58 protein-coding genes and 1 pseudogene (2 of these 59 cut by a window edge) are annotated in these 56,690 nt (G+C 70.5%); 3 read left to right on the plus strand and 56 right to left on the minus strand.

Annotated features, from left to right (window positions below; genetic code table 11):
- The 3 genes in view from glmM to rplM are tightly spaced (at most 53 nt apart) and all read right to left on the minus strand, a layout consistent with a single transcriptional unit that may run on beyond the window.
- Positions 1-202, minus strand: the beginning of a protein-coding gene (gene glmM / locus AB0H21_RS32625) for a phosphoglucosamine mutase (protein ID WP_358524454.1). 1,160 nt of this gene lie to the left of the window's left edge; the window shows 202 of its 1,362 coding nt (coding positions 1-202); its start codon is at positions 200-202; the stop codon falls past the left edge of the window.
- Positions 199-726, minus strand: a complete 528-nt coding sequence (gene rpsI / locus AB0H21_RS32630) for a 30S ribosomal protein S9 (RefSeq protein ID WP_358524456.1) — start codon at positions 724-726, stop codon at positions 199-201. The genes glmM and rpsI overlap by 4 nt, the downstream gene beginning before the upstream one ends.
- A 53-nt stretch (positions 727-779) precedes the next feature.
- Positions 780-1,223, minus strand: coding sequence for a 50S ribosomal protein L13 (gene rplM / locus AB0H21_RS32635; RefSeq protein ID WP_358524459.1), 444 nt, complete (start codon positions 1,221-1,223; stop codon positions 780-782).
- Between the two features lie 483 nt (positions 1,224-1,706).
- Between rplM and AB0H21_RS32640 the strand changes: the two genes are divergently transcribed.
- Positions 1,707-2,450 (plus strand): CAP domain-containing protein, encoded by a 744-nt coding sequence (locus AB0H21_RS32640; RefSeq protein WP_358524461.1) that lies wholly within the window; start codon positions 1,707-1,709, stop codon positions 2,448-2,450.
- A gap of 35 nt (positions 2,451-2,485) precedes the next feature.
- Entirely contained in the window at positions 2,486-4,690 is a 2,205-nt protein-coding gene (locus tag AB0H21_RS32645; protein WP_358524463.1) for a hypothetical protein, read from the plus strand.
- Positions 4,691-6,326: 1,636 nt separating this feature from the next.
- On the opposite strand, the gene AB0H21_RS32650 is transcribed toward AB0H21_RS32645, so the two are convergent.
- Entirely contained in the window at positions 6,327-6,614 is a 288-nt protein-coding gene (locus tag AB0H21_RS32650; RefSeq protein WP_358524465.1) for a hypothetical protein, read from the minus strand.
- 1,492 nt (positions 6,615-8,106) lie between these two features.
- Between AB0H21_RS32650 and AB0H21_RS32655 the strand changes: the two genes are divergently transcribed.
- Positions 8,107-9,135, plus strand: coding sequence for a hypothetical protein (locus AB0H21_RS32655; protein WP_358524467.1), 1,029 nt, complete (start codon positions 8,107-8,109; stop codon positions 9,133-9,135).
- 215 nt (positions 9,136-9,350) lie between these two features.
- Here AB0H21_RS32655 and truA read toward each other — a convergent pair whose 3' ends face one another.
- From truA to AB0H21_RS32915, 52 genes and pseudogenes are all read right to left on the minus strand, one after another.
- On the minus strand, positions 9,351-10,301 hold the full coding sequence (gene truA, locus AB0H21_RS32660) for a tRNA pseudouridine(38-40) synthase TruA (RefSeq protein ID WP_358524597.1): 951 nt from the start codon (positions 10,299-10,301) through the stop codon (positions 9,351-9,353).
- A 308-nt stretch (positions 10,302-10,609) separates the two neighbouring features.
- Entirely contained in the window at positions 10,610-11,152 is a 543-nt protein-coding gene (rplQ, locus tag AB0H21_RS32665; protein WP_358524470.1) for a 50S ribosomal protein L17, read from the minus strand.
- Between the two features lie 222 nt (positions 11,153-11,374).
- Positions 11,375-12,391, minus strand: coding sequence for a DNA-directed RNA polymerase subunit alpha (locus AB0H21_RS32670; protein WP_114032755.1), 1,017 nt, complete (start codon positions 12,389-12,391; stop codon positions 11,375-11,377).
- Between the two features lie 121 nt (positions 12,392-12,512).
- Positions 12,513-13,139, minus strand: coding sequence for a 30S ribosomal protein S4 (rpsD, locus tag AB0H21_RS32675; RefSeq protein ID WP_114032754.1), 627 nt, complete (start codon positions 13,137-13,139; stop codon positions 12,513-12,515).
- 20 nt (positions 13,140-13,159) lie between these two features.
- Complete coding sequence (gene rpsK, locus AB0H21_RS32680; protein ID WP_012887860.1) at positions 13,160-13,564, minus strand: 30S ribosomal protein S11; 405 nt, start codon at positions 13,562-13,564, stop codon at positions 13,160-13,162.
- 90 nt (positions 13,565-13,654) lie between these two features.
- On the minus strand, positions 13,655-14,035 hold the full coding sequence (gene rpsM, locus AB0H21_RS32685) for a 30S ribosomal protein S13 (protein ID WP_358524474.1): 381 nt from the start codon (positions 14,033-14,035) through the stop codon (positions 13,655-13,657).
- Positions 14,036-14,234: 199 nt separating this feature from the next.
- Complete coding sequence (rpmJ, locus tag AB0H21_RS32690) at positions 14,235-14,348, minus strand: 50S ribosomal protein L36 (RefSeq protein ID WP_003956441.1); 114 nt, start codon at positions 14,346-14,348, stop codon at positions 14,235-14,237.
- 106 nt (positions 14,349-14,454) lie between these two features.
- Complete coding sequence (gene infA, locus AB0H21_RS32695; protein ID WP_012887858.1) at positions 14,455-14,676, minus strand: translation initiation factor IF-1; 222 nt, start codon at positions 14,674-14,676, stop codon at positions 14,455-14,457.
- 199 nt (positions 14,677-14,875) lie between these two features.
- Positions 14,876-15,049, minus strand: a complete 174-nt coding sequence (locus tag AB0H21_RS32700) for a hypothetical protein (RefSeq protein WP_358524478.1) — start codon at positions 15,047-15,049, stop codon at positions 14,876-14,878.
- A 209-nt stretch (positions 15,050-15,258) separates the two neighbouring features.
- Positions 15,259-15,741, minus strand: a complete 483-nt coding sequence (locus AB0H21_RS32705) for a hypothetical protein (protein ID WP_358524481.1) — start codon at positions 15,739-15,741, stop codon at positions 15,259-15,261.
- Positions 15,742-15,914: 173 nt separating this feature from the next.
- Positions 15,915-16,352 (minus strand): DUF1707 domain-containing protein, encoded by a 438-nt coding sequence (locus tag AB0H21_RS32710; RefSeq protein ID WP_358524484.1) that lies wholly within the window; start codon positions 16,350-16,352, stop codon positions 15,915-15,917.
- 57 nt (positions 16,353-16,409) lie between these two features.
- On the minus strand, positions 16,410-17,252 hold the full coding sequence (map, locus tag AB0H21_RS32715) for a type I methionyl aminopeptidase (protein ID WP_358524487.1): 843 nt from the start codon (positions 17,250-17,252) through the stop codon (positions 16,410-16,412).
- A 143-nt stretch (positions 17,253-17,395) separates the two neighbouring features.
- Positions 17,396-18,049, minus strand: coding sequence for an adenylate kinase (locus AB0H21_RS32720; RefSeq protein WP_358524489.1), 654 nt, complete (start codon positions 18,047-18,049; stop codon positions 17,396-17,398).
- On the minus strand, positions 18,049-19,356 hold the full coding sequence (gene secY, locus AB0H21_RS32725) for a preprotein translocase subunit SecY (RefSeq protein WP_358524491.1): 1,308 nt from the start codon (positions 19,354-19,356) through the stop codon (positions 18,049-18,051). The genes AB0H21_RS32720 and secY overlap by 1 nt, the downstream gene beginning before the upstream one ends.
- A 168-nt stretch (positions 19,357-19,524) precedes the next feature.
- A complete protein-coding gene (gene rplO, locus AB0H21_RS32730) occupies positions 19,525-19,998 on the minus strand; it encodes a 50S ribosomal protein L15 (RefSeq protein ID WP_358524493.1) in 474 nt (157 codons plus the stop codon).
- A gap of 2 nt (positions 19,999-20,000) precedes the next feature.
- Positions 20,001-20,183, minus strand: coding sequence for a 50S ribosomal protein L30 (rpmD, locus tag AB0H21_RS32735; protein ID WP_020542293.1), 183 nt, complete (start codon positions 20,181-20,183; stop codon positions 20,001-20,003).
- 3 nt (positions 20,184-20,186) lie between these two features.
- Entirely contained in the window at positions 20,187-20,819 is a 633-nt protein-coding gene (gene rpsE / locus AB0H21_RS32740) for a 30S ribosomal protein S5 (RefSeq protein ID WP_114032746.1), read from the minus strand.
- 79 nt (positions 20,820-20,898) lie between these two features.
- Positions 20,899-21,279 (minus strand): 50S ribosomal protein L18, encoded by a 381-nt coding sequence (gene rplR / locus AB0H21_RS32745; RefSeq protein ID WP_358524497.1) that lies wholly within the window; start codon positions 21,277-21,279, stop codon positions 20,899-20,901.
- A 2-nt stretch (positions 21,280-21,281) separates the two neighbouring features.
- Positions 21,282-21,824 (minus strand): 50S ribosomal protein L6, encoded by a 543-nt coding sequence (rplF, locus tag AB0H21_RS32750; RefSeq protein WP_358524500.1) that lies wholly within the window; start codon positions 21,822-21,824, stop codon positions 21,282-21,284.
- 18 nt (positions 21,825-21,842) lie between these two features.
- On the minus strand, positions 21,843-22,241 hold the full coding sequence (gene rpsH / locus AB0H21_RS32755; RefSeq protein WP_189162753.1) for a 30S ribosomal protein S8: 399 nt from the start codon (positions 22,239-22,241) through the stop codon (positions 21,843-21,845).
- A gap of 138 nt (positions 22,242-22,379) precedes the next feature.
- Positions 22,380-22,565, minus strand: a complete 186-nt coding sequence (locus tag AB0H21_RS32760) for a type Z 30S ribosomal protein S14 (RefSeq protein WP_114032742.1) — start codon at positions 22,563-22,565, stop codon at positions 22,380-22,382.
- Positions 22,566-22,607: 42 nt separating this feature from the next.
- On the minus strand, positions 22,608-23,183 hold the full coding sequence (rplE, locus tag AB0H21_RS32765; RefSeq protein ID WP_358524503.1) for a 50S ribosomal protein L5: 576 nt from the start codon (positions 23,181-23,183) through the stop codon (positions 22,608-22,610).
- Positions 23,183-23,497 carry a 50S ribosomal protein L24 gene (gene rplX, locus AB0H21_RS32770; RefSeq protein WP_358524600.1) on the minus strand — a complete coding sequence of 105 codons (315 nt, stop codon included), beginning with the start codon at positions 23,495-23,497 and terminating at the stop codon, positions 23,183-23,185. The genes rplE and rplX overlap by 1 nt, the downstream gene beginning before the upstream one ends.
- A 9-nt stretch (positions 23,498-23,506) precedes the next feature.
- Entirely contained in the window at positions 23,507-23,875 is a 369-nt protein-coding gene (gene rplN, locus AB0H21_RS32775) for a 50S ribosomal protein L14 (RefSeq protein ID WP_114032739.1), read from the minus strand.
- Between the two features lie 147 nt (positions 23,876-24,022).
- On the minus strand, positions 24,023-24,310 hold the full coding sequence (gene rpsQ, locus AB0H21_RS32780; RefSeq protein ID WP_114032738.1) for a 30S ribosomal protein S17: 288 nt from the start codon (positions 24,308-24,310) through the stop codon (positions 24,023-24,025).
- Positions 24,303-24,539, minus strand: coding sequence for a 50S ribosomal protein L29 (rpmC, locus tag AB0H21_RS32785; protein WP_184608220.1), 237 nt, complete (start codon positions 24,537-24,539; stop codon positions 24,303-24,305). Before rpmC ends, rpsQ begins: the two co-directional genes overlap by 8 nt.
- On the minus strand, positions 24,539-24,958 hold the full coding sequence (gene rplP / locus AB0H21_RS32790) for a 50S ribosomal protein L16 (protein WP_114032737.1): 420 nt from the start codon (positions 24,956-24,958) through the stop codon (positions 24,539-24,541). The genes rpmC and rplP overlap by 1 nt, the downstream gene beginning before the upstream one ends.
- 2 nt (positions 24,959-24,960) lie before the next feature.
- A complete protein-coding gene (gene rpsC, locus AB0H21_RS32795; protein ID WP_358524509.1) occupies positions 24,961-25,827 on the minus strand; it encodes a 30S ribosomal protein S3 in 867 nt (288 codons plus the stop codon).
- Positions 25,827-26,195, minus strand: coding sequence for a 50S ribosomal protein L22 (rplV, locus tag AB0H21_RS32800; protein WP_358524511.1), 369 nt, complete (start codon positions 26,193-26,195; stop codon positions 25,827-25,829). The genes rpsC and rplV overlap by 1 nt, the downstream gene beginning before the upstream one ends.
- Before the next feature lie 27 nt (positions 26,196-26,222).
- The gene (gene rpsS, locus AB0H21_RS32805) at positions 26,223-26,501 is read right to left on the minus strand and encodes a 30S ribosomal protein S19 (protein WP_184608224.1); all 279 of its coding nucleotides are present in this window, start codon (positions 26,499-26,501) and stop codon (positions 26,223-26,225) included.
- An 11-nt stretch (positions 26,502-26,512) separates the two neighbouring features.
- Positions 26,513-27,349, minus strand: coding sequence for a 50S ribosomal protein L2 (gene rplB, locus AB0H21_RS32810; protein ID WP_358524514.1), 837 nt, complete (start codon positions 27,347-27,349; stop codon positions 26,513-26,515).
- A gap of 47 nt (positions 27,350-27,396) precedes the next feature.
- Positions 27,397-27,699 carry a 50S ribosomal protein L23 gene (gene rplW / locus AB0H21_RS32815; RefSeq protein ID WP_358524516.1) on the minus strand — a complete coding sequence of 101 codons (303 nt, stop codon included), beginning with the start codon at positions 27,697-27,699 and terminating at the stop codon, positions 27,397-27,399.
- A complete protein-coding gene (gene rplD, locus AB0H21_RS32820; RefSeq protein ID WP_358524518.1) occupies positions 27,699-28,349 on the minus strand; it encodes a 50S ribosomal protein L4 in 651 nt (216 codons plus the stop codon). Before rplD ends, rplW begins: the two co-directional genes overlap by 1 nt.
- The gene (gene rplC, locus AB0H21_RS32825; protein ID WP_358524520.1) at positions 28,346-28,999 is read right to left on the minus strand and encodes a 50S ribosomal protein L3; all 654 of its coding nucleotides are present in this window, start codon (positions 28,997-28,999) and stop codon (positions 28,346-28,348) included. Before rplC ends, rplD begins: the two co-directional genes overlap by 4 nt.
- Before the next feature lie 14 nt (positions 29,000-29,013).
- Positions 29,014-29,322 (minus strand): 30S ribosomal protein S10, encoded by a 309-nt coding sequence (rpsJ, locus tag AB0H21_RS32830; RefSeq protein ID WP_012887830.1) that lies wholly within the window; start codon positions 29,320-29,322, stop codon positions 29,014-29,016.
- Positions 29,323-29,591: 269 nt separating this feature from the next.
- On the minus strand, positions 29,592-30,785 hold the full coding sequence (tuf, locus tag AB0H21_RS32835; RefSeq protein ID WP_114032729.1) for an elongation factor Tu: 1,194 nt from the start codon (positions 30,783-30,785) through the stop codon (positions 29,592-29,594).
- 175 nt (positions 30,786-30,960) lie between these two features.
- Positions 30,961-33,060 (minus strand): elongation factor G, encoded by a 2,100-nt coding sequence (gene fusA, locus AB0H21_RS32840; protein ID WP_358524524.1) that lies wholly within the window; start codon positions 33,058-33,060, stop codon positions 30,961-30,963.
- A gap of 39 nt (positions 33,061-33,099) precedes the next feature.
- Positions 33,100-33,570: a 30S ribosomal protein S7 gene (gene rpsG / locus AB0H21_RS32845; RefSeq protein ID WP_358524527.1), complete on the minus strand. Its 471-nt coding sequence runs from the start codon at positions 33,568-33,570 to the stop codon at positions 33,100-33,102.
- Position 33,571: 1 nt separating this feature from the next.
- Positions 33,572-33,946 (minus strand): 30S ribosomal protein S12, encoded by a 375-nt coding sequence (gene rpsL, locus AB0H21_RS32850; RefSeq protein WP_358524530.1) that lies wholly within the window; start codon positions 33,944-33,946, stop codon positions 33,572-33,574.
- Positions 33,947-34,493: 547 nt separating this feature from the next.
- Positions 34,494-35,609 (minus strand): dihydrolipoamide acetyltransferase family protein, encoded by a 1,116-nt coding sequence (locus AB0H21_RS32855; protein WP_358524603.1) that lies wholly within the window; start codon positions 35,607-35,609, stop codon positions 34,494-34,496.
- Positions 35,592-36,569 (minus strand): annotated as a pseudogene (locus AB0H21_RS32860) (alpha-ketoacid dehydrogenase subunit beta); the annotation flags it as partial. The gene AB0H21_RS32855 and the pseudogene AB0H21_RS32860, both read right to left, overlap by 18 nt.
- On the minus strand, positions 36,554-37,705 hold the full coding sequence (gene pdhA / locus AB0H21_RS32865; RefSeq protein ID WP_358524533.1) for a pyruvate dehydrogenase (acetyl-transferring) E1 component subunit alpha: 1,152 nt from the start codon (positions 37,703-37,705) through the stop codon (positions 36,554-36,556). The pseudogene AB0H21_RS32860 and the gene pdhA, both read right to left, overlap by 16 nt.
- Positions 37,702-38,868, minus strand: coding sequence for an ornithine cyclodeaminase family protein (locus AB0H21_RS32870; protein WP_358524536.1), 1,167 nt, complete (start codon positions 38,866-38,868; stop codon positions 37,702-37,704). The genes pdhA and AB0H21_RS32870 overlap by 4 nt, the downstream gene beginning before the upstream one ends.
- Complete coding sequence (locus AB0H21_RS32875) at positions 38,853-40,301, minus strand: enoyl-CoA hydratase/isomerase family protein (RefSeq protein WP_358524539.1); 1,449 nt, start codon at positions 40,299-40,301, stop codon at positions 38,853-38,855. The genes AB0H21_RS32870 and AB0H21_RS32875 overlap by 16 nt, the downstream gene beginning before the upstream one ends.
- A gap of 27 nt (positions 40,302-40,328) precedes the next feature.
- Positions 40,329-41,531, minus strand: a complete 1,203-nt coding sequence (locus tag AB0H21_RS32880) for a cytochrome P450 (RefSeq protein ID WP_358524542.1) — start codon at positions 41,529-41,531, stop codon at positions 40,329-40,331.
- A gap of 49 nt (positions 41,532-41,580) precedes the next feature.
- A complete protein-coding gene (locus tag AB0H21_RS32885) occupies positions 41,581-42,831 on the minus strand; it encodes a cytochrome P450 (RefSeq protein WP_358524544.1) in 1,251 nt (416 codons plus the stop codon).
- Positions 42,832-42,875: 44 nt separating this feature from the next.
- A complete protein-coding gene (locus tag AB0H21_RS32890; protein ID WP_358524547.1) occupies positions 42,876-44,126 on the minus strand; it encodes a cytochrome P450 in 1,251 nt (416 codons plus the stop codon).
- A gap of 28 nt (positions 44,127-44,154) precedes the next feature.
- Entirely contained in the window at positions 44,155-45,993 is a 1,839-nt protein-coding gene (locus AB0H21_RS32895; RefSeq protein ID WP_358524550.1) for a non-ribosomal peptide synthetase, read from the minus strand.
- A 46-nt stretch (positions 45,994-46,039) separates the two neighbouring features.
- A complete protein-coding gene (locus AB0H21_RS32900; protein ID WP_358524553.1) occupies positions 46,040-46,825 on the minus strand; it encodes an alpha/beta fold hydrolase in 786 nt (261 codons plus the stop codon).
- The gene (locus tag AB0H21_RS32905) at positions 46,816-48,006 is read right to left on the minus strand and encodes a cytochrome P450 (RefSeq protein ID WP_358524556.1); all 1,191 of its coding nucleotides are present in this window, start codon (positions 48,004-48,006) and stop codon (positions 46,816-46,818) included. The genes AB0H21_RS32900 and AB0H21_RS32905 overlap by 10 nt, the downstream gene beginning before the upstream one ends.
- A gap of 66 nt (positions 48,007-48,072) precedes the next feature.
- Positions 48,073-48,294, minus strand: a complete 222-nt coding sequence (locus tag AB0H21_RS32910; RefSeq protein ID WP_358524558.1) for an MbtH family protein — start codon at positions 48,292-48,294, stop codon at positions 48,073-48,075.
- A 36-nt stretch (positions 48,295-48,330) separates the two neighbouring features.
- Positions 48,331-56,690: the 3' portion of an amino acid adenylation domain-containing protein gene (locus AB0H21_RS32915; RefSeq protein ID WP_358524559.1), read on the minus strand. The gene runs 1,219 nt beyond the window's last position; the window shows 8,360 of its 9,579 coding nt (coding positions 1,220-9,579); the start codon falls outside the window, past its right edge; the stop codon is at positions 48,331-48,333.

Consider the following 56,690-nt stretch of genomic DNA (forward strand, 5'->3'; position numbering starts at 1 on the left):
CTTCGAGGAACTCCCCCGAAGCGCGAGGATCCCGGCCCACGACGGCGACCGGGCGGCCGCGCCGCCCGACGCTCGACTCGAACGCTCCGGCGTCGCCGAGGACATGAGCCGCCGCGACCGACAGGTCCATGGCGAGCTCCGCCGTGAGGTCGCGGCCCGCGACCCCACGGACTCCGTCGGTGCCGAACAACCGGCCCGTCAACGCTTGCTGTACTGAGGAGCCTTACGGGCCTTCTTGAGGCCGTACTTCTTGCGCTCCTTCTCCCGCGCGTCACGGGTGAGGAAGCCGGCCTTCTTCAGCGGCGGGCGGTTGGTCTCGGTGTCCAGCGCGGTCAGGGCGCGGGCGAGGCCCATGCGCAGAGCGCCGGCCTGGCCGGTCACGCCGCCGCCGTCGATGCGGACGAAGACGTCGAACTGCTCTTCGGCGCCGAGCGTCACGAACGGCTCGTTGACGATCTGCTGGTGCACCTTGTTCGGGAAGTAGTTGTCCAGCGAGCGACCGTTGATGGTCCACTTGCCGGTGCCCGGCGCGATGCGCACCCGGGCGATCGCTTCCTTGCGACGGCCGGTGCCGTACGAGTTGCCCGTCGTGATGGGCTTACGCGCGGGGACGTCGCTGCTCGGAGCGGACTCGCTGGTGTACTCGGACGGGAACTCCTCGCCGGAGGGGTCCGCAAAGTCCGGCTCGCCTTCGTAGGGCGTTTCGACACCGGTGGGCTCGGCCACGGTTCTCCTCTAACTTTCGATCTTGGCGTCAGCCGTCGGCCAACGGTGTGCGACTACTGGGCGATCTGGGTGAGCTCGTAGGGGACCGGCTGCTGCGCCTGGTGCGGGTGCTCGCCGCCGGCGTACACCTTGAGCTTCTTGACCATCTTCCGGCCGAGGGAGTTCTTGGGAAGCATGCCCTTCACGGCCTTCTCGATGGCGCGGTCCGGCCGCTTCTCCAGCAGCTCGCTGTAGGACACCGAGCGCAGACCGCCCGGGTAGCCGGAGTGGCGGTACGCCTTCTTCTGCTCCAGCTTGTTGCCGGTCAGGGCCACCTTGTCGGCGTTGATGATGATGACGAAGTCACCGGTGTCGACGTGCGGCGCGAAGATCGGCTTGTGCTTACCGCGGAGCAGCGTCGCGACCTGGGCAGCCAGCCGACCCAGCACGACGTCGGTGGCGTCGATGACGTACCACTGACGCTGTACGTCGGTGGCCTTAGGGGTGAACGTGCGCACGGTGGTAAGCCTTCTGTCGGGTGGGCATCTCTGGAGTAGGTCATGGGCGGGCGCACGACAAGGCCCAGACCTTCCGTCTCCACGAACAGGGAGATGACGCCGGACGCGCCGCGCATCGGTCACGACAGACCGATCCACACACAACGAACTAGCAGACTACCGGCTGCGACGAGCATGGGTCAAAACGAGAGACCGACGCAGAGGTGTCACACCGGGTCCGCGCCATACAGTCTACCGGTCACGGCCGCGCACTCCGGGGGACACGAGTACGGACGACCGCGGAAAACCCCGGATTCGGCGCACCACCCGGCCCGGCCGTCCGAAACCTGTCCTGCGAACCGAGATTCGGACACCTTTCCGGAACAAAAACCCGTCCACCGCGTCTCTTCTGTAACATGAGCCGACCTCTCTATATTTGGCAGCGGCATGAGTCAGCGCCTCACCCCCAGAGTTCCCCGGAGGTTCCCCCCTAGGCGGACCCACGTGGGTCTGTTGGCATGCCTGACCGCCGCCCTGGTCGCCGGCATCGTCGTCTCCCGGCTCGACCCTCCCAAGGCCGCCCTGGACGAGGTCTACCTGCAGACCGGCGTGCCCACGGCCACCCCCGGGCGCGTCCTCGCCGCCCCCGAGGTCGCCACCACGCACATGCCGCCCCTCGGCCGCGTCGCCCGCCCGAGCGCCCGCCGTCCCACCGCCGAGCCGCGCGCCGTCCCGAGCCCCACCGCCACCACCACCAAGAACGACAACGCGATCGACGGGAGCGGGTCCCAGACCCCCGGCGGCAACGCCAATGTGGGCACCGCCAGCGGCAACGGCCTGACCGCGCCCCCCGACGACGCCACGCCCGTCTCCCAGCTCGAAGCGGACGCCGTCACGCTCACCAACGAGGAGCGCACGCGCAAGGGATGCGCGCCGCTGCGGCTCGATCCGCGCCTGGCCCGAGCCGCTCGCGCCCACAGCCGGGACATGGCCAGGGGCGACTACTTCGGCCACACCTCGCCCGACGGCACGAGCCCCTGGGACCGCATGGCCCGCGCCGGCTACAGCAACAGCGCGGCGGAGAACATCGCCCGCGGCTACGAGACCGCGGAGGAGACCGTCCGCAGCTGGATGGCCAACAGCGGACACCGCCGCAACATCCTGAACTGCCAGATCAAGACCGTTGGCGTCGGAGTCGCCTACGGCTCGGGCGACATCTGGTGGACCCAGGACTTCGGCTATTCCTGACCTGTTATGTCGCGTCGCCGGGCTACTCTCGGCGCATGGGTTACCCCGGGGACCAGCCACCACGCCGTCAGCCTTACCGTCCGTACGAGCCGCCCGCGCCGACCGGTTCGCCCAGGCCGGAGGAGCGAACGGACGAGCGGGCCAGGGAGTCCGCGGCGTGGCCCACACTGCCCCCGGAGGAGGAGCGCGAGCCCGCGCGACACCCGATGCCGCGCGTGGAGGAACGCCGCAGGCGCGCCGAGGGCCCGGTAGGCGACCCCTTGTTCGGCCCCCTCGACCTCGGCGACTCCGGCGACTCGCGCGAGCAGAGCCCTCCGGGTGGCTCGCTCTTCGGCACCTCCACGTATGGCACGGAGTCCGCGTACGGCACCGGGTCCACCTCGACGTTCGGCACGGGGCCCGCGTCCGCGTTCGGCACCGGCTCTCCGTACGGCACGGAGTCCACGTCCACATACGGCATGGATCCGGCGTCCGGGTACGGGACGAGATCCGAGCCCACGACCGACCCAGGGCTGAGCCTGGGTCCCGCCGGTCACGACCGGGGGTCCGTCGATAACCCGGCCCTCCGCACGGACCCGGGCCTGGGCGGACCAGGTGGCCTGCCCGGCGCCCCCTCTTTCGGCGCGGCCCCGTCGCCCTCCGCCGCCCCCGGCTTCGGCGCGACCCCGCCCTCCCGGCCCTCCCCGCCCTCTCTGCCCGGCGCGGGCTTCGGAGGCGATCAGACTCCCCCGTCCGGGACTGACTTCGGCGCGAATCCGAGTAGCCCGAGCGGCGCGAACTTCGGCGGCGCGTCGGCGAACCCGTCGGCGCCCGGCTTCGACTTCGGCGCGAACCCCCACACGTCGAACGGCTTCGGACAACCAGGCACCACCAACGGCGCCGGCTCGGGCTTCGGGGATCCAGGCGCGGCCAACGGCGCCGGCTCGGCGTTCGGGGATCCAGGCGCGAGAGGCGACTCCGCGCATGGATTCGGATCCGCGTTCGGAGGGGTCGGCGGGGGCAGCGCCTTCGAGTCGCCCCGGGGACGCGGAAGCGTCTTCCAGGACCCCGAGGGCCCGAATCCCTTCGGCCGGCCGTCCGATCCCTCTGCCGGTCGTCCCTTCGACCAGCCCTTCCAGCGTGCCTTCGAGAACCCCGAGTCGCGTCCCTTCGAGCAACCCGGGCCGCAGGAGGCCCGCAACCCGTTCGAGACGCGCCAGCCCGCCTCCCGTCCCTTCGCCGACCAGCCGGGCGGCAACCCGTTCGAGCCGCCCCGCGCTCCGAGCCACCCGTTCGAGCCGTCGCGCCCCGAGGCGGACCCGTTCGGGACCGGCCGCACGCCCGCGAGTCCTTTCGAGCCGTCGCAGCCGCCGGGCGGCACGTCCGAGGGGGCCCGCGCCGAGGAGCGTCCGTTCGAGGCGTTCTCCCGCCAGGCCGGCGGGGCTTTCGGACGTACGGACGACGTTGGCGCGGCCGACGGCGGGAAGTCGCCCCGTCCGCCGAAGGAGACGCGCAGGAGCGAGCCGGATCCTGGAGGCCGCTCCAAGGGCCCGCTGTTCGTCGTGGGCGGCGTCGTCGTGCTGATCGCCGCGGTGGTCGGGGGCATCCTGTTCCTGCGCAACCTCGACGACGCCCCGCCGCCGGCCGCCGCCCCGACCACGGGTCCCACCGCGCAGGTGCCCCTCGCGGCGGACAACGCCGACAAGTACGGCTTCGCGGCCTCCCGCAAGACGGACCCGCAGCCGCTCACGCTCAACGAGATCTTCGGCCACAAGACGGTGAGCGCGCACGGCCGGTCGTACACCATGACGGTCCGGCGAACCGACAAGAAGTGCAAGGACGCCGTGCACGGGACGAAGATCCAGAAGTTGCTGACGGCCGCGGGCTGCACCCAGTTCCTGCGCGCCAGCTTCCGCGACAAGCCGGGCAACCTCATCGGGACGGTCGGAATCGCGAACCTGAAGAACGCGGCGGCGTCGAAGAAGGCCGCGAAGCCGGGCTCGGGCGACCAGCTCGCGGACTACGTCACGCCGCTGCCGGGCAAGGACACCGCGACCAAGCTGCTCGGCGGCCCCGGGGAGTCCTTCGCGACGGCGTGGCCCCAGGGGCACTACCTGGTCATGCTGTGGTTCCAGTACAAGGACGGGCACAAGCCGTCGAAGGCGGAGATGAAGCGTCTCAACCGGGCGGCCATCGACATCACCGAGGCGACCGTTTTCGCGGCGCTGGACACCCGGGCGCTCACAGGAGCACGAAACTGACCCCGGAACTCGTCAGGAGCGGACGTGGAGCCTCACGGAAGCAGGTCGGATTCCCCTAGAAGGGGACATAAGCATACATATTGGACCGCGAGCTAGACCCGGAAACGCCCATAACGGTATGCCGATCTCCGACTGTGGATACGCTTCCGCGTATGCGTGGCCAGGATTCCGGACCCGAGCACGAGCGAGAGACCGAGAGTTCGGGGGCTCCGGCAATGCCACCCCCCAGCTTCGGCCAGGCTTTCCCCGCCGTGCCCATGCCCGAACACACCCCAAGCCCTCCGGCGCCCCCTCACCTTCTGCCTCCTGACCACCCCCAGTCCCGCTCGGCCACCCCCTCGCCTCCGAGCGGACCTGGCACTACACCACCCCCGCTCCCTCCCACCGGCCCCGGCGCTCCCGGCGGCACGGGCGTTCTGGGGAACCCAGGCGTCCCTGGCGGCCCGATGAGCCCAGGCGGTACAACGAGCCCGAGCAGCCCGGCGGGCCCAGGCGGAACGGCGGGCCCAGGGGGAACGACGGGCCCAGGGGGAACGACGACCTCCAGTGCCCCGGACTCCTGGGGCAGGCCCGAGTCGTGGGGCCGCAACGATGCCCAGCCCTGGCCCGCCGAGGAACGCTTCCCCACCGAGTACGACTGGTTCGGCCAGCCGCTCCAGCCCGCCCCCACGTCCCGCACTCCCAACACACCCCCGTGGCCATCCACCCAGCCCGGCCACCCCATGCCCTCGACCACCCCGGGTTCCCCCACGCCCCCCAACGACGCGGCGGGATCGGACACGCGACGCGCCGAGCCGGTCATGGAACGCTGGCCAGGAAGCCCCAACCCAACCCCCTCCAACTGGCAGCCCCCCACTTCGGCGCCAGCGGCCCCGTTCGGCACGTCGAGCAGTTCGCCGAGCGCCTCGGGTACGCCAACGACGCCGAGCACCTCAGGCATGCCGGGTACGACGGGCGCCTCGGGTACATCGGGCACTTCGGCCACGTGGGGCACCTCAGACACGCTCGGCACCTCGGCCGCGCCGGGCACGTCCGCTATTCCGGGTACGTTGGGCTCGGCCGGGATGGCCGGTACCACCGGCGCGACTGCGAACCCCCCGGGCCTACCCACCAGCGCGACGCACACTCCCGCCGGTTCGCCGGACCCGTCGGCCTGGCAAACGTCCAGCTCCAGCCTCCCGGGCAGCCCACCCGCTCCCCCGCACGCCACCACAAGCCCATCCGACCCGACGACTTGGCGGACCTCCACCTCCGCCCTCCCAGGCAGCCCACCCGCTCCCCCGCACGCCACCACAGGCCCGTCCGACCCGACGACTTGGCAGACCTCCGCCTCCGCCCTGCCCGCGCAGGGTCCCGCCGGTTCGGGGCACGCTCGGGCAGGTGAAGTACCAATGTGGCCGGCCCCCGTGCTGCTGCCCGCCGATGCGCCTCCGGCCGACCCGCCGGCGTCTCCGGGCGCGTGGGCGGGACCGGCAAGCTTCCCGCAGGCGCAGGACGCAGCCCGGGCGGGGACCGAGGCCACGGCCGTGCCGCAGGATTCGCCGTGGAGCGGGGGCCAGGCCACGGGCGTGCCGCAGGACGCGCCCTGGACGCCGCCGGGAACCGTGCCGCCGGTTCTGGGAGCACCCAGCGCGCCTCACGCGGGGCCGATTCCTCCCCCTGACCTTCTCGACGCCCCGACCACGTCGACCGCCCCCACCGCGTCGACCGGAGGGCAGGGCGCCGCGTGGGCCGGCCCCGGGACGGCCACGCCGACTCCCGCCGACGCCCCGTGGTCCCCGGCGACGGCCTCGGCGGCGCCGCAGGACGCCCCATGGGCTCCCTCGGCAGTCCCGGCGTCGGCGCCGCAGGACGCCGGGTCCATGCCCGGCTCGTCCGCTCCGCAGGCCGCCGCCGGCCAGATCGTCTCGGGGGTGTCCGGCACGCCCGGCGTCCCCGGCGCGTCGCCGGCCGAGCGGACGGGGTCCGTACGCCCGGGTGAGCCGGGAGACGTACCCGTATGGCCGCTGACCCCCTTGCCCGGTCAAGGGGAGCGTTCCGGAGCACTGGCGGCGGAAGGCGGCGCCCTGGTGGGCGAGACCACCATCCCGGCCGGAGGCCAGGCGCCGCTCCTCCCAGGAGAGTCCACCATCCGCGTCCCGAGGACGCCATCCCCCGCCACGGGGACACAGCCGGACGCAGCCAACGCCGCCCCGTCCCCTGCGGGTGCGAACCCGGGCGGCATCACTCCGCCACCGGCGGACGCAGCCGTCGCGGACGCCGCTCCGCCAGCCGTTCACCCAACCCCCAGCGACGCCAGTGCCCCCCTCGGTACCCCAACCCTCGGCGGCACCGCTCCGACCCTCAGCGGCGCAACTCCCGGCACCGCTCCCACCCTCGGTGCTCCAGCCTTCGGCGGCGCCACTCCGAGCTTCAGTGACACAACTCCCGGCGGCACCACGCCGCCCCTTAGCGGGACAACCCCAAGCAGCACCGCTCCCACCCTGGGCGACACGAATCCGGGGGCCGCGGGTCCGGCGGCTGGTTACGGGAGCCCTGGCGTCACCGCTCAGCCCTCCGGTGACGCGAGCGCCGGGGGTGCGCCTTCGTCGTCTGGTGGGACGCCGCTCGGCGGCATGACTTCACCGGCCTCACCCAGTCCGGCCTCACCCAGTCCGGCCTCACTCGGTCCGGCCTCACTCGGTCCGGCCTCAACGAGTCCGGGCTCGCCGAGTCCGGCCGGTGGTGGCTCCGCTGCCACCGGGGACCTTCTGGACTCTCCAGCCGTCGCCGCGGGCACGCTGGGCGCGCCGGGTTCGGTCACCGCGCCCCAGACGCCGCCCGCCGACGCGCCCACGCCCGCTCAGGACGCGCCCGGCCCGACATCGGAGGCCACCGGTACGGAGGGGCCCGCGCCCCTGACGCCCGGCCCCGACGGCCCCGGTCCCAAGCCCGCGCCGCCGATCCCGTCCCCCGGACCCGTACCGGCTCCGACGGTGCCCGCGCCCTCTCCCCCGCCGACTCCTGCCCCGGCGCCGACCATCCCGGCGCCACGGCCCGCCGCGCCCGCATCGGTTCCGTCTCCCGAGACGCCGCCTCCTCCGGCGCAGGAGTCCCCTGGTGGCGCGCCTTCCACGGGCCGGAGGGGTATGCCCTTTCCCCGTTCGCAGGCAGGCCCACCGCCGAAGCCCGCGGCCCCTCCCGGACGCCGCCCGGGTACACCGCTCCCCCCGGCGCCGGTGTCGCTCCCTCCGTGGCCGTCCCCGGCCGCTTCGCCCACGCCCGACTCGCCGGCGCCGGGCACGGCGGCGTCCCGTGGGGGCGGTCTCGCGGCAGGCCCGCCCGTGCCGGGGACACCGCTCCCTCCCGCGCCGCTGACCAGCGACGCCCTCCCCCTCAGGTCGCCTGGGCGCCCGGCGGGCACGCCTCCGGAGACTTTGGGCACGCCGTCCGCCCTGGGGGTGGAGGCCGCGCCCCCCGCCGCGGCCTCCCCCGCGTCGGGTGGTCTGTCGAGCACCCCGCCCGCGGTCGCCTCCGCCTCGGCGCCCCCTGCCTCGCCTCTGTCCACGAGCAAGGAGATCGTCCCGGCGCGGTCCCTCGCGGGCTCGTCCGCGACCGGCTTCGGGCTGGGGGCCGACCGGCCGTCGTCCGGGCCCGTGGTCGAACGCCCGCCGTTCGTCCCCCCGGGTGCGGTTCCGGAGCTTCCGGCAGGGCCGAGTTCCACGCCGCCCGCCTCGTCCTCGCGGAAGCGGCTCCTGCTGGTCGGCGGGGCCGTGGTGGCGGTCGCCGCGGTCGGCACCGCCGCCGTCTTCGGGTACCAGGCCTTCAACCTGGGCGGCGGCACGCCGGTGACCATGCCCGACCCGATTCCGTCTGTGGACGTCGTGATCCCCGAGCCCACGGACCTGCCGTCGGCCGAGCCGTCTCCGGCCATCACGACGGTCCTCAACTCGGAGAAGACCGATCCGAGGAAGCTGACCCTGAAGGAGGCGTTCGCCCGGCAGAAGGTGACGGTCGGCGGGCGCACGTTCGTCCGGACGAAGGTGAACATCACCGCCCAGTGGGAGAAGGCCGCCGTGGGGGCGTTCGCCAAGGCGCTGAAGAAGGCCGGGTGCAGCCGGATCCTCCGGGCGACGTACGTGGACGGGAAGCGGCGGTACGCCGTCACCACGGGCATCGCGGTGTTCCCGACCAAGGAGGCCGCCGTCGCGGTGGACAAGAAGAAGGACCTGGCGAAGACCCTGTGGTTCCGGGGGCTCGCCGGAGCGGCGGGGAGCGGCGCGGACAAGGTCGACATCTCGGGCGGCTACGCGTCCGGGCTGGTGTGGGGCCGGTACATCGTCTTCAGCTTCGCCACCTACAGCGACGGGCACACTCCGACGGCCCAGGAGAAGGATCTCGGCCCGGTCAGCGGCGCGTTCCGGGACTACACCGCCCAGGTCATACAAAAACGCGTCACAGGCTGACCGGTCCGAAATGTCCTAAGCAATCGGCGGACGACCCACCCCTCGGCCCCGGCCCCGACCGGGAGCCGAGGGGGCGACCCGGAAGTGCCGCGGGTCCCCTCGCCAAAGTGCCTCCGGTCCGGCCCCCAGCGCGGCCTGCGGTCCGGCCCCTGGTACAGACGTGCGAGCGTCGGCCCGCGCCGGACGCCGACCGTCGAATGCGGGCTGAGGACGGCTCAGCGGCTCAGCGTACGGACGCGGCGGGTCTGCCGAGCGCGGCTGATCAGTTCCTCGGGGCCGGGGTATCGGACCTCTTCCAGGCACAGGCCGTGGGCGGGGGCCACGTTGACCCCGGAGTCGCGTACCGCGTTGACGAGGACGGTTCCCGGCCATTCGACCGGCCGGTTGCCCTCGCCTACGGCGAGCAGCGAGCCGACGAGCGCGCGGACCATGGAATGGCAGAACGCGTCGGCGACCACGGTGGCGACGAGCAGCCCGTCCTCCTCGCGCTCCCATTCCAGCCGCTGGAGCTCCCGGATGGTCGTGGCACCGTCGCGGCGCTTGCAGAACGCGGCGAAGTCGTGCTCGCCGATGAGCCGGGCGGCGGCGGCGTTCATACCGCCGAGGTCGAGGGGGCGCGGGTACCAGAGGACCTCGGCCCTGCGCAGCGGGTCCACGCCCCCAGGCGCGTCGCACACGCGGTACGCGTACCGGCGGGACAGGGCGGAGAACCGGGCGTCGAAGCCCTCAGGGGCCTCTGTGACGGCGTTCACCCGGACGTCCAGGGGCAGAGCGCCCGCGAGGCGCCGCAGGAGCGCAGCGAGCCGCTCAGCCATGGTCATGGGCGCCACGGGGTCGCTCCGGCGTCCCTCGGTGGCCCTGAGCGAGGCGACGGGGATGTCGACGTGGGTCACCTGTCCCCGGGCGTGCACGCCGGCGTCCGTACGGCCGGCGACGGTCAGGGAGGGAGGCGGGTCCAGGCGGAGGATGCGGCCGAGCGCCTGCTCCAGCTCCCCCTGGACGGTGCGCAGCCCTGGCTGCCGGGCCCATCCCGAGAAGTCCGTCCCCTCGTAGCCCAGATCGAGCCGCAGGCGAACGGTCGGCTCCCCCGCGTCCGCCCCTATCCCCGGCGCGAGCCCGGCCACCGTCCCCGGCACAGGCGCGACGTCGGACACCGGCTCGGGCATGCTCTCGGACGCGGTCTCGGACGCGGACACGGTCTCGGAGGCGGTCTCCGGTCCGGCCGGAGCGGACATGCACGACACGGAGGACATGCACGACACGGAGGACGTGGACGACGCCAGCAGGGACGTCGCCGCAGCTTCGGGGGCGTCGTCAGGGGTTCCGGGAGTCACGGTTCCTCCTCTCGGAAAGGTCGGCGGACGGCGGAGGGTCTGGGAACGACACGAGCCCAGCGCACCGGTCGAGTGCGCTGGGCCCGTGTCGCGATCGATCATCGGCCGGGACCGAAGACCCCGGCATCACCACTGCCCGATCAGGCCTCGTCCTTCTTGGACTCGGTCTTCTCGTCCGCGGCGGGGGTCTCGTCCGCGGGCGCGGCGTCGGCCGGAGCCTCAGAGGAGGCGTCGGCGGGGACGTCGTTCTCGGGAAGCTCGACGATCTCCTCGGCGGGCGCAGCGGCAGCGGGAGCCGTACGAGTGGTGACCGTGGCGGCGTTCAGCGGCTCGCTCACCAGCTCGATCAGCGCCATGGGGGCGTTGTCGCCCTTGCGCGCGCCGAGCTTGGTGATGCGGGTGTAGCCACCGGGACGCTCGGCGAAGGTCGGAGCGATCTCGGTGAACAGGTGGTGGACGACGCCCTTGTCCTTCACCACGGTCAGGACCTGGCGGCGGTTGTGGATGTCGCCCTTCTTGGCCTTGGTGATCAGACGCTCGGCCAGCGGCCGGAGGCGCTTGGCCTTGGTCTCGGTGGTGCGGATGCGGCCGTGCTGGAACAGCTGGGTGGCGAGGTTCGCCAGGATCAGCCGCTCGTGGGCCGGGCTGCCGCCGAGACGTGCGCCCTTGGGAGGCTTGGGCATGGTCTATCTCCTTTGGGATCACCCGCTCCGGCCGTACGAGGTACCGGGGTCGGGCCGGGAGTCTTGGAGGCGGTCCCCCAGGACTCCCGTTCTCGGATGCCCCGCTCCGGCCGTGTCAGGTACCGGAGTCGGGCAGGGAGCCTCGGAGTCGGTGCTCCGGGGCTCCCGCTGACGTGGAACTTCGAGGCTTCGGGTACGCGATGAAGCCGGGCGCCCGAAGGCTCAGTACTGCTCGGTCTCGACGTAACGGGCGTCGTCGTCGTCGTAGTCGCCGCCGGCGACGGCCGTCGGGTCGAACCCGGGCGGGGAGTCCTTGAGGGCCAGCGTCATCTCGTGCAGCTTCTGCTTGACCTCTTCGATCGACTTGGCACCGAAGTTCCGGATGTCGAGAAGGTCCTGCTCGCTGCGGGCGACGAGCTCGCCCACGGTGTGGATGCCCTCGCGCTTGAGGCAGTTGTAGGAGCGGACCGTGAGGTTCAGCTCCTCGATCGGCAGCGCCAGGTCGGCGGCGAGCGCCGCGTCCGTCGGCGACGGGCCGATGTCGATGCCCTCAGCCTCGACGTTGAGCTCGCGCGCCAGGCCGAACAGCTCGACCAGCGTCTTGCCGGCGGAGGCCACCGCGTCGCGGGGCTTCATCGACGGCTTGGTCTCGACGTCGAGGATGAGGCGGTCGAAGTCGGTGCGCTGCTCGACTCGGGTGGCCTCGACCTTGTAGGTGACCTTGAGGACCGGCGAGTAGATGGAGTCGACGGGAACGCGGCCGATCTCCTGGCCGGGCTGCTTGTTCTGGGCGGCGGAGACGTAGCCGCGACCGCGCTCGACGGTCAGCTCCATCTCCAGCTTCGCCTTGCCGTTCAGCGTGGCGATGTGCAGGTCGGGGTTGTGCACCTCGACACCGGCGGGCGGCGCGATGTCGGCGGCGGTGACCTCGCCGGGGCCCTGCTTGCGCAGGTACATCACGACCGGCTCGTCGTGCTCGGAGGAGACGACCAGCGCCTTGAGGTTGAGGATGATGTCGGTGACGTCTTCCTTGACCCCGGGCACGGTCGAGAACTCGTGCAGCACGCCCTCGATGCGGATGCTCGTGACCGCCGCCCCCGGGATGGAGGACAGCAGCGTGCGCCGCAGCGAGTTGCCGATGGTGTAGCCGAAGCCCGGCTCCAGCGGCTCGATGACGAACCGCGACCTGGTCTCCTCGATGGACTCTTCGAGGAGGGAGGGACGCTGTGCGATCAGCATGTGGGTTCTCCCCTGGTTCCGCGGGGCCCGCTATTTGACCACCGCGACGGTTCTTCCGACCACCCAGGGCGTGCCGCCTCCGGATCGGAGGAGACACGCCCTTCGGACGGCCTGCGAGCTCTTACTTGGAGTAGAGCTCGACGATCAGCTGCTCCTGGACCTGCGTGTCGATCTGCTGGCGGACCGGGAGCTGGTGCACGAGGACGCGCAGCTTGTCCGGCACGACGCCGAGCCATGCCGGGACGGTCCTGTCGCCGACGGTGGCGCGGGCCACCTCGTACGGCATGAGGTTGCGGGACTTCTCACGGACCTCGATGATGTCGTGCTCACGCACGCGGTAGGACGGGATGTCGACCTTCTTACCGTTCACCAGGATATGTCCGTGACGGACCTGCTGGCGGGCGGCGTCGCGCGAGACGGCGAGGCCGGCGCGGAAGACGACGTTGTCGAGACGGCTCTCCAGGATCTGGAGCAGGTTCTCGCCGGTCTTACCGGTCTTGCGGTTGGCTTCCTCGTAGTAGTTGCGGAACTGCTTCTCGAGGATGCCGTAGATGCGGCGGGTCTTCTGCTTCTCGCGGAGCTGGAGCTGGTACTCCGACTCCTTGGGACGGCCGCGGCCGTGCTCACCCGGCGGGTAAGGACGGATCTCGATGGGGCACTTGGGGGACTCACACTTGGCGCCCTTGAGGAAGAGCTTGGTCTTCTCACGGCGGCAGAGCTTGCAGTCCGCTCCGGTGTAACGAGCCATTTCTCAGTCTCTCCTGGGCCTCAGACGCGGCGGCGCTTGGGCGGACGGCAACCGTTGTGGGGAACCGGGGTCACATCCTGGATGGAACCCACCTCCAGGCCGGTGGCCTGGAGCGACCGGATGGCGGTCTCGCGACCGGACCCGGGGCCCTTCACGAAGACGTCGACCTTGCGCATGCCGTGCTCCATGGCGCGGCGGGCGGCGTTCTCGGCGGCCATCTGCGCGGCGAACGGGGTGGACTTGCGGGAGCCCTTGAACCCGACGTGGCCGGCGCTGGCCCAGGAGATCACGTTCCCACTCGGGTCGGTGATCGAGACGATCGTGTTGTTGAACGTGCTCTTGATGTGGGCGTGCCCGTGAGCGACGTTCTTCTTTTCCTTGCGGCGCACCTTCTTCGGTGCGCCTTGGCGGCTCTTCGGCGGCATGTAGCGCTATCTCCTGAGGTGGTCGGTCCTGCTGCGTGTACGGGGGCGTGGGGCGGGCCGCCGGGCCCTGCCGGACACCCCCGGCGCGGACTACTTCTTGCCGGGCTTCTTCTTGCCGGCCACGGTCTTCTTCTTGCCCTTACGGGTGCGCGCGTTGGTCTGCGTACGCTGACCGTGCACGGGGAGACCGCGGCGGTGCCGGATGCCCTGGTAGCAGCCGATCTCGATCTTGCGGCGGATGTCGGCCTGGACTTCACGGCGCAGGTCACCCTCGATCTTGAAGGTGGCCTCGATGTAGTCACGCAGCGGCACCAGCTCGGTGTCGGAGAGCTGGTGGACGCGAAGGTCCCCGCTGATCCCCGTGGCCTGCAGCACTTCGAGAGCGCGGCTGCGGCCGATTCCGTAAATGTAGGTGAGAGCGATCTCCAGCCGCTTGTCGCGGGGGAGGTCGACGCCAACCAGGCGAGCCATGGTCGGGCATTCTCCTTCGATGTGGCGGAGGTCCTGCGCCTCACTACCCCTCCCCATGCCCGGGGTGAGGGCCCCGGCCTCCGACCGGGGGTCTCCCGCGTGGTTCGGCGTGCGCCGCCTGCGCGGGTGTGATGCGCGATTACGTCGTATTCACTTGTGACCCGAGGGCCCGCGCGCGGCGGGCCTCACCGGGACGCAATCAGCCCTGGCGCTGCTTGTGGCGCAGGTTGTCGCAGATCACCATGACGCGACCGTGCCGGCGGATCACCTTGCACTTGTCGCAGATCTTCTTGACGCTCGGCTTGACCTTCATAGTCCTTGTCGTTTCCTCAGACGGCCCGCCCGCCGGCACTGCCGGTCGAGTCGCCCGCCCGTGCGCGCACGGCCGACCGGCTCTTCCTCGCCGCCGGGTAGGAGGCTTACTTGTATCGGTAGACGATCCGCCCACGACTAAGGTCGTAAGGGCTCAGTTCCACGACGACCCTGTCGTCGGGGAGGATCCGGATGTAGTGCATCCGCATCCGTCCGCTGATGTGGGCCAGGACCTTATGGCCGTTGTCGAGTTGCACCCGGAACATCGCGTTCGGCAGCGACTCAACCACAGTGCCCTCGATCTCGATGGCGCCGTCCTTCTTGGCCATGTCCCTCGCGTTTCACTGATCGGTCGTCTGAGGTTTCGGCACACTACGCAGCCGCGACCGCGAGCGCGTGAGAGAGCGGCGGATCGAACCGCCGGACGCGCAGATGGTCATAGTGAGCCGACAAAGGAGTGTACGACAACCGGCGAGGAATTGCGAAACGCCTGGCGCCTGTCCGGACACAACCGCCCACCACTCTACCTCAGACCTGCCTCTTGACGGGATTGGTGACGACGAGGGGATCGGGCACGCGGACGCGCCCACCCGGCCGCCGGTACCGCCGATACCCGGCCTGGGTGGGCGCGTGCTCACGGGAGGACACGCCAGGGCCGTCGGCGGCGGCGATCACGTGTCCAGTGCGCGGGCGGACGGTCACAGCGCTCGTCTTTCTCGGCGGTAACCCCCGTTGTCCGCTAAAGATCACTTACCCGCCAACAAACCGGGAAACTGCCATGAGTGGTAAAGCCTGCGTCCAATGGCCGTGAACATGAGAAGAGCGGGCGCCCCCCTGGAGCACCCGCCCGCGATCCCCCGTCTCAGGTCCTCCTCGCTGGGACCGGAGACCTCACTTCACCCCCCACCGGCTCAGAAGCCGTAGTTCTTCCAGCCGCTCCAGTCGTAGTCGCGCGTGGAGCCCTCGCCGACCCGGAAGCGGAACCCGTCGATGTCACGGTCGTTGAAGAACAGGCGCGTGTGGTAGTGGCCGAAGGTCTTGTAGCGCTTGTAGAAGTGCCAGCCCTCGTCGTCGTGGTAGTAGAAGTCGGCCCAGCTGTACTCGCGGTCGCGGTCACGGTCGAACAGGTCGAAGTCGACGTAGTGGCGGCCGCCCTTGACGCCCCAGAAACCCTTGACGTAGGAGCGGTGCCCCCGGTCCTCGCCGCGGCCGAAGCCGGAGTAGATCGGGCCGAAGCTCCCGCCGGACCGCTGCGCCTGGGCGGTCGCCGTGACACCCGCGGTGGTGCTCGCGTCGGTGGTGGCGGCCTGGGCGGCGGTGCCGGTGGCGGCGAGTCCTGCGGCCAGCGAACCGGCGAGGGCGGTGCCGACGACCAGGTTGCGAATCTTTCGCACGGTGTTCCTCCTGATTGCGAGCCGCCCTCGGGATGAGGACGGTTTCCCCGTGCCGGCCGAGCTTTCGGTGCCGCTCGTTCCGGACATCGCTCACGTTAGGAAGATCTGACCGCGCGTTCCGCGTACGAATACACACTCGGGGCCGAACGTGCACTACTGCACAGAAGCGGATATCAGCCCTTACTGCCGCGGTTCTTTGGGTTGCTGCCGAATATGGTGCTGACCAGCAGAATCGCGCCCCAGGGCCCGGCGACCCACATCGGCCAGAAATATCCGCCGAAGTCAGACATGGCCCAGATGACCGTGCACACCGCCACCGCCCCGGCCCAGGTCGCCCACGCCGCCTTGAGCCCCTTCTGAGCCTCGGTGGGCCCCTGGACGGCGCCTGGAGCCGGCGCGGGGACGGGGACGGGCCGCGCCTGCAGGTCGATGTCCGGCAGGTCGGCCGTCAGCTTCTGGAGATCGCCGTACGTCCTGCCCTGGTAGACGAGTTCCAGGCGCTCCTGGAACTCCTCCATGGTGAGCCGGCCCTGGGCGCAGTGCTCACGGAGCGCGGCCGCGGTCCTGTCCCTGTCGCCGTCGGACGCCCTCATGTCCGGTGTCGCCGCCATCGATCCCTCAACTTCCGCGCTGACGTCCGCCGCGGGGGCGCGGCGGGTCAAAGGGACTCAACGCCCTGTCTCTCCGCCGGCCACGGCCTGCCCACCCAGCAGTTCGCTGAGCCGTGCCTTCCCCCCGTCAAGGGCGGTAAGCACCCAAGGACCATTATCGGTCACGGCGACGCTGTGCTCGAAGTGCGCGGACGCCTTTCCGTCGATCGTCACGACGGTCCAGTCGTCGCCGAGCACGCGGGTGCGGTCGGTGCCGAGGTTGAGCATCGGCTCGACCGCGAAGCACATGCCCGGCTCGAAGCGCGGGCCCTTGCCCGGCCTGCCGTGGTTGGCCACCCACGGCTCCATGTGCATCTCGGTGCCGATGCCGTGCCCGCCGTACTCCTGGGGGATGCCGTAGCGGCCCTGAGATCGAACGTAACGCTCTACCTCGTGCCCGATGTCGGAAAGGTGCCGCCCCACGGTCAGAGCGGCGACACCGCGCCACATGGCCTCTTCCGTGACCCGCATCAGCTCGGTGAGGGCGGGGTCCACCTCGCCGACGCTCACGGTGATCGCCGAGTCGCCGTGCCACCCGTCCAAGATCGCCCCGCAGTCGATGGAGATGATGTCGCCCTCGCGCAGCGCGCGCCGGGCGGTCGGGATGCCGTGGACCACCTCGTCGTTGACCGACGCGCAGATGGTGGCGGGAAACCCCTGATAGCCCTTGAAGGACGGGATCGCCCCCTCGTCGCGGATGGCCTTCTCGGCGATCGCGTCGAGGTCGAGCGGCGTGATCCCGGGTCGCACGGATTCCCGCAGGAGCTCGAGCGTCCGCCCGACGACGAGGCCGGCGGCCCGCATCTTCTCCACCTGCTCCGGCGTCTTGATCTGGATTCCGTGCTTGTTCTTCTTGAACACTTACTGGCACCCCCTGGGGTGATTCAACGGACGGCGCGGCGGCCCGATTCCCCCGATTGTCCCCCAACATGCCGAACGCCACCCCTGGAAAAATCCCCAGAAGTGGCGTTGGCACCGAATCGGATGCATTCGGCGGTATTACGTCATTCCGCGAAGCGGCGAAGCTCTGCCATCGCGCGCTGAGTGATCTCCTCGACCGGCCCGGTGGCGTCCACGCCGCGCAGGATGCCCTCGTCGGCGTAGAACCTGATCAGCGGAGCGGTCTGGTCCTGGTAGACCTCCAGCCGGTGGCGGATGGTCTCTTCCCGGTCGTCGTCCCGCTGGAACAGATCGCCGCCGCACGCGTCGCAGACCCCCTCGTTACTGGGAGGGTCGAACACGACGTGCCACACCTTGCCGCAGGAACGGCACGTGCGCCGCCCCGCCAGGCGCCGCACGACCTCCTCCTCGTCGACGACGAGCTCCAGCACGACGTCGAGCGAGGTGTCGAACTCGGCCAGCATCTTGTTGAGGATCTGGGCCTGTGGCACGTTGCGCGGGAAGCCGTCCAGCAGGAAGCCCACCTGCGCGTCCGGCTCCGAGAGGCGGTCTCGGACCATGGCGACGGTCACCTCGTCGGGTACGAGGTCGCCGCGGTCCATGTACTCCTTGGCAAGCTTGCCGAGTTCCGTACCGCCCGACACGTTGGCACGGAAGATGTCCCCTGTCGAGATCTTCGGGATGGACAGGTTCGATGCGATGAACTGGGCCTGTGTCCCCTTGCCCGCTCCGGGGGGCCCGACCAGGACGACGCGCACTACTTGAGGAAGCCCTCGTAGTTCCGCTGCTGCAGCTGGCTCTCGATCTGCTTCACGGTGTCCAGCCCAACACCAACCATGATCAGAATGCTCGTGCCTCCGAACGGGAAGTTCTGGCTCGCTCCTGCCACCGCCAGTGCGATGATCGGCACCATGGAGATCAGGCCCAGATACAGCGAACCGGGAGCGGTCAGGCGCGTGAGTACGTAGCTCAGGTACTCAGCGGTCGGCCGTCCCGGGCGGATGCCCGGGATGAATCCACCGTACTTCTTCATGTTGTCGGCCACTTCAACGGGGTTGAAGGTGATGGACACGTAGAAGTAGGTGAAGAAGATGATCAGCACGAAGAACGTGATCATGTAGACCGGGTGGTCGCCGCGCACGAAGTTCTGCGCCAGCCACTGGACCACCGCGTTCGGCTCCGCGCTGTTGCCGAACAGCGACACCACGAGCTGCGGGAGATAGAGCAGCGAGGAGGCGAAGATGACCGGGATGATGCCGGCCTGGTTCACCTTCAGAGGGATGTAGGTCGAGGTCCCGCCGTACATGCGCCGGCCCACCATGCGCTTGGCGTACTGCACCGGGATGCGCCGCTGCGCCTGCTCGACGAAGACGACCGCCGCGATCATGAACACCCCGACGACCATCACCACGACGAAGGTGAAGGCGTTCTGGCGGAAGATGTTCAGGAGCTCCGACGGGAAGACCGCGATGACCTGGGTGAAGATCAGGATGGACATGCCGTTGCCGACGCCCCGGTCGGTGACGAGCTCGCCCAGCCACATGATCACGGAGGTGCCCGCCGTCATCACGACCACCATCGTGACGATGGTGAAGGCGTCGTTGTTGACCAGCAGCGGCTGACGGCAGTTGGGGAAGAGCTGCCCGGTACGCGCCAGCGCGATGAAGGCGGTCGACTGCAGGACCGCGAGGCCGATCGTGAGGTAACGCGTGTACTGTGTGATCTTGGTGGTGCCGGCCTGGCCTTCCTTCTTCAGAGCCTCGAGCCGCGGGATCACCACCGTCAGCAGTTGGAGGATGATGCTGGACGTGATGTACGGCATGATGCCCAGCGCGAACACTGAAAGTTTCAGCAGCGCGCCGCCGCTGAACAGCTGCACCATTCCGTAGATGTTGGCGGCGTCGCTGGCCTGCGCCTCCTTGAGACACTGCTGCACGTTGATCGTGTTGACGCCCGGCGTCGGCAGGACCGACCCGAGCCGGAACAACACGATGATGCCCAGCGTGAAGAGAAGCTTGTTGCGCAGGTCGGGCGTACGGAACGCCCGGCTAATCGCGGTCAGCACGGTCCCTCCTGCGCGCCTTTACGGCGGTATCGGTCAGCGAAGGTCTGCGGGTGATCCATCGGCACATCTCTGATCAACGAGCCCTGGACACCGTTTGTCCAGCGCACTCTAACGCACTACGGGCGCGGCGGCTCTCTCCGAGCCCCCGCGCCTCGTATTGCCTGCCTACTACAGCTCGGTGACGGAGCCACCGGCCGCAGCGATCTTCTCCTTCGCGGAGGCGGAGAACGCATGCGCACTCAGGTTCAACGCCACCGTGATCTCGCCGGTTCCCAGGATCTTGACCAGCTGGTTCTTGCGGACGGCGCCGCGCTCGACCAGCGTCTCCACGGTGACGTCGCCGCCCTCGGGGAAGAGCTCGCCCAGCCTGTCCAGGTTGACGACCTGGTAGGTCGTCTTGAACAGGGCGTTGGAGAAGCCCTTCCGCTTGGGCAGGCGCCGCTGGAGCGGAACCTGGCCACCCTCGAAGCCGTAGGGCACCGTCGTACGGGACTTGGTGCCCTTGGTGCCACGACCGGAGGTCTTGCCCTTGGACGCCTCGCCGCGACCCTTGCGGATCTTGGCCTTGTTGGCGCCGGGAGCCGGACGCAGGTGGTGGATGCGCAGCGGCGTGCCGCCGCCGGTGTTCTCAGCGTTAGCCATGACTAGTCGACCTCTTCCACCTCGACGAGGTGCGTCACCACGGCGACCATGCCCCGGATCTCCGGGCGGTCCTCCTTGACGACGACGTCGCCGATTCGCTTCAGGCCCAGCGAGCGCAGAGAGTCACGCTGGTTCTGCTTGCCACCGATCTTGGATCGGACCTGGGTGATCTTCAGACGAGCCATGGGCTAGCTCACCGCCTTCGCCGCGGCCGCAGCCTCGGCGATGCCCTCGGCGCGGGCCTTGAGCATGCGCACAGGGGCGACGTGCTCGATCGGCAGCCCACGACGCGCGGCGATCTCCTCGGGCCTGCTGAGGCCCTTCAGAGCCGCGACGGTGGCGTGGACGATGTTGATCGGGTTGTCCGAGCCGAGCGACTTGGACAGCACGTCGTGGATGCCGGCGCACTCCAGGACGGCGCGCACGGGGCCACCCGCGATGACACCGGTACCGGGCGAGGCCGGGCGCAGCAGGACGACGCCCGCGGCGTCCTCACCCTGCACGGTGTGCGGGATGGTGCCCTGGATGCGCGGCACCTTGAAGAAGTGCTTCTTGGCCTCCTCGACGCCCTTGGCGATCGCCGCGGGCACCTCCTTGGCCTTGCCGTACCCGACGCCGACCAGGCCGTTGCCGTCGCCGACGACGACCAGGGCGGTGAAGCTGAAGCGCCGGCCGCCCTTGACGACCTTGGCGACCCGGTTGATCTTTACGACGCGCTCGATGTACGAGACGCCCTTCTCGGCAGCGCCGCCGCGGCGATCGTCGCGACGGTCACGCCGCTCACCACCGCCGCCGGCACCGCGACGCGGAGCTGCAGCCATCAGTGGTTCCTCTCCTCGTTGCTCTTGATTGCGATCCTGGCCGGTTCCGATCCTCGGACACAGTGGCGTTCCTCGGACATCAGAACTCCAGCCCGCCTTCTCGGGCGCTGTCCGCGAGGGCCGCGATGCGGCCCGCGTAGCGGTTGCCACCGCGGTCGAACACGACAGCGGTGATCCCGGCGGCCTTGGCCCGCTGAGCGACGAGCTCGCCGACCTTCTTCGCCTTGTCCGTCTTGGTGCCCTCGGACGTACGCAGCGAGACGTCCAGGGTGGAGGCGCTCGCCAGCGTGTGACCCGCGGTGTCGTCCACGATCTGGACGAAAATGTGGCGCGCGGAGCGGTTGATGACCAGGCGCGGACGGGCCAGAGAGCCGACGACCTTCTTGCGGACGCGACGGTGACGGCGCGAGCGCGACAGCGCACGGGCGGCCGTGTGCTTGGCAACCTTGGTGAAGGCCATGACTACTTACCAGCCTTTCCGACCTTGCGGCGGATGACTTCGCCCTGGTACCGCACGCCCTTGCCCTTGTAGGGGTCGGGCTTGCGCAGCTTGCGGATGTTCGCGGCGACCTCGCCGACCTTCTGCTTGTCGATGCCGTCCACGTGGAACAGGGTCGGCCGCTCGACGCGGAAGGAGACGCCCTCGGGGGCGTCGACGATCACCGGGTGGCTGAAGCCCAGCGAGAACTCCAACTGCGTCGGGCCCTTGGCCTGGACGCGGTAACCGACGCCGACGATCTCCAGCGTCTTGCTGTAGCCCTTGGTCACGCCGTCCACCATGTTGGAGATCAGCGTCCGGGACAGCCCGTGGAGCGCGCGTACCTTGTTCTCATCGTTCGGACGGGTGACGGTGATGTTGCCGTCATCCGCACGGGCGACGTCGATCGGCTCGGCGATCGTGTGCGAGAGCGTGCCCTTCGGCCCCTTGACCGTGACATCCCGGCCGTCGATGGTGATGTCCACACCATTCGGTACGGGGATGGGCAGCCGTCCAATTCGCGACATGCTGGATTCCTCCCCTCGTTACCAAACGTAGGCGAGGACTTCCCCGCCCACACCACGCTTGCCGGCCTGCTTGTCGGTCATGAGGCCACCGGACGTCGAGATGATCGCGACGCCGAGACCGCCCAGGACCTTGGGCAGGTTGTCCTTCTTTGCATAGACCCGCAGACCGGGCTTGGAAACCCGGCGCAGGCCCGCGATTGACCGTTCACGCGTGGGCCCGAACTTGAGCTCCACCACGAGGTTCTTTCCAACCTTGGCGTCCTCGACGGTCCAAGCCTGGATGTAACCCTCCTGCTGGAGGATCTCGGCGATGTGCGCCTTGATCTTCGAGTACGGCATGGCCACGGTGTCGTGGTATGCCGAGTTCGCGTTACGCAGACGCGTCAGCATGTCTGCGATCGGGTCGGTCATCGTCATGGCCGGTGGCCCTCCTCACCGCGGTTTCCCGAGAGGGACCTACGGTGTGGTCGTGGGCGCCTCGATCGGCGCCCGGTTGATATGACTTTGAAATGAGCCGGTACGGCGCGGGCCCCCTGGAGGAGGCCCGCACGCGGGCTACCAGCTCGACTTGGTGATGCCGGGCAGCTCGCCCCGGTGCGCCATCTCGCGGAAGCAGACGCGGCAGAGGCCGAACTTGCGGTAGACGGCGCGGGGCCGGCCACAACGCGAACAACGAGTGTACGCGCGGACACCGAACTTCGGCTTGCGCTCGGCCTTGGCGATCAGAGACTTCTTGGCCATTGCTCAGGCCTCCTTGTTGCGATCCACAGCCATCGTGACTGCCTACGCTTCCTTGAAGGGAAAGCCGAGAAGCTTGAGCAGCGCCCGGCCCTGGTCGTCGTTCGTGGCGGTGGTCACGACCGTGATGTCCATGCCCCGCTGGCGGTCGACCCTGTCGGGGTCCACCTCGTGGAACATGACCTGCTCGGTCAGCCCGAAGGTGTAGTTCCCGTTGCCGTCGAACTGCTTGGGCGAGAGGCCGCGGAAGTCCCGGATACGCGGAAGCGCGAGGGAGAGCAGCCGGTCGAGGAACTCCCACATGCGGTCGCCGCGCAGCGTCACGTGCGCGCCGATCGGCATGCCCTCACGCAGCTTGAACTGCGCGATGGACTTGCGGGCGTGGGCGACCGCCGGCTTCTGGCCGGTGATGGCCGTGAGGTCGCGGACCGCGCCCTCGATGAGCTTGGAGTCCCGGGCCGCCTCGCCGACGCCCATGTTCACCTTGATCTTGGTGAGCTTGGGGATCTGCATGACGTTCTCGATGCCGAACTGCTCGCGCAGCTTCTCCGCGATCTCCTCGCGGTACCGCTGCTTGAGGCGCGGCACGGGGCGCTCGGTCTCAGTGGTGGTGGCGGTCATCAGTTGTCCTCACCCGATTCGCCGGCCTCGGCGGCCTTCTTCGCGGGCTTGTCGTCCTTCTTCGCCTCGTCCTTCTTGGCCTCATCCTTGAGCTTCTTCACGTTGCTCACGTGGATGGGGGCCTCCAGGGTCTGCACGCCGCCTTCCTTGGCGCCGCGCGGTCCCTGGTGGGTGACCTTGGAGTGCTTCTTGACCAGGTTCACGCCCTCGACGACCACGCGGTCCTCGGTCGGAATGGCGCGGATCACGCGGCCCTTGGCACCCTTGTCCTTACCGGCGATGACCTGGACGAGGTCACCCTTCTTCACATGCAGCTTCGGCATCTACAACACCTCCGGCGCGAGCGAGATGATGCGCATGAACTTCTTCTCGCGCAGCTCGCGACCCACCGGACCGAAGATACGCGTGCCCCGAGGGTCACCGCTGTCCTTGATGATGACCGCGGCGTTCTCGTCGAAGCGGATGTAGGAGCCGTCGGGGCGGCGGCGCTCCTTACTGGTGCGCACCACGACAGCCTTGACCACATCACCCTTTTTGACACCCGCGGCGGGAAGGGCGTCCTTCACCGTCGCGACGATGATGTCGCCGATACCCGCGTAGCGCCGACCCGAGCCACCGAGCACGCGGATGCACAAAAGCTCCTTGGCACCCGTGTTGTCGGCGACCTTGAGTCGCGACTCCTGCTGGATCACGTCAACTCCCGTGTGTCACGCCGGTTCTCATTCTCTGAGCCTGGCGGAACTAGATTCGGTCTTTACACCCCCGGCGGCGGCCCTGCCGGCTCCGAGGGGGGACGCCACACGGGAGACCCCCTTCCGGGGGGCCTCCCGCACGGCGACTTACTTGGCCCGCTCGAGGATCTCCACGACCCGCCACCGCTTGGTGGCGGACAGCGGCCGGGTCTCCATCAGGAGGACGCGGTCGCCGACGCCGCAGGAGTTCTGCTCGTCGTGAGCCTTGTACTTGGTCGTACGGCGGATGACCTTGCCGTACAGCGGGTGCTTGACGCGGTCCTCAACGGCGACGACGACGGTCTTGTCCATCTTGTCGCTGACGACCAGACCCTCGCGGGTCTTGCGGTAGTTCCGCGCCTGTGCGGTCTCGGTGGTCTCAGTTGTCTCAGCCATCGCTCGGCTCCTTCTCGACCGTGATGATGCCGAGCTCCCGCTCGCGCATCACGGTGTAGATACGGGCGATCTCGCGGCGGACGGCGCGGAGCCGCCCATGGCTCTCCAACTGACCGGTCGCCGCCTGGAAGCGGAGGTTGAACAGCTCCTCCTTGGCTTCCTTCAGCTTCTGGACCAGCTCTTCCTGGTCAGAAGTCCGCAGCTCACCGGCGGTCAGGCCCTTAGCCATCACGCCTCACCCACTTCACGCTTGACGAACCGGCACTTCATAGGGAGCTTGTGCATCGCGCGGCGCAGGGCCTCGCGGGCGACCGGCTCGGTGACGCCGGAAAGCTCGAACATGACGCGGCCGGGCTTGACGTTGGCGATCCACCACTCCGGCGAACCCTTACCGGAACCCATGCGGGTCTCGGCCGGCTTCTTGGTCAGAGGGCGGTCCGGGTAGATGTTGATCCACACCTTGCCGCCACGGCGGATGTGCCGGGTCATGGCGATACGAGCGGCCTCGATCTGGCGGTTGGTCACGTAGTGGTGCTCAAGCGCCTGGATGCCGTACTCGCCGAACACGACCCTGGTGCCGCCCTTGGCGGCGCCGCTGCGGTCGGGCCGGTGCTGCTTACGGTGCTTGACCCTGCGCGGGATCAGCATGGTCAGCTCCCCTCAGCACCCGGCTGCTCCGCCGGGCCGGTCTCGGGCGCCCCAGCGGGCGCGGTGTTCTCGGTCCTGGCTCCGCTGGCTCCGCCACGACCGCCGCCACGAGGCGCGCCGCCGTCACGTCCACCACGACCGCCGCCGCCCGCGCCGCCACGACCGCGCTGCGGCCGGTCGGTGCGGTCACGACGCTGGCCGCCGGCGCGCGCACCGGCGGCGGCCGCCTCGCGCTCGGCGCGGCTGGTCGGGGCCTCGCCCTTGTAGATCCACACCTTCACGCCGATACGACCGAAGGTGGTGCGGGCCTCGTAGAAGCCGTAGTCGATGTCCGCGCGGAGGGTGTGCAGCGGCACGCGGCCCTCGCGGTAGAACTCCGAGCGCGACATCTCGGCGCCGCCGAGACGGCCGGAGCACTGGACACGGATGCCCTTGGCGCCGCTCTTCATCGCCGACTGCATGGCCTTGCGCATCGCCCGCCGGAAGGAGACCCGGCTGGAGAGCTGCTCGGCCACGCCCTGGGCGACGAGCTGGGCGTCGACCTCGGGGTTCTTGACCTCGAGGATGTTGAGCTGGACCTGCTTCTTGGTCAGCTTCTCGAGGTCGCCACGGATGCGGTCCGCCTCGGCGCCGCGGCGGCCGATGACGATGCCCGGCCGGGCGGTGTGGATGTCGACCTGGACGCGGTCGGTGGTGCGCTCGATCTCGACCTTGGAGATGCCGGCGCGCTCCATGCCCTTCTGCAGCATGCGGCGGATCGACACGTCCTCGGCGACGTACGACTTGTACAGCTTGTCGGCGTACCACCGGCTCTTGAAGTCGGTCGTGATGCCGAGCCGGAACCCGTGCGGGTTAACCTTCTGGCCCACTAGCGGGTCCTTCCCTTCGGCTTGCCCTGGCGCTCGGGCCGGGACTCGACGATCACAGTGATGTGGCTCGTCCGCTTGTTGATCCGATAGGCACGGCCCTGGGCACGGGGGCGGAACCGCTTGAGCGTCGGGCCCTCGTCGACCCACGCGCGGCTCACGACCAGAGTGTCGCGCTCGAGCTTGAAGTTGTGCTCGGCGTTCGCCATCGCGCTCGACAGCACCTTGTAGATCGGCTCGCTCGCCGCCTGAGGGGCGAACTGCAGCACGGCCTGCGCCTCCGAAGCGGGCAGCCCGCGAATGAGGTCCACCACACGGCGGGCCTTCTGGGGCGTGACGCGGACGAACCGCGCCTGAGCCCTGGCTTCCATCGCTTACTCCTCGTTTCTGAAAGGCGCTTACCGCCGGCTACGCCGGTCTTCCTTGACGTGGCTGCGGAAGGTCCGCGTCGGCGCGAACTCGCCCAGCTTGTGGCCGATCATCGACTCGGTGACGAAGACCGGGACGTGCTTGCGCCCGTCGTGGACGGCGATCGTGTGGCCGAGCATGTCGGGCACGATCATGGAGCGCCGCGACCACGTCTTGATGACGTTCTTGGTGCCCTTTTCGTTCTGCGTGTCCACCTTCTTCATCAGGTGGTCGTCGACGAAGGGGCCCTTCTTAAGGCTACGTGGCATTTAGGCTGCTCCTACCGCTTCTTCCTCTTGCTCCGCCGACGGATGATCAGTCGGTCGCTGGCCTTGTTGGCCTGACGGGTACGGCCCTCGGGCTTGCCCTTGGGGTTCACCGGGTGGCGACCGCCGGAGGTCTTGCCCTCACCACCACCGTGCGGGTGGTCGACCGGGTTCATGGCGACACCGCGGACGGTCGGGCGCTTGCCCTTCCAGCGGTTACGACCGGCCTTGCCGATGTTGATGTTGGCCTGCTCGGCGTTGCCGACCTGGCCGACCGAGGCGCGGCAGCGCACGTCCACCTGGCGCATTTCGCCGGAGGGCATACGCAGCGTGGCGTACTGCCCCTCCTTTGCCAGGAGCTGGATCTGCACGCCGGCGGACCGGCCGAGCTTCGCGCCGCCACCGGGCTTCAGCTCCACGGCGTGGATGAAGGTACCGGTCGGGATGTTGCGCAGCGGCAGGCAGTTGCCCGGCTTGATGTCGGCCGCGGGGCCGTTCTCGATGCGGTCGCCCTGCTTGATGCCCGTGGGAGCGAGGATGTAGCGCTTCTCGCCGTCCGCGTAGTGCAGGAGCGCGATGCGCGAGGTCCGGTTCGGGTCGTACTCGATGTGAGCGACCTTCGCCGGGATGCCGTCCTTGTCGTGGCGCCGGAAGTCGATGATCCGGTAGGCGCGCTTGTGCCCGCCGCCCTGGTGACGCGCGGTCACACGGCCGTGGACGTTACGGCCACCCTTGCTGTGCAGGGGAGCAAGCAGCGACTTCTCCGGCGTGCTACGCGTGATCTCGGCGAAGTCCGAGACGCTCGCGCCGCGACGACCCGGAGTCGTCGGCTTGTATTTACGGATGCCCATCTTTTTCGTTCATCCCTCGTCGGTGTTGCGTGGCAATGCGGTGGAGATCAGCTGATCTGACCGAAGATGTCGATCCGGTCGCCTTCCACCAGGCTCACGATCGCCCGCTTGGTGCTGGGGCGCTGGCCGTAGCCGAACTTCGTGCGCTTGCGCTTGCCCTGCCTGTTGATCGTGTTCACGCTCGTGACCTTGACGCCGAAGATCTGCTCGATCGCGATCTTGACCTGGGTCTTGTTGGCCGTCTTGCGCACCAGGAACGTGTACTTGTTGTGCTCATCGATCAGGCCGTAGCTCTTCTCGGAGACGATCGGCTTGATGATGATGTCGCGCGGGTCGGCGATCTTCTGCATCAGGCGTCTTCCTTCCCGCTGCCGCCCAGCCGCGCCACGACCTGGTCGTAGGCCTCACGGGTGAAGACCAGGTCGTCGTAGCAGAGCACGTCATAGGTGTTGAGCTGGCCCGCGTCCAGGAGGTGAACCTCCGGGGCGTTGCGCAGGCTCAGCCAGGTGAACTCGTCACCCTCGTCGACCACGACGAGGACGCTGCGAGCCTTGGTGATGGTGCGCAGGGCCGCGAGCGCCACCTTGGTCTTCGGGGTCTCCCCCGTGACCAGGCTGTCGACGATGTGAACCCGGCCACCGACCGCGCGGTCGCTGAGGGCTCCGCGAAGCGCCGCGGCCTTCATCTTCTTGGGCGTCCGCTGCGAGTAGTCGCGCGGCTGGGGACCGTGGACGGTGCCACCGCCGGCGAACTGCGGCGCGCGGGTCGAGCCCTGGCGGGCGCGGCCGGTGCCCTTCTGCCGGTACGGCTTCTTGCCGCCACCGCTGACATTGCCGCGGGTCTTCGTCTTGTGGGTGCCCTGGCGGCGCGCGGCCAGCTGGGCGACGACGACCTGGTGGATCAGCGGGATGTTGACCTTGGCCCCGAAGATGTCCTCGGGCAGGTCGACGCTTCCGGTCTTCGCGCCGGCCGCGTCGAGGATGTCAATGGTGGTGCTCACTTGGCAGCCCCCTTCTTGGCGGCGGTGCGAATGAGGATCAGGCTGCCGTTGGCGCCGGGGACGGCGCCCTTGAGCAGGATGAGGCCCTTTTCGACGTCGACGGCGTGAACCTTGAGGTTCTGGACCGTGGTGCGGGTGTTGCCCATGCGGCCGGCCATGCGCACGCCCTTGAAGACGCGGCCCGGGGTGGCGCAGCCGCCGATGGAGCCGGGCGAGCGGTGCTTGCGCTGGGTACCGTGCGAGGCGCCCAGACCGCGGAAGCCGTGACGCTTCATGACACCCGCGAAGCCCTTGCCCTTGCTCTTGCCCGTGACGTCCACGAACTGGCCGGCCTCGAAGGTGTCGGCCAGGACCTCCTGGCCGAGGGTGTACTCGGAGGCGTCGCTGGTGCGGACCTCGACGAAGTAGCGGCGCGGGGTGATGTCGTGCTTGCGCAGGTAGTCACCCAGGGGCTTGTTGACCTTGCGCGGGTCGACCTGCCCGTAGCCGAGCTGAACGGCCGAGTAGCCGTCCTTTTCTTCACTGCGGACGCGGGTCACCACGCACGGACCGGCCTCGACGACGGTCACCGGAACCATCCGGTTGCCCTCGTCGAAGACCTGGGTCATGCCGAGCTTCTTGCCCAGGACGCCCTTGATCTGCTTAGCCATGTCAGTGCGTTCCCTCAGAGCTTGATCGAGATGTCGACGCCGGCCGGGAGGTCGAGGCGCATGAGCGAGTCGACCGTCTTCGGCGTCGGATCGATGATGTCAATCAGCCGCTTGTGCGTGCGCATTTCGAAGTGCTCACGGCTGTCCTTGTACTTGTGCGGCGAGCGGATGACGCAGTACACGTTCTTCTCGGTCGGCAACGGCACCGGGCCCGCGACCTTCGCGCCAGTCCGCGTCACCGTCTCGACGATCTTCTTGGCCGAGCTGTCGATGACCTCGTGGTCATAGGCCTTAAGCCGGATGCGGATCTTCTGTCCCGCCATAGTGGCCTCGGTGTCCTTCGCTGTCGTCCTGCAAAAGTTTCGTGCGGCCTTGTGCCGCTGTCAGGTGTCCCGGCCTGGGTGCCGCTGACCCGTCTCATACTTCCGTGATCTTGCAGTCGACTCGGTCGTGAGACCGAGACGGCTGCGAGATCACGGGCCTGGGTCGGGCTCGAAGTCTCGCCGGGGCTCGGGGGCCGGCGTTCTCGGCCCCGTCGTGGTGCGGCGGTCGGACCCGGAGTTCCGGCTCCGACCGCCGACCCGCGGTCGTGCTACTTGATGATCTTGGTGACGCGGCCCGCACCGACGGTGCGGCCACCCTCGCGGATGGCGAACTTGAGGCCGTCCTCCATCGCGATCGGCTGGATGAGCTGGACGGTCATCTCGGTGTTGTCACCGGGCATGACCATCTCGGTGCCCTCGGGCAGGGTCACGACGCCCGTCACGTCCGTGGTACGGAAGTAGAACTGCGGGCGGTAGTTGTTGAAGAACGGCGTGTGGCGACCGCCCTCGTCCTTGGACAGGATGTAGACCTGAGCCTCGAACTCGGTGTGCGGGGTCGTCGTGCCCGGCTTGATGATGCACTGGCCGCGCTCGACGTCCTCGCGCTTGATACCGCGCAGGAGCAGACCGACGTTGTCACCGGCCCGGCCCTCGTCAAGGAGCTTGCGGAACATCTCGACACCGGTGACGGTGGTCGTGGTGCTCTTGTCCTTGATGCCGATGATGTCGACGGTCTCGTTGACCTTGACGATGCCGCGCTCGATACGGCCGGTCACGACGGTGCCGCGGCCGGTGATCGAGAACACGTCCTCGATCGGCATCAGGAACGGCTTCTCGGTGTCACGAACGGGCTCGGGGACGTTCTCGTCCACGGCGTTCATGAGCTCGATGATCGAGTCGCCCCACTTCTCGTCGCCCTCGAGCGCCTTCAGCGCCGAGACGCGCACGACCGGCAGGTCGTCGCCCGGGAACTCCTGGGCGGACAGCAGCTCGCGGACCTCGAGCTCGACGAGCTCCAGGATCTCCTCGTCGTCCACCATGTCGGCCTTGTTCAGGGCGACGACGATGTAGGGGACGCCGACCTGGCGGGCCAGGAGGACGTGCTCCTTCGTCTGCGGCATCGGGCCGTCGGTGGCGGCGACCACGAGGATCGCGCCGTCCATCTGGGCGGCACCGGTGATCATGTTCTTGACGTAGTCGGCGTGACCCGGGCAGTCCACGTGAGCGTAGTGACGCTTCTCGGTCTGGTACTCGACGTGGGCGATGGAGATGGTGATGCCGCGGGCCTTCTCCTCGGGCGCCTTGTCGATCTTGTCGAACGGGGTCGCCTCATTGAGGTGAGGGAAACGGTCGTGAAGCACCTTGGTGATCGCCGCGGTCAGAGTGGTCTTGCCGTGGTCGATGTGCCCAATGGTGCCGATGTTCACGTGCGGCTTGGTCCGCTCGAACTTGGCCTTGGCCACTGCTCTGTCTCCTTAGAGATTCTGACGTGCCTTGCTACTCACTCGGGCTCGGAGCCCGATCCCCGGGCGGCGATCGCTCGCCACCCGAGTCGGTCGGGGTCTGGGACCTTCGCCCCGAGCCCCTCGGCCCGCGGGCGGCGATCGTCTCGCCGCCCCGGCCTGAAGGGCGTCGGAACTATTCGCCCCGAGCCTTCGCGACGATCTCCTTGGCGATGCCCGGAGGCACCTCCGCGTAGGAGCTGAACTGCATGCTGTAGACCGCCCGGCCCTGGGTCTTGCTTCGCAGGTCGCCCACGTAGCCGAACATCTCTGACAGCGGAACCAGAGCCTGGATGACCTTGGCCCCGGTCCGGTCTTCCATCGCCTGGATCTGCCCGCGGCGGCCGTTGAGGTCGCCGATGACGTCACCCATGTAGTCCTCGGGCGTGGTGACCTCGACGGCCATCATCGGCTCCAGGATTACGGCGTCCGCACGGCGCGCGGCCTCCTTGAAGGCCATCGAACCGGCGATCTTAAAAGCCATTTCGGACGAGTCGACCTCGTGGTAGGCACCGTCCTGCAGGGTGACCTTGACGCCCACCATCGGGTAGCCGGCCAGCACGCCGAACTCGGCGGCCTCCTGCGCCCCCGCGTCCACCGACGGGATGTACTCCCGGGGGATGCGGCCACCGCTGACCTTGTTGGAGAACTCGTAGCCGTCGTTGCCCTCGCCCAGCGGCTCCAGGTCGATGATCACGCGCGCGAACTGGCCGGAACCACCGGTCTGCTTCTTGTGCGTGTACTCGACCTTCTCCACCTTGCGGCGGATGGTCTCGCGGTAGGCGACCTGCGGGCGGCCGACGTTGGCCTCGACCTTGAACTCGCGGCGCATGCGGTCGACGAGGATCTCCAGGTGGAGCTCGCCCATGCCCCAGATGACCGTCTGCCCGGTCTCATCGTCCCGGCGGACCTGGAAGGAGGGGTCCTCCTCGGCCAGGCGCTGAATCGCGGTGCCGAGCTTGTCCTGGTCACCCTTGGTCTTGGGCTCGATCGCGACGTTGATGACCGGCGCCGGGAAGTTCATCGACTCCAGGACGACCTGGTGCGCGGGGTCGCTGAGGGTGTCACCGGTGGTGGTGTCCTTCAGGCCCATGACGGCGACGATCTGACCGGCGATTGCCGACGGGCGCTCCTCGCGCTTGTTGGCGTGCATCTGGTAGATCTTGCCGATGCGCTCCTTCTTGCCCTTGACGGAGTTCACCACAGAGGTGCCCGTCTCGAGCGTGCCGGAGTAGATCCGGATGAAGGTGAGCTTGCCCAGGTGCTGGTCGCTCATGATCTTGAAGGCCAGAGCGGAGAACGGCTCGTTCGGGTCCGCGTGGCGCTCGATGACCTGCTCCTCGTTCCCGACCGCGTGCCCCTGGAGTCCGGGGATGTCGGTCGGGGCCGGGAGGTAGGCCACGATCGCGTCGAGCAGGGGCTGGACGCCCTTGTTCTTGAACGCGGTGCCGCACAGGACCGGGTTGAGCGCGCTGGAGAGCGTGGCGCGGCGAATGGCGGCGATGAGCTGCTCCTCGGACGGCTCGACGCCCTCCAGGTAGAGCTCCATGAGCTCGTCGTCGTTCTCGGCGACGGTCTCGATGAGCCTGTCGCGCCACTCGCGGGCGACCTCGGCGTGGTCGGCCGGGATGTCGACGGTGTCGTACATCTCGCCCTTGGCCGCCTCGGCGCTCCAGAGCAGGCCCTTCATCTTCACCAGGTCGATGATGCCCTTGAAGTCGGCCTCGACGCCCCACGGAAGCTGGATGACCAGCGGGGTGGCGCCAAGACGCGACACGATCATGTCCACGCAGCGGTGGAACTCGGCGCCGACGCGGTCCATCTTGTTGACGAAGCAGATGCGCGGAACGCCATAGCGGTCGGCCTGACGCCACACCGTCTCCGACTGGGGCTCGACGCCGGCGACGGCGTCGAACACGGCCACAGCACCGTCGAGAACGCGGAGCGAGCGCTCGACCTCGACGGTGAAGTCGACGTGGCCAGGGGTGTCGATGATGTTGATCGTGTGGTCAAGCCAAGTACAGGTGGTCGCGGCGGAGGTGATGGTGATGCCGCGCTCCTGCTCCTGCTCCATCCAGTCCATCGTGGCAGCGCCCTCGTGGACTTCACCGATCTTGTAGTTGATACCGGTGTAGAACAGGATGCGCTCGGTCGTGGTGGTCTTGCCCGCGTCAATATGGGCCATGATCCCGATGTTGCGGACCCTGGCCAGGTCAAGAGCGGTCGATGTGGCCACTTCTCTCGCGTCCTCGTCGTCTCGTCGTCGCCGCCGGGGTTACCAGCGGTAGTGGGCGAAGGCCTTGTTGGACTCGGCCATCTTGTGCGTGTCCTCGCGCCGCTTCACGCTGGCACCGAGGCCGTTGCTCGCGTCGAGCAACTCGTTCATGAGGCGCTCGGTCATGGTCTTCTCGCGGCGGGCGCGGGAGTACTGCACCAGCCAGCGCAGCGCCAGCGTGGTGCTGCGCGCCGCGCGCACCTCCACCGGCACCTGGTAGGTCGCGCCACCGACACGGCGGCTGCGAACCTCGAGGGTGGGCTTGACGTTGTCGAGCGCCCGCTTGAGGGTGACGACCGGGTCGTTGCCCGACTTGTCCTTGCAGCCCTCGAGGGCGTCGTAGACGATCTTCTGAGCCAGAGACCGCTTGCCGCTCAGCAGCACCTTGTTGATCAGCGCGGTGACCAGCGGCGAGTTGAACACCGGGTCTGCGACAAGCTGTCGGCGCCCAGCGGGACCCTTGCGCGGCATCTCAGCTCTTCTCCCTCTTCGAGCCGTAACGGCTACGGGCCTGCTTACGGTTGCGGACACCCTGGGTGTCCAGCGCACCGCGGATGATCTTGTAACGCACACCCGGCAGGTCCTTCACACGACCGCCGCGCACGAGCACGATCGAGTGCTCCTGGAGGTTGTGGCCCACACCGGGAATGTAGGCGGTGACCTCGATGCCGCTGCTGAGGCGGACACGCGCGACCTTACGGAGCGCCGAGTTCGGCTTCTTGGGGGTCGTGGTGTAGACACGCACGCAGTTACCCCGAAGCTGCGGGCTTCCCTTGAGTGCAGGAGTCTTGGTCTTACTGACCTTGTCCTGGCGGCCCTTGCGGACCAACTGCTGAATCGTGGGCACCGCGTCTCCGTTCATGCTTGGCCGGTGATTCGAAAAGTCATACGTTTCGCAGGCTCTGCCGGTGTCATGACCTGCTGGTTTTACTCCGGCTCCGACCCACGCGCTCGGGCGTGTCGCGCCCGGCTCACAACAATGCATCTGATGCGGCCGAGCTTGTGGAGGAAGCCGACGGTGCCCCCCGAACGGGGACACCAGCGAGTGCCCACGAGACCGCAGGCACGACGACCAAGGCTACCCAGCCCGCCGTGGCTCGTCAAAACGACGGCCCCGCATGTTCCGTCCCGGCGCCGCGTGGACCCCGGACACCGGAGGCTGGGCGGGGCAGACCCCCTGTGACGCGCGGGACCCGCACCCTAGATCTTCGTGCCCACCTGCGCGAACCAGGCGGCGGACCCCTGTGGGCCTCGCGGGCCGGAAATCAATGACCCCGGCCTAGGCAATCCTTAAGACTAGCACGGGAGATCAGGCCAGTCCACGAGAACGGCGCATGAGGACGGCGGGGCGCCCCGCCGTCCTCATGTACGTTCACGTACCAGGTATTCGCCGGTCACCACCCGCTCGCGGAAACGTCGAACGCGGGTGGCAGACCCCCCTCCACCAGGTCCGCGACGTGCCGCAGGAAACCGCCGGCGACGTCGCCGTCGCACACCCGATGGTCGAAGGTCAGCGAGAGCTGGGCGATCGCCCGCGGGCGCACCTCGCCGGCGACCACCCAGGGGCGCTCGATGACGCGTCCCATGCCGAGCATCGCGACCTCGGGGTGGTTGATGATCGGCGTGGAGCCGTCCACGCCGAACATGCCGTAGTTGTTGACGCTGAACGTGCCGCCGTTGGTCCGCACAGGGCGGCGGGCGCGGGCGGCGTCCACGACGCGCCGCACCTCGTCGGTCAGCTCGCCCGGCCCAAGGTCGTGGGCTCCGGGCAGCACGGGAACGACCAGGCCGTGCGCGGCTTGGACGACGAGGCCCAGGTGGACGTCGGAGGACTCCACGATCTCCCGCCGCTCGGCGTCCACCCAGCCGTTGAGCGCGGGGAAGCGCCGCAGGCCGTCCAGGGCGAACCACGCGAGCAGCGCCAGCAGGCCGGGCCGGGCGGCGCCCCCGGCGCGGCGCCCCTCCAGCAGCCGGGTGGCGTCGGCGTCCACCCAGACGGTCACGTCGGGGATCTCGCGGCGGCTCGCCGTCACCTTCTCGGCCACCGCGCCGCGCGCGCCGCGCAGGGGGACGCGGCGAGTGGACGGTTCCACCGGCGCGGCGGAGGGTGGGGCGGCGGAGGGTGGGGCGGCGACGTTCGGGGACGGCGGGGCCGGTTCGTCCTCCGGGCCGAGGGTGACCAGGGGTGAGCCGACGCCGATCGTGTCCCCTTCCTCGCCGTGCAGCCCGATGACCCGCCCGCGGTAGGGGATCGGCAGTTCCACGACGCTCTTGGCGGTCTCGACCTCCACCACCGCCGCGTCCACATCGACCAGATCACCGGGCGCGACCAGCCAGCGGATGATCTCCGCCTCCACGAGCCCCTCGCCGAGGTCGGGTAGCAGGAACCGCCGGGCCGTGACCCGCTCGGAGACCGACCGGGCGACGGCGACGGCCTCCGCGTGTTCCCTGTGTTCCCTGTGTTCCCTGTGTTCCCTGTGTTCCCTGTGTTCCCTGTGTTCCCCGTGCAGGTCGGCGAGGGCCGCGGTCACCCGTTCGACGGTGGGCAGGTGGAACCGTTCCAGCCGGGGCGGCGGGTAGGGCACGTCGAACCCGGTGACCCGGCGTACCGGGGCCTTGAGCCGCCCGAAGCACCGCTCACCGATCAACGCCGCCAGCTCGGCTCCTACCCCGCCGAACCCCGGGGCCTCGTGGACGATCAGCACGCGGCCGGTGCGGGCCGCGCTCTCGGCGATCGCGTCCTCGTCCAGCGGCACCAGCGTGCGCAGGTCGATCACCTCGACGTCCCAGCCGCGGGCGCTCCCCTGCTCGGCCGCGGCGAGCGCGGTGCTCACCATGGCCCCGTAGCAGATGATCGTCGCGGTGGTGCCCCTGCGGCGCACGGCGGCCCGGCCGAACACGGCGGGGGTCGCGGACACGGCGGCGGGCTCGGCCCAGTAGAGCTTCTTGGGCTCCAGGAAGATCACCGGGTCGTCGGAGGCGATGCCGGCCCGCATCAGGGAGTACGCGTCGGCCGGACAGGAGGGCACGGCCACGTGCAGGCCGGGGGTGTGGGCGTAGTACGCCTCGGAGGAGTCGCTGTGGTGCTCCACGGCGCCGATGCCGCCCCCGACCGGGATCCTGATCACCAGGGGCAGGCCCATCGCACCTCGGGTGCGGGAGCGCATCTTGGCGACGTGACTGACGATCTGCTCGAACGCGGGGTAGGCGAACGCGTCGAACTGCAGCTCGACGACCGGCCGGTAGCCGTACATCGCCATGCCGACCGCCGTGCCGACGATTCCGGACTCCGCCAGCGGGGTGTCGAAACAGCGCTCCTCGCCGAACAGCTCGGTCAGTCCCTCGGTGACCCGGAACACCCCGCCGAGCGGGCCGACGTCCTCGCCGAAGACGACCACCCGGTCGTCCTCGGCCATGGCGTCGCGCAGGGCGGCGTTGATCGCACGGGCGACCGTCATCTCGGCCGGCATTGCTCTCCGTTCCCGGGCGACGGCGGGTGGTCCGGCCTTCCCCCCGGTTCCGCCCCCAGCGCCGCGGCCTGGCGCCGCAGGCGGGGGGTCGGCCTGGAGTAGACGTGGTCGAACAGCTCGGCCAGCTCGGCGGGCTCGGCGGGGCCGTCCTCGGCCAGGCGGCGGCGCAGGTCGCCGGCGAGCCGTTCCGCCTCGCCGGCGATGTCGTCGTCGAGGGCGTCGTCGAGCAGGCCGCGACCGCGCAGGTGCGCCCGTAGCCGCTCGATGGGGTCGCGGCGGCGCCAGGGCTCCACCTCCTCCTCGCCGCGGTACCGGCTGGGGTCGTCGGAGTTGGTGTGCGGGCCGACCCGGTAGGTCAGCGCCTCGATCAGGCTCGGCCCCTCACCGGCGCGGGCCGCCTCCAGCGCCTCGGAGACGACCAGGGCGACGGCGACGGCGTCGTTGCCGTCGACGACGTGGGCGGACATGCCGTAGCCGATGGCCTTGTCGGCGAGCCGCTTCGCGGCGGTCTGCCGGGAAAGCGGGACGCTGATCGCGTACTGGTTGTTCTGCACCAGGAACACCACGGGCGAGCGGAACACGGCGGCGAAGTTGCACGCCTCGTGGAAGTCGCCCTCGCTGGTGGCGCCGTCGCCGATCAGGGCCAGCGCCACCGTGTCGTCGCCGCGCAGGCGCGCTCCGTGGGCGAGCCCGGCGGCGTGCACGGCCTGGGTGGCGAGCGGGGTGGTCTGGGGGGCGGTGCGGTGCAGGTAGGGGTCGTAGCCGCAGTGGTGGTCGCCGCGCATCAGGGTGAGGGCCTCCACCGGGTCGACACCGCGGCTCATGACGGCGACGCAGTCCCGGTAGGTGGGGAAGAACCAGTCCCCGGGGCGCAGCGGCGCGACCGCGCCGACCTGGCACGCCTCCTGGCCGAGCGAGGATGGGTAGACGGCGAGCCTGCCCTGCTTGGCCAGCGCGGTGGCCTGCTGGTCAAGGCGGCGGCCCACCACCATGCGGCGGTAGAGGTCCAGGCACAGCTCAGCGGCGGGCGGGGCGTCCCCGAGGCGGGCCGGCTCACCGGAGGGGCCGATCACGCGGCGGACGCGCGGATCGTCGCCGGCGAACAGGCCGACGTCGTTGACGGCCTGGGCGGTCATCCGGCGTCCTCCAGGGACGACTCCAGGGACGACGCGGTACCTGCGGGTACGGCGCCGAGGGACGGGGCGAGGGCGTCCGGCGCGGCTTCGGGGGCACGTGTGCCGGGGGCTCCGGCGGGCGGGGAGTAGGGGTCGAGGGTGTCGGCGGGGTGGTACTCGACGCGCAGGGTCGAGCCGGCCCCCACCTCGTCGGCGGCCTCCAGCAGGACGTCCATCGCGAGGTGGTCCTCCAGGGCGAAACCCGTGGAGTCGAAGACGGTCAGACGGCCGCGGAGGCCGGTCGCCAGGTCGGGGGAGGCGCACAGCTCGGCGAGGCTCGGCCCGATGAGCTCGGCCGCCGAGGGCTCGTCCACGAGCTGCTGGCACTCCCCCTCGCGGTACGCCTGCTCAAGGTGGTCGGCGGTCACGAACGCCTTCAGGATCAGGGGCCTCGGCAGCTCGGTCTTGCCCACCAGGTCGGATCCCACGGCGTTGATGTGCAGGTGGGGACGGTAGGGCCCGGACGGCAGGACGGGGTCGCCGCCGACGGCCACCGAGGTCACCGTGCTGATCACGTCGGCGCGGGCCAGGATCACGCCGGGCGGGGCCACCTCGACGGGCAGGCCGAGGAACGCCACCCGCGACGCCAGGCTTTCCGCGTGGGCCGGGTCCACGTCCCACACCAGCACCTTTTCAAGGGGGAAGACCCGGGACAAGGCGTGGACCTGCGTGACGGCCTGGGCGCCCGCCCCGATCAGACCGAGCACCGAGCTCCGCGGGTCGGCCAGCAGGCGCGAGGCGACCGCGGAGGCGGCGCCGGTGCGCATGGCGGTGAGGACCACGCCGTCGGTGAGCGCCACCAGCCGGCCGGTCGCGCTGTCATAGCGGGCCAAGTTGCTCAAAATAGTAGGAAGGCCATAGCGCTGCGGGTTCATCGGGCTGTAGGAAACGGTCTTGATGGTGATGCTGTCGCCCGACACGTAGTGGGGCATCCACTCAAGGACGCCAGGTGTCGGATAATCCCGGTCGAAACCGCCACGCGGCGGGGATATCTCCCTTTTCTCCCGGCCGAGCTCGGCCAGGCCCTCGGCCAGCCGGTCGATGACCCGATCCATCAGATTGTGCCGCCCGATGGCCCGAACGATCCGTTCGATGTCGAACTGACTGATCAGTCGCGTTTCCATGATTCCCTCGCTCGCTCCGGAGTCTTTGTCCCGCAGGGGTCGCTCTCACGCGACTCGCCAAGACCGGGCTCACGTGACCTTCCGATCCACTTCCGTTCCAGATTGACGATCAGCTCCGGGCTGTACAGCAGCCGTGACTGCTCCAGCGCGTAGCACGCCATGTACTCGCGGAACAGGGCGAGCGGCTCCTCGGCCATGCGCAGCATGCGCCGGTTGACGATCGCGGCGGGGCCACGCAGCCGTCTCGCCGCCTCCTCGATCGCCGTGTCCATCTCCGCCGGGGGGACCACCTCGTCGCACAGCAGGCGTCCCTCGGGTCCGTCCGCCTCGTACCTGCGGTCCCCGAAGATGACCTGCCGGGTCCGCCTGCTGCCCATCACGCGGTGCAGCCGGAAGTTCGCGGCGCCCGGGATGATGCCTTCCCGCATGGCCGGCAGGGTGAAGTAGGCGTCCTCGGCGGCCACCACCCAGTCCAGCACCAGCGTGATCTGGGTGCCGCCGCCGATGGCGAAGGTGTCGACGGCGCCGATCCATGGCTTCTCGTCGCCATAGGGACGGCCGGAGTCGGGACGCTCCAGGCCCCGGACGAGCTTGCTGATGTACCCGACCTCCCGGCGCAGCAGGAAGTCCAGGAAGCCGATCTTCCCCTGGTGGAGGTGGGTCAGGTTGATGCCGGCGTTGAACACCCGGCGGCCCGCGTACCGGGGGTGGGTCATGGTGCCGCCGCGCAGCGCGCCGACCTCGATGCCGTCGTCCAGCAGGGCCAGGTCGACGGCGCTCTCCAGATCTTCGACGACCGTGTCGTCCTCGGCGTTGAGGTAGCGCTCGTTGCGCACGGTGATGTAGCCGATGCCGTCGCGCCGTTCGAGGGTCGCGGTGGGGAACTCGGCCTTGCCGCTCCGGGCGAAGCCGGCGGCCAGCGCGACGGCCGCGCGGGTAGGCCGCAGCATGGCCCGCAGCAGGTGCTCGCCGGCCACGGGAGCGGCGAACAGCCCCCAGAAGAGGATCCCCTGGTCCAGTTCCCAGCCCTGCTTGTCCGCCTGGACGGCCTTGCGGTCGCCGGCGATCTGCTCGCGGGTGGGCGTCAGGCCCGGGTACCGCTCCGCGGCGGCGTAGGCCAGCTCGTCCAGGCGCGCGTACCGCCGGCGGCCGTCGGTCAGCTCGTCGTAGACGCCCTCGGCGTGCGCGGCCATGAACCGCGTCCGGGCCGCCCGGCACGCCCTGGTGACGGCATCCCTGCGGCGGTCGGGCAGGGGGCGGGCGAGCAGGTCGCCGCCCGCCTCCAGGTGGGCCCGGACCCGGGCCCAGTCGCGCCGCACGTCCCCGGACATCTCGAGGGCGGAGTCGAGCACCCGGTCGGCCGGGCTCGGATGGTACGCGGGGGAAACGCGCGGCCGGTCGAGGGCCCGCCCGTCCGTTCCTGTGTGGGCCAACGTTCCTATCCTTTCTCTCGCGCCCGGTCAGGCGCGGCGAACCGAGAGGGACGTGCTTTTGATCCCGAGCACCCCGGGCGTGGTGTGGAAGACCGGGTCGACCAGCGAGATTTCGGCGTAGCGGGTGAACAGCAGGTCCAGGGCGACCTTCGCCTCGATGCGGCCGAGCAACGCGCCGAGGCAGTAGTGCACGCCATGCCCCCAGCTCAGGTGGGCGTTCGGCGTCCGGTCCGCGTGGAAGGTGTCGGGATCATGGAACTGGTCCGGATCGCGGTTCGCCGACATGATCCACGCGACCACCGCCATGTTGGGGGCGATCGGCTGTCCCAGGAGGGTCGCACCCGGCTTGACCAGGCGGTGCGCCAGCATCACCGGCGGCCGGTAGCGCAGGACCTCCTCCACGGCCCGCGGGATGAGCGAGCGGTCGGCGCGCAGCGCGGCGTCCACGCCCGGCTCCTCCTGGAAGGTGTGCAGTGCCGTGCCGAGCGTCACCGTGGAGCTGATCTGGCCGCCCATGAGAATGGCCGAGGCCATGCCGTAGGCCTCGGTGTCACTCAGCCTGTCCCCGTCCACCTCGGCCGCCAGCAGGCGGCTGATCAGGTCGTCCCGCGGCTGCCGCCTGCGCCGGACCACCTGGTCGCGCATGTACTCCTCCAGGGCCCGCAGATTCTCCACGACGATGTCGGCCACCGTGACGTCCGACAGGTCCCCGATGGGGTTGTCGAACGAGTTGAACGCGTCCTCCATCCACTTGCGGAACATCGGCTGGTCCTCGAACGGCACGCCGAGCAGCTCGGCGATCACCAGAGCCGGCAGCGGGTTGGCCAAGGTGTCCACCAGATCGAACCGGTCCTGGCCCTCGACCGCGTCGAGCAGGTCCTCGGCGATCTTGCGGACCCGCGGCTCCAGCGCCGCGATCTCCTTCTGCGGGAACGCCTGGTTGACCAGGGTGCGCAGCCTGCGGTGCGCGGGCGGGTCCACCGTGCCGAGGTTCACGTACTCGGGCATGTCCTCCTGCGGCGGCGCGAAGGAACTCCAGTCGGAGGAGAAGTGGGCGTGGTCGTACATCACCCCCTTCACGTCGGCGTAGGTGAAGACGTGGTGGGCCCCGGTGCGCTCGTCCACCCAGACGGGGGACTGGTCTCGCATGCCTTTCAACCACGACGCCAGCTTGGCTCCGCCGTCCTCGGCACTCGGTATCTCGGCGCTGTCGAAGGTCAGGAACTGCATGCGCGGTGCTCCCCTCGTCGGGACTGCTCTGGCTCTGTACCGCGTCCGGTCATGAGCGGGCGCCGGCCCCGGGGGCGAGGCGGGGCCGTACGGGCAGCCGGGTCAGGCCGTTGATGAAGTTCGACGCCAGGTGCTCCACCTCACCGGCCGGCTCGAACGCCTCGAAGTCGGCGGCCAGTTCCTCGACCATGACGTTCAGCACCGCCCGAGCGGCGGGCCCGCCGATGCAGTAGTGCGGGCCGATGGAGAAGGCCATGTGCGGGTTGGGCTTGCGGTCGGGCTTGAACTCGTACGGATCGTCGAAGTACTGCTCGTCCCGGTTGGCCGAGGCCAGCCACGCGCAGACGATCTCGCCCTCGCCGATCTTCACGCCCTCGATCTCGACGTCCCGGGTGGTCTTGCGCATCAGGTGGTTGGTGGGGGTGGCCCAGCGCAGGGCCTCCTCCACGCACGAGGACGCCAGCCTGGGATCGGCTCGCACCAGGCGCCAGGCCTCCGGCCGCTCCGCCATGGCCGCCACAAGGTGGGAGGCCACGTAGGGCGTCGTGGTGTTGGCGCCCATCACCATCGAGTAACAGTTGAGCAGCACCTCGTGGTCGTCCAGGCCGCGCCCGCCGAAGTCCAGGCCGACCAGCACGCTGATCAGGTCGTCCTTGGGGTTGCGGCGGCGGTCGGCGATCACCTCGGAGAACATCGCGAAGAGCTGGTAGTGGGCCTTGCGCAGGGTGCGCTCGGTCGTGCCGGCGCTGTAGACGGGGTCCTCGGGGGCGACGCCGGACATGGTCCACGCCGGGATGTCCGGCCACACCGACTCCGGGATGCCGAGGATCTCGCCGACCGCCAGCATTGGCAGGTGCAGCATGATGCCGGCGATGTCGACCACCCCGCCGTCGTAGCAGGGCTCCAGCATCCGGCGCAGCCGCGCGCGGATCTCCTCCTCCCTGCGCCGCACCACCAGCGTCGACATGGTGCGGATGGACGGCCCGCGCAGCCAGCCGTGGGACGGCGGGTCCATCAGCGGCATCGTGTAGCCGCCCGCGCTGTCCCCGCCCTCGGCCACGTCGAGCACATTGCCGTGGGTGGAGGAGTACGACCCGGTGTCCTTGATCATGGCGCGCACCGCGTCGTACCGGGTGACGTTCCAGAACGCGGGCCGGCCGGGGCGCTCCTGGCGCCAGACCGGCGACTCGGCCCGCAGGGTGGCCCAGTCCAGGTGCTGGGGGTGTGTGCGGTAGCGGTGCGGGTCGAACAGGTCGATCGAGTCCAGGGACACGCGCTCATGGCCCTTGGGGCCCGTCATCAACATGGTCGTCCTCTCTCGAGATCGCTTACGGCGTGCGTCCGTCAGGCCGTCACGGCGCCGGGCGTGAAGCGCATGGGCATGCTGGTGATGCCGTTGATCCAGTTGGAGTAGAGGTGCCGGATCTCCCCGGTGACCTCGAACCGGACCCGGCGCAGCGCCAGCGCCTCAAAGATGACCGACAGGGCGAAGCGGGACGCCGGCGCGCCGATGCAGTAATGCGCGCCCGCGCCGAAGCCGAGGTGCGGGTTCGGCGAGCGTCCGAGATCGAAGTCATAGGGGCCGTCGAACACCTGCTCGTCCCGGTTGGCCGAGGCCACCCAGGCGCACACCCAGTCGCCCTTGGCCATCTGGGCGCCGCTCAGCTCGACGTCGGTGGTGACGCGCCGGATCAGGTGGTGGGTCGGGGAGGTCCAGCGGGCGCCCTCCTCGACCAGGGCCGGGATCACGGAGGGGTTCTCCACGACGGTCCGCCAGATGTCGGGACGCTGTGCGAGGGCGAGCAGGGTGTGGCAGGCGACGTGCGGCGTGGTGGAGTTCGCGCCGAGCGCCACGCTGTAGCAGTTGAGCATCACCCGGCGGTCCTCGAGAGGCCGCCCGTCGATCTCCAGGCCGAGCAGCGCGGAGACGACGTCGTCGCCGGGGTCGCGCCGCCGGGTCTCGATCGCGTCGGTGAAGCAGGCGAACAGCTGGTGGTGGACGCGCCGGAGGGTGTCGCCGACGTTCCTGCCGACGGCGTACTCGGGGTCCTCCGGGGCGATGCTGGCGGTGGTGTTGAAGGCAATGGTCTCCCAGTACTTCTCCGGGATGCCGAGGATGTCGCCGGCGGCCACCATGGGCAGCAGCCGCATCAGCCGCGCCACGTCGTGCTCGCCGCCGTGCAGCAGCGGGTCGATCAGCGCCAGCACCTTCTCGCGGACGGCGTCGGCGCGGCGCCGCACCACCGACTGGCGCATGGTGCGCATGAGGGGGCGCCGGAGCGCGCCGTGGTCGGGCGGGTCCATGAGCGTGATCGTCTGCCCGCCCGCCGAGTCGCCGACGCCGACCGAGGCCAGGATGGTGCCCTCCTCGGAGCTGTACGTCGCCGTGTCCTTGACGATCTTGTCGCAGTCCGCGTAGCCGGCGAACGACCAGTACCTGGTGCCGTCGGGCATCTCGTCCACCCCGACCGGCCGCTGCCGGCGCAGCGCCAGCCACACGTCGTGCCGGCACTCCTCCACGTAGGACGCGGGATCGTGGAGTCTCAGCCCTTCCAGCGAGTCGAGGGGTTTGGGCTCCCCGAAGTCGATACGCATCGTGCACCTCCTCCTGCGGTAGAAGCCGTCATCCCGCGGCCGCGGGGGTGCCCGCCGGCCACGCCGACCGGTCCTCCCGGCCGTCCTCTCCCCGGGCCGCGGCCTCGACGGCGGCGGCCAGTTCGGCGATGGTCTGGTAGTCGAACAGGTCGTCGGCCAGGACCTTGATGTTCTGGTCCTCCAGCCGCTTGAGCAGGGTGACGCTGCGCAGCGAGTCCCCGCCGAGCTGGAAGAAGTTGTCGTCCACACCCACCGTGTCCAGGCCGAGCACCTCGGTCCACACCGTCGACATGGTCCGCTCCAGCGGCGTGCGCGGCTCGGCGTACTCCTCCTCCAGGCCGAGCGCGGCCCGCCGGGTCCAGGGGTACGGCAGCGCGCGCCGGTCGGTCTTGCCGTTCCGGTCGCGCGGCATGTCCGTCAAGATGATCATGCCGAGCGGCTGCATGTACGCGGGGAGACGCTCGGCGAGGTAGCGGTTCAGGTCACCGGTGGTGACCTTGGCGCCCTCCATGGGCACGACGAACGCCGCCAGGCGCTTGAGGTCGGGGCCGTCGTCGAACACCTCGGCCGCGCCCGCGGCCACCTGCGGATGGGAGTTGAGCACCGCCTCCACCTCGCCCAGCTCCACGCGGTAGCCGCGGATCTTGACCTGCCGGTCGACGCGGCCATGGAACTCGAACTCCCCGCCGGGCAGTTCGGCGGCCAGGTCTCCGGTCCGGTACATGCGCGAGCCGTCCCCGGCGAAGGGGTCGGCGAGGAAGCGCTCGGCGGTGATCCCCGGGCGGTCCAGGTAGCCGCGCGCGACGCCGTGCCCGGACACGTACAGCTCGCCCACGGTGCCCGGCTCGGCCGGCCGCAGCCCGGCGTCCAACACCCGCAGCGTCATGCCCTGAAGCGGCGAGCCGATCGGCACGCGCTCCGGCTCCGCGTCCGGGTCCACCGGGTGCAGGGACGCGAACACCGTGGTCTCGGTGGGGCCGTAGGCCGCGTAGGCACGGCGGCGGGTGACGCCCGCGCCGGCCCGCACGGTCCGCGGCGACAGCACGTCGCCGCCGGTGATCACCGTGCCGACGTGCGAGAGGGCCTGCAGGTCCTGCTGTACCAGCACCTGGAACAGTCCGGAGGTCAGGAACATCCAGTCCGGCTCGATCTTGCGAAGCTGCTCGCCGAGGCCGCCCGCCGACTGCTGCGGGTTGGAGAGCAGCGCCACCTGGCCGCCGCGGCACAGCGCCGACCACAGCTCGAACACCGACGCGTCGAAGGAGAACGGCGCGAGCTGCGCCACGACCTCGCCGGGCTGGACGTCCAGCCGTGGGTCGGCCACCAGCCGCACGACGTCGGCGTGCTCCACCATGACGCCCTTGGGCACCCCGGTCGAGCCGGAGGTGTAGACGATGTAGGCGAGGTTCCCCGCCCGGGCGCCGTCGCCGAGGTCGGCGAGGTCGCCGGGCTCGGCGGTCACCGCGTCCTCGTACGTCAGGACCTTCAGGTCCCCGCCGTCCAGCTCGGCGGCCGGCGCGTCATCGGTGATCACGGTGGCGGCGGCGGAGTCGCTCAGCAGGAAGGCGCGGCGCCCGGCCGGGTACGACGCGTCGACCGGCACGTACGCGCCGCCGGCCTTCAGCACGCCGAGCAGCGCCTCCACCAGTCGCGGGGAGCGCGCCATGACGACCCCGACCCGGTCGTCGGGCCCGACGCCGCTCGCGCGCAGGCTCGCCGCGATCCGGTCGGACCGGTCGTCCAGCTCCGCATAGGAAACGGTCTCCTCTCCGGACGACACCGCCGTCGCGGCCGGCGTGGAACGAGCCCACCGCCGCACCAGGTCGTGCACGCGCGTGCCGGTCAAGTCCAGCTCTCGTTCGTCCATTCCACACCCATCCACTCGGTCTCGTAGGTTCGTGCGAACGCGCCGGTCAGCTGAACCTCTCGATGCCGCGCAGGACCGGCGCCAACGTCTCGTCAAGCAGGCTGTGCAGGAAGAAGTGGTTGCCGGGCAGCACCACGAACTCGAACGGCCCGCTGGTCTCCTTGCCCCAGGGCTGCACCTTCTCCGGCGGGGCGATCACGTCGTCCTCGCCGGCCAGGGCGAGGATCGGCACGTCCAGCGGCCTCGGGTAGGTCAGCACGCTGGTCTCCGACAGCTGGAGGTCGCACCTGATCACCGGGAGCATCAGCTCCAGCAGCGCCGGGTTCTCCACCACCTGGGGCGGCACGCCACCGAGGTGGATCAGGTGCTCGATCAGCTCCTTCTCCGGCAGGTGGTGGGCGTGCTTCCAATCGGTGACGCTCGGCGCGGGCGTGCCCGACACCACCAGCAGCTCCGGCAGCGGCAGGCCCCTGGCCACCAGTTCGTGGGTCAGCGCGAACGACACCCGGGCGCCCATGCTGTGGCCGAACAGCAGGAACGGCGGGCACAGCACGGTCGCCAGCTCGTCCGCGAGCGCCTGGACCAGCGGGCGCATGGCGCTGTAGGGACGCTCTCTGAAACGGTTCTCCCGGCCGGGGAGCTGGATCAGCCGCAGGTCCACCCATTCGGGGATCTTGCCGATCCACTGCTGGAAGGAGGACGTGCCGCCCCCGGCGTAGTGGAAGCACAGGAGCTGTACCCGCGGCTCGGCGGCGCGCGGCGGGCGGCGTATCCACTTGTTCGGCGACGGCCTGCCCGCGGCGCGCGGGTCGTTGGCGGCGTTCATACCCATCGCACTCTCAGCGGGACCTTCCTGATCAGCGAGTACGAGCCGAAGAACTCGACACTCGGGAGCACCTCGATGGACGGCATCCGCGCCAGCATCCGGCCGATCGCGACGCGCGCCTCGAGCCGCCCGAGCGGCGCCCCGAGGCAGAAGTGCACGCCATGCCCGAAGCCGAGGTGGCGATTGTGCGTGCGCGTGACGTCGAACCGCCCAGGGTCCGCGAACGCCGACGGGTCGCGGTTGGCGCTGCCGGTCCACAGCAGGACGCGGGCCCCGGCGGGGATCACGCGGCCGGACAGCTCGGCCTCGCGGGTGGTGGTGCGCACCAGCCGGTCGGCCGAGTTGCGGAACCGCAGGACCTCCTCGATGGCGCCGGGCAGCGCCTCGGGGTCGGCCCGCACGCGGGCGGCCTCGCCGGGATGCTCGTCCAGGCAGAGCACCGTGTTGGCCACCAGCATGGTCGCCATCAGATGCCCGGCGATCAGCAGCAGGCTGACGATGCCGACCAGCTCGTCATCGGCCAGCCGGTCGTCGTCCACCTCCGCGAGGACGAGCCGGCTCACCAGGTCGGCGCCGGGCGCGCGGCGGCGCCGGGCGATCACGTCGAGCAGGTACTCGTTCATCTCCCGCAGCGAGGCGGCGGGGTCCTGCGGCGCGGACCCGGCCGTCACGTCCACCCCGGTGAGCACCTTGGCCCAGGTGAACAGCAGCGGCCGGTCGGCCCGGGGCAGGCCGAGAAGGTCGGCGAGCACGTACACCGGCATGGGATGCGCCAGCGCCGTGATCAGCTCGAACTCGTCGGCGCCCTTCACCTCGTCCAGCAGGTCGTCCACGATCGTGGTCACCTGCGGCTCGAGCCGTTCCATGGCCCGCCGGCCGAACGCCGTGCTCACCAGGCCGCGGAGCCTGCGGTGATCGGGCGGGTCCATCACCATGAAGTTGCCCTTGGTGAACGGCTGGAACTCCGGCAGGGCGGCCATCGCGGCCCGCTGGTCGGAGGAGAACGTGGCGGTGTCCGACAGCGCGGCTTCGATGTCCGCGTGGCGGAAGACGTGCCACATGCCGAACTGGTCGTCGCGCCAGACCGGCTCTTGTTCCCGCATCAGCGCGAACCACGGGGCGGGGTCCGAGGTGTCCACCAGCGAGCGGTTCACCGCGCCGCCGGTCGTCTCACCAGGTTGTGTCATTCAACACCTCCCAAGGTGCTGTCGGGGGACGGCCGCGGGGGCGGCGCGTGGACGCCGCCCCGGCGTTCAGGGCCTGCCCTCCGCCTCCATCGCCACGACGAGGCTCTTCGGCCGGAGGTCGGTCCAGTGCTCCTCGACGTAGGCGAGGGCGGCGTCACGCGGCCCCGGGCCGAACACGCTGCTCCACCCCGCGGGGACGTCCGCGAAGACGGGCCACAGCGAGTGCTGGCCCTCGTCGTTGACCAGGACGAGGAAGGTGCCGTCGGCGTCTTCGAAGGGGTTGGTCATCCTTGTTTTCCTTTCAGTGGGTACCGGCGGAGAACGTCAGGTTCGGGGGCCCGCGAGCCTGTCGCGCAGGACGCGGCCGATCTCGCCGAGGTGCTCGGGCCAGGTCATCCGGTGGTGAGCGCACTCGACGTCGTGCACGTCGATCGCGCCGTCGACGAACGGCCCCCACGAACCGGGCAGGGGCGTACCGTCGACGCGGTCCTGGGTCGCCATGAAGAACAGCAGGTCACCGTGGTACCTGCCGGGGACGTACCGGTCGGTGATAGCGCTGATGTTGGCGTACACCTCGACCATCGCGACCACGTCGTCCTCGGTGAGGCCGGCCAGGGCGCTTCCCTCGGAGCGGAACAGCGCGGCGACGCGGGAGAAGTCCAGCGGGCCGTCCATCAGGTGCCGCTGGCCGAAGCCCATGGCCTCGACGAGCGCCATGAGCATGCCTTCCTTGCTGAACGCGCGGCGAAGCAGGTCACCCGCCTCGCTCTTGAGCCCCTCCTCAAGGCCGGGCAGCGCGGTCGGCGGGTAGGCGTCCATGATCGACAGTAGGCCGACGTCCTGGCCTTGGGCCTGGAGTTGGACGGCCATCTCGAAGGCGACCGGCCCGCCGGACGACCAGCCGAGCAGGTGGTACGGGCCCTCGGGCCGCACCCGGCGCACCTGGTCCAGGTAGTCCGCCGCCATCTCCTCGATGCTGCCCGGGAGTGGCTCGGGACGGGCCAGGCCGCGCGCCTGCAGGCCGTAGATCGGGCGCTCGGCGCCGAGGTGGCGGATCAGCCCCGAGTACGACCAGCTGATGCCCCACCCGGCGTGGACGCAGAACAGCGGGGGCCTGTCGCCACGCGGACGCAGCGGCAGGAGCACCTCCAGCGAGGACTCCACCTTGCCCGAGCCGAGCCGCTCGGCCAGGCCCGCCACCGTCGGCGCCTCGAACAGTGTGCGGATGGCCAGGTCGCCACCGAGGGTCGCCCGGATGCGGCCGACCAGCCGGGCGGCCAGCAGCGAATGCCCGCCCAGGCTGAAGAAGTCGTCGTCCACGCCGACCCGCTCGACGCCGAGCACCTCGGCGAACAGGTCGCACAGAACCTCCTCGTCGAGCGTCCTCGGCCCGCGCCCCGCCGCCGAGGTGATCTCGGGAGCGGGAAGCGCCCTGCGGTCGAGCTTGCCGCGCGGCGTGAGCGGCAGTTCCTGGAGGGGGACCACCGCCGAGGGCACCATGTACTCGGGCAGCCGCTCCTCCAGGTACGCGCGCAGCCTGCCGAGCAGCACGCTGTTCTCCCGAGTGCCCGCCGGGCTGTTGGTGTGCCGCAGCGGCCCGCCGTGGTCGCCGCCCCGGTACAGGCCGGTCAGCGGCCGGGCCCGGCCGGGCTCGCGCGGCAGGAACACCGCCTCCATGCCGTCCACCGACTCGGCGCTCCAGGAGATCGCGACGCGGTGACCGATCCGCTCCCCCAGCGCGTGCAGGTCCTCGGGGTCGACGCCCTCGGGCCGCTCCAGCGCGGCCCGCACCTCCGCCAAGGGCAGTCCCTCGTCCAGTGCCCTCGCCGCCGCGGCCTCCGGCGCCACCCGCGCGTTCAACAGGCCCGTCACGCGCAGCGGTTCGGCGCGCCCGGCGAGCAGGGCGGCGAGCTCGGGCAGGTCGGCGACGTCGCGTCCGTACGTCACGCGCTCGGCGCCGGCCAGGTCGAGGGGCTCGCGAGGCTCCTTGTGCAGGACCACCTCGTAGCGGTGCCGGGTCAGTTCGTTCTGGTACGCGCCCCGCTTGAGCCGCACGTCCACTCCGGCCAGGCCGGGCAGCTCGCCGCGCAGCGCGGTGAAGAAGTCGGGGTCCACCAGGAGCTCCTTCTCCAGCAGGAGCGCGTGCTCGACCGCCCGGCGCACCACCGCCGGGTCGCCGTCGCCGCGCGCCCGGCCGATCCGCACGGCCGACATCAGCTCCCGCTGCGAGCGGCGGTTGCGCACGTCGCCGATGAACACCGCGCCGCCGGGCCGCAGCAGCCCGAACGCCTGGCGCAGCACCGTGAGCAGGTACTCACCGCTCGGGAAGTACTGCACGACGGAGTTGAGCACCACGACGTCGAAGTGCTCGGCGGGCAGCCCGGTCAGGTCGTCCGCGGGCTGGGCCCGCAGCCGCACCCGCCCGGCCAGCTCGGGACGGGCCGCGACCTCGCCACCGAGCCGCGCGATCACCTCGGCGGAGAAGTCGGTGCCCCAGTAGGTCTCGGAGTGCGGGGCGAGCCGCGACAGCAGCAGGCCGGAGCCGACGCCCAGCTCGATGACCCTGGCGGGGGCCAGCTCGCGGACGCGGTCCACGGCGGCGGCGCGCCAGTCGCGCATCTGGTCCGGCGGCAGCGCGGCGCCCTCGTCGTAGCTGCTGTTCCAGCCCGAGAAGTCCTCGCCGAAGCCCGCCTCGGTCTCGGCGGCGTATCCCGCGTCGAAGATCTCCCGCCACTCGCCGACCTGCTCGTCCGCCAGCCCCTCCAGCGCCGCGCCGCCCTCGACCTCGGGCACGACGTACGCGACCAGCCGCTGGTCGCCCGGCCGGTCCTCGCGGACCAGCACCGCCGCGGCGGCCACGCCCTCGTGCCGGGTGAGCACCGACTCGATCTCGCCCGGCTCGATGCGGAAGCCCCGCAGCTTGACCTGGTCGTCGGCCCGGCCGAGGTATTCGAGGTCTCCGCCGGCGTTCCAGCGGACCAGGTCGCCGGTGCGGTACATGCGCGAGCCGTCCCCGGCGAAGGGGTCGGCGACGAATCGCGCGGCGGTCAGCCCTGGCCGGCGGACGTACCCGCGGGCGACGCCGCACCCGGCGACGTACAGCTCGCCGGCGACGCCCCGCGGCACCGGGTTGAGCCCGCCATCGAGTACCCGCACGTCCACGTTGCGCACGGCCCCCCCGATGGGCACGCCGATGGGTGCGGTGGCGCCGTCGATGGGGCGGCTGGTGGTGGCCACGATGGTCGTCTCGGTGGGGCCGTAGGCGTTGAACACCCTGCGTCCTGCGGCCAGGCGGGCCACCAGCTCGGGGGCGCACGCCTCGCCCGCCGTGACCACGCACGCCAGGTCGGGTAGCTCCCGAGCGGGCAGGGTGTTCAGCACGGCCGGGGGCGCGATCATGTGGGTGACCCGGGCTTCGGTGAGCACCGCCGCCAGTTCGTCGCCGAGGACCTGACCCCGGGACTCGGGCAGCACCAGCGTCCCCCCGCCGAGCAGGCTCAGCAGCAGGTCGCCCACCGCCATGTCGAACGAGGTGGAGACGACCTGGAGCACCGAGCCGCCCGGACCGGCGCCGAACCGCGCGGTCTGGTCCAGTCCCACGTTGACCAGCGACCGGTGGGACAGGGCCACGCCCTTCGGGCGGCCGGTGGAGCCGGAGGTGTAGATGATGCACGCCGTGTTGCCCGGCAGCACGCCCCTGCCCTCGGGGTTGGTGTCCGGGTACCGGCTAAGGGTGCGGTGGCCGAACGGGTCGTCCAGGTAGAAGTACGGCAGCGCCGGCGCGGCCGGCACCTCGGCGCCGAGCTCGACGTGCCGCAGCACGAACACCGGCGCGACGTCGTCGAACATGCCCGCGACCCGGCCGACCGGCGTCCCGGAGTCCAGCGGCAGGCACACCCCGCCCGCCTTGAGCACCGCCAGGGCGCTCACCACGTAGTCCGCCGACCGGGGCACCGCGAGTGCCACGACCCGCTCGGGGCCGGCCCCGGAGGCGATCAGGTGGTGGGCCAGGCGGTTCGCCCGGGCGTTCAGCTCGGCGTACGTCAGTTCGGTGGCGCCGTCCCGCAAGGCGACCGCGTCGGGCGTGCGGGCCGCCCAGTCCTCGAACAGCTCGGCAACGGTCGCGTCCGGGAGCCCGGTGCGCGGCCCGGCGCCGAGGGCGAGCAGCTCCCGCCGCTCGTCCGGCTCGAGCAGGCCGACCTGTTCGATCGTGGTGTCCGGGGCGGCGACGACGCCGGCCAGGAACCGGCGGTAGCGCTCGACGATCCCCTCGATCGTGCCCCGATCGAAGATGTCGGTGTTGTACTCGGCGAACCCGTAGAACCCGGCGGGCTCGCCGTCCTGGTCGCGCCGCTCGCTCAGGCTGATGAAGATGTCGTCGCGGGCGGTGCCGATGGCCGCCTGCACGTACTCCAGATCCAGCCCGGCCAGGTGGAACCGCACCTCGGGGGTGTTCTGCAACACCAGCGACACCTGGTACAGCGGGCTGCGCGACATCGAGCGGTCCGGGTTGAGCACCTCGACCAGCAGCTCGAACGGCACGTCCTGGTGGGCGTACGCGGCGAGCGCGGTCTCCTTGACCCGGTCCAGCAGCGCGCGGAAGGCCGGGTTGCCCGAGGTGTCGGCGCGCAGCACCAGCGTGTTGACGAAGAAGCCGACCAGCTCGTCCAGCGCCGCGTCCGTGCGCCCGGCGATGCCGCTGCCGATGGGGATGTCGCTGCCGGCGCCGAGCCGGGTGAGCAGCCCCGCCAGCCCCGCCTGGAGCACCATGAACAGGCTGGCGCCGGCCTCGTGGGCCAGCCGGGCCAGGCCCCGGTGCAGCTCGGCGTCGAGCTCGAAGGCCAGCACCTCGCCCCGGTGGGTGACCTCCACGGGGCGGGGACGGTCGGCGGGCAGCCGGATCTCCGGTGGCAGGTCGGCCAGATGGCGCTTCCAGTAGTCGAGCTGACGGCCGAGGACGCTGCCGGCGTCGTCGCCGTCGCCGAGCAGCTCGTGCTGCCACAACGTGTAGTCGGCGTACTGCACCGGCAGGTCCGGCAGCCGCGCCTCCTCACCTTGGCGGCGGGCCTCGTAACAGGCCATCAGGTCGCGGGCCAGCGGCGCGAACGACCAGCCGTCCCCGGTGATGTGGTGGAACAGCAGCAGCAGCGCGTGGTCGTCGTCGCCGAGCGCGAACAGCCGGGCCTTGACGGGGATCTCCCGGCGCAGGTCGAACCCGTACCGGGCGGCCTCGTCCACCACCTCCCGCAGCGCCGACGGCCCGGCCACCGCGGTCGTCTCCAGCTCGGGCACCGCGTCGGCGGGGTCCAGGACGTGCTGGTACGGCTCACCGTCCACGTCGGGGAACACCGTGCGCAGCGACTCGTGCCGGGCGACCACGTCGGCCAGCGCGCCGCGCAGGGCGCCGACGTCCAGGTGACCGCGCATGCGAATCACCCACGGCATGTTGTAGGTGGCGCTCGGCCCCTCCAGCCGATGCAGGAACCACAGCCGGCGCTGCGCGAACGACAGCGGCACCCGCTCGGGCCTCGGACGGGCCACCAGTGGCGGCCGCTCGGAGACGTCGAGCCGCTGGGCCAGCTGCGCGACGGTCGGCGCCTCGAACAGCGCCCGGATCGCGACCTCCACCCCGAGCAGGCGCCTGGCCCGGGACGCCAGGCGGGTCGCCAGCAGGGAGTGGCCGCCGAGGTCGAAGAAGTCGTCGTCGACGCCGACGTTCGCCACGCCCAGGACCTCGGCGAACAGGTCGCACAGAATCTGCTCGCGCGGGGACCGCGGGCCCCGTCCGCCGGCGCCGTCCCAGCGCGGCGCGGGCAGCGCGGCCCGGTCGACCTTGCCATTGGCGGTGAGCGGCAGCCCGTCCAGCACGACGACGGCGGCCGGGATCATGTACTCGGGCAGCCGGCTCTCGGCGTACGCGCGCAGCTCGCGGGCCAGTGAACCCCGGTCGCGGACGGCCAGAGGGTCGTTGACGCAGGCGCGCGGGTCGCGGCCGGCGCCGCTTGCCGTGCCGACCGGCGGCAGGTCCCCGGCCGCGCCGGACGCCTTGACGAACACCGCGTCGAACAGCTCCGGGGCCGTCTCCGACCAGGTGGTGGCGACGCGGTAGCCGAGCCGCTCGCCCAGCCCGTGGCAGTCCTCCGGGTCCACCCCGGCCGGGGCGCGCAGGCTGGCCAGGACCTCGGCCAGAGGCAGACCCGCGTCCAGGGCGGCCGCCGCGGCGGCCTCGTGCGTCACGCGGGCGTTCGGGAGGCCGGTCACCCGCACGACGTCCTCGGCCTGGTCGCGCAGGCGGGCCTCCAGGTCGGCCAGGTCGGCCAGGCCGGCGACGTCGGCGCCGAAGACCAGCCGGGGCGCCGTGGAGACGTCCAGCAGCTCGCGGCCGGTCTTGTAGAGCACGACCTCGTACCGGTGCCGGGTCAGCTCGTTGTGGTAGGCGCCGCGCTTGAGCCGCACGTCCACCCCGGCCAGGTCCGGGATCACCTGCCGCAGCGCGGGGAAGAACGCCGGGTCGGCGACGAGCTCCTTCTCCAGCGCGACCGCCTGGTCCACCGCCGTGCGGACCCGGGCGGCGTCGGCGGTCTCGTCCGCGCGGGTCAGCTCGACCGCTGCGCGGAAGGCGCGCGACAGCCTTCGGTCGCGCACGTCGCCGACGAACACCGCACCGCCGGGGGCCAGGGCGCGCATCGCACCGGCGAGCACGCCGATCAGGTAATCGGCGCCCGGGAAGTACTGCACGACGCTGTTCAGCACCACCGCGTCGAAGTGGCCCTCGGGGATGCCGGTGAAGTCGTCGGCGGCGCCCGCCCGCAGCACGACCTTGCCCGCCAGTTCGGGCCGTGCGCCGACCTCGGCGGCGAGCGCCCGGACGACCTCCTCCGACAGGTCCGTCGCCCAGTACTCCTCGGCGGGCGGGGCCAGCCGGGACAACAGCAGCCCGGTGCCGGCTCCGATCTCCAGGACGCGGCGGGGACGCAGCTCGGCGACCCGCTCGACCACGGCGTCCCGCCACAGGGCCATCTCCTCCAGCGGGATCGGGGAGCCGTCGTAGCTGCTGTTCCACCCGGCGAAGTTCTCGCCGAACGCCACGGGCGCCGCGGTGGTGTAGGCGGTGTCGAAGATCTGCCGCCATTCCTCGACCTGCTCACCCGCCGCGCCGTCCTGCGGGATCTCGGCCGGGACGACGTAGGCGACCAGGCGCTTGTCGCCGGGGGTGTCCTCACGGGCGACGACGAGCGCCTGTTCCACGTCGCGGTGGGAGGACAGCACGGCCTCGACCTCGCCGGGCTCGACCCGGAAGCCGCGGATCTTCACCTGGGCGTCGGCCCTGCCGGCGAACTCCAGCACGCCGCCGGCGATCCAGCGGACCAGGTCGCCGGTCCGGTACATGCGCGCCCCGGGCGGGCCGCCCGGCTCGGCCACGAACCTCTCGGCGGTCGGCGCGCCCCGGCCCACGTACCCGCGGGCCACCCCGGCTCCGGCGACGTACAGCTCCCCGGTCACGCCCACGGGAACGGGCTGGAGGAACCGGTCCAGCACGTGTACCCGCATCCCGTCCAACGGGCGGCCGACCGGGAACGACGTCGCGTCGGCCGGCAGCTCGTCCACGGGGTTGACCAGCGAGAACGTCGTCGCCTCCGTCGGGCCGTACCCGTTGACGACCCGCAGGCCCGGGCAGGCGGCCAGCACCCGGCGGGTGGCGCGCGGCGACACCACGTCCCCGCCGGTCCACACCTCGCGGACGCGGGCGAAGCAGCCGGGGAACTCGTCGGCGAGCACGGAGAACAGCCCGGCGGTGACCCACAGGCCGGTCACCCCGCGCCCGGCGATCTGCTTCGCCAGCACGGACACGTCGAGCTCGCCGGGCGGCGCGACCACCACCTCACCGCCGGACAGCAGGGGCGCCCACAACTCGAACGTCGAGGCGTCGAACGCCGTCGGCGAGTGCAGCAGCACCCGCCCGCCGGCACCCACGCGGCGGGTGGAGCCGAGCGCGAGAGCCGCCACGTCGTAGTGGGTGACCGCGACGCCCTTCGGCGTGCCGGTAGAGCCCGAGGTGTACATGACGTACGCGAGGTTCGCCCCGGTCGCCGGGACACCGGCCGCGCCGGTGGCACCGGCGGGGCCGCCGTCCACGTGGATCACCCGCAGTCCCGCGGGGACCCGGGACTCCAGGGCGGGGTGGGCGACGGCGACCCGGGCCTCGGTCTCGGCCGCGATGGCCCGCACCCGGGACGCCGGGAATCTTGGATCGACCGGGACGTACGCGCCCCCGGCCTTGATCACGCCGAGGATCGCCACGACCAGTTCGGCCGACCGCTCCATCGGCAGCAACACCGCCGCCTCCGGGCCCACCCCTGCCGCGCGCAGCCGGCCGGCGAGCGCGTCCGCCCGCGCGTCCAGCTCGGCGTAGGTCAGCGACTCCGCCTCCGAGGACACCGACTCCGAGGACACCGCCACCGCGTCCGGGGTCCTGGCGACCTGCGCGGCGAACAGCTCCCCCAGCCCGGGCGCGCCGGCGAAGTCCAGCGGCGCGCCGCGCCCCGCCTCGGCAAGCGCGGCGCGCTCGGCGCCGTCCAGCAGGTCGATGCGGCCCAGCGGGACGCCCGGATCGGTGGCCACCGCACGCAGCACACGTTCCATCCGGGTCACCAGCCCGGCGACGGTGTCCCGGTCGAACAGGT

Source organism: Sphaerisporangium sp. NPDC051011, assembly GCF_040653595.1.
Lineage (GTDB): Bacteria > Actinomycetota > Actinomycetes > Streptosporangiales > Streptosporangiaceae > Sphaerisporangium.

What these genes read in the sequence shown, in the direction of transcription:
- AB0H21_RS32645 (WP_358524463.1), top strand. Translation starts at nt 2,486, where the DNA reads ATGGGTTACCCCGGGGACCAGCCACCACGCCGTCAGCCTTACCGTCCG.
- truA (WP_358524597.1), bottom strand. Translation starts at nt 10,301, where the DNA reads ATGCCCGAGCCGGTGTCCGACGTCGCGCCTGTGCCGGGGACGGTGGCC.
- rplQ (WP_358524470.1), bottom strand. Translation starts at nt 11,152, where the DNA reads ATGCCCAAGCCTCCCAAGGGCGCACGTCTCGGCGGCAGCCCGGCCCAC.
- AB0H21_RS32670 (WP_114032755.1), bottom strand. Translation starts at nt 12,391, where the DNA reads ATGCTGATCGCACAGCGTCCCTCCCTCCTCGAAGAGTCCATCGAGGAG.
- rpsD (WP_114032754.1), bottom strand. Translation starts at nt 13,139, where the DNA reads ATGGCTCGTTACACCGGAGCGGACTGCAAGCTCTGCCGCCGTGAGAAG.
- rpsK (WP_012887860.1), bottom strand. Translation starts at nt 13,564, where the DNA reads ATGCCGCCGAAGAGCCGCCAAGGCGCACCGAAGAAGGTGCGCCGCAAG.
- rpsM (WP_358524474.1), bottom strand. Translation starts at nt 14,035, where the DNA reads ATGGCTCGCCTGGTTGGCGTCGACCTCCCCCGCGACAAGCGGCTGGAG.
- rpmJ (WP_003956441.1), bottom strand. Translation starts at nt 14,348, where the DNA reads ATGAAGGTCAAGCCGAGCGTCAAGAAGATCTGCGACAAGTGCAAGGTG.
- infA (WP_012887858.1), bottom strand. Translation starts at nt 14,676, where the DNA reads ATGGCCAAGAAGGACGGCGCCATCGAGATCGAGGGCACTGTGGTTGAG.
- AB0H21_RS32710 (WP_358524484.1), bottom strand. Translation starts at nt 16,352, where the DNA reads ATGGCGGCGACACCGGACATGAGGGCGTCCGACGGCGACAGGGACAGG.
- rplO (WP_358524493.1), bottom strand. Translation starts at nt 19,998, where the DNA reads ATGGCTAACGCTGAGAACACCGGCGGCGGCACGCCGCTGCGCATCCAC.
- rpmD (WP_020542293.1), bottom strand. Translation starts at nt 20,183, where the DNA reads ATGGCTCGTCTGAAGATCACCCAGGTCCGATCCAAGATCGGTGGCAAG.
- rpsE (WP_114032746.1), bottom strand. Translation starts at nt 20,819, where the DNA reads ATGGCTGCAGCTCCGCGTCGCGGTGCCGGCGGCGGTGGTGAGCGGCGT.
- rplR (WP_358524497.1), bottom strand. Translation starts at nt 21,279, where the DNA reads ATGGCCTTCACCAAGGTTGCCAAGCACACGGCCGCCCGTGCGCTGTCG.
- rplF (WP_358524500.1), bottom strand. Translation starts at nt 21,824, where the DNA reads ATGTCGCGAATTGGACGGCTGCCCATCCCCGTACCGAATGGTGTGGAC.
- rpsH (WP_189162753.1), bottom strand. Translation starts at nt 22,241, where the DNA reads ATGACGATGACCGACCCGATCGCAGACATGCTGACGCGTCTGCGTAAC.
- AB0H21_RS32760 (WP_114032742.1), bottom strand. Translation starts at nt 22,565, where the DNA reads ATGGCCAAGAAGTCTCTGATCGCCAAGGCCGAGCGCAAGCCGAAGTTC.
- rplE (WP_358524503.1), bottom strand. Translation starts at nt 23,183, where the DNA reads ATGACCGCCACCACCACTGAGACCGAGCGCCCCGTGCCGCGCCTCAAG.
- rpsQ (WP_114032738.1), bottom strand. Translation starts at nt 24,310, where the DNA reads ATGGCTGAGACAACTGAGACCACCGAGACCGCACAGGCGCGGAACTAC.
- rpmC (WP_184608220.1), bottom strand. Translation starts at nt 24,539, where the DNA reads ATGGCTAAGGGCCTGACCGCCGGTGAGCTGCGGACTTCTGACCAGGAA.
- rplP (WP_114032737.1), bottom strand. Translation starts at nt 24,958, where the DNA reads ATGCTGATCCCGCGCAGGGTCAAGCACCGTAAGCAGCACCGGCCCGAC.
- rplV (WP_358524511.1), bottom strand. Translation starts at nt 26,195, where the DNA reads ATGGAAGCCAGGGCTCAGGCGCGGTTCGTCCGCGTCACGCCCCAGAAG.
- rpsS (WP_184608224.1), bottom strand. Translation starts at nt 26,501, where the DNA reads ATGCCACGTAGCCTTAAGAAGGGCCCCTTCGTCGACGACCACCTGATG.
- rplB (WP_358524514.1), bottom strand. Translation starts at nt 27,349, where the DNA reads ATGGGCATCCGTAAATACAAGCCGACGACTCCGGGTCGTCGCGGCGCG.
- rplW (WP_358524516.1), bottom strand. Translation starts at nt 27,699, where the DNA reads ATGCAGAAGATCGCCGACCCGCGCGACATCATCATCAAGCCGATCGTC.
- rplC (WP_358524520.1), bottom strand. Translation starts at nt 28,999, where the DNA reads ATGGCTAAGCAGATCAAGGGCGTCCTGGGCAAGAAGCTCGGCATGACC.
- rpsJ (WP_012887830.1), bottom strand. Translation starts at nt 29,322, where the DNA reads ATGGCGGGACAGAAGATCCGCATCCGGCTTAAGGCCTATGACCACGAG.
- rpsG (WP_358524527.1), bottom strand. Translation starts at nt 33,570, where the DNA reads ATGCCGCGCAAGGGTCCCGCTGGGCGCCGACAGCTTGTCGCAGACCCG.
- pdhA (WP_358524533.1), bottom strand. Translation starts at nt 37,705, where the DNA reads ATGACCGCCCAGGCCGTCAACGACGTCGGCCTGTTCGCCGGCGACGAT.
- AB0H21_RS32870 (WP_358524536.1), bottom strand. Translation starts at nt 38,868, where the DNA reads ATGGAAACGCGACTGATCAGTCAGTTCGACATCGAACGGATCGTTCGG.
- AB0H21_RS32880 (WP_358524542.1), bottom strand. Translation starts at nt 41,531, where the DNA reads ATGCAGTTCCTGACCTTCGACAGCGCCGAGATACCGAGTGCCGAGGAC.
- AB0H21_RS32885 (WP_358524544.1), bottom strand. Translation starts at nt 42,831, where the DNA reads ATGACGGGCCCCAAGGGCCATGAGCGCGTGTCCCTGGACTCGATCGAC.
- AB0H21_RS32890 (WP_358524547.1), bottom strand. Translation starts at nt 44,126, where the DNA reads ATGCGTATCGACTTCGGGGAGCCCAAACCCCTCGACTCGCTGGAAGGG.
- AB0H21_RS32895 (WP_358524550.1), bottom strand. Translation starts at nt 45,993, where the DNA reads ATGGACGAACGAGAGCTGGACTTGACCGGCACGCGCGTGCACGACCTG.
- AB0H21_RS32900 (WP_358524553.1), bottom strand. Translation starts at nt 46,825, where the DNA reads ATGGGTATGAACGCCGCCAACGACCCGCGCGCCGCGGGCAGGCCGTCG.
- AB0H21_RS32905 (WP_358524556.1), bottom strand. Translation starts at nt 48,006, where the DNA reads ATGACACAACCTGGTGAGACGACCGGCGGCGCGGTGAACCGCTCGCTG.
- AB0H21_RS32910 (WP_358524558.1), bottom strand. Translation starts at nt 48,294, where the DNA reads ATGACCAACCCCTTCGAAGACGCCGACGGCACCTTCCTCGTCCTGGTC.